The following is a 57,671-nucleotide window of genomic DNA, read 5'->3' on the forward strand; positions in this document are numbered from 1 at the left end:
TGATATCAAAATTCATTTCACTGGCTTTTGAAAAATATGCCTGTATATCATCCGCAGAAAAAGCACTTTGTTCTATAAAAGCATCAATACGGTGTGTTAGATTTTCTTCTTTAAGAATGGGAAATAACTCCTCAGAAATCATTTTTAAATATTCTGTTTCTGAGCCATCAAAATCTTTAGGTAACATGTGCGCTGCAAGGCAAGTAGAAATCAATTCTGGCAATGCTTGCTCATTGGCTCCTTTAATAGCACGTAGCATTTTCAGCTCTTCAAAAACTGTTAGTCCGTAGCCGCTTTTAACCTCAATAGTAGTCGTTCCATTTTTAAGATGACGATTTGCTCTTTTGATGGTGTTTTTGGTCAGTTCTTCAATACTCGCTTTTCTGGTTTGGGTAACCGTATCCCAAATTCCACCACCGGCATGTGCAATTTCTAAATATGATTTTCCGGCATTTCGCATGGCAAAGTCTTTAGCACGAGATCCGCCAAAACAAATATGGGTATGCGCATCAACGAAACCAGGTACACAAACATGATTTCCTTTTAATAGATGAATCTCTGCTTCTGGATATGCTAATTTTAAGTCCTCAAAATCACCTGTGGCTGCGATGAGGTTGTCTTCGATTAAAATTCCCCCGTCAACAATCACCTCAAGTTCATGATCAGAAATTGCGCCTTTGAGGTTTATTCCCGTCATGGGGATAATCTGTTTAAACGGACCTATTAAGGTTCTCTTTTTCATACAACTAGTAGTTTTCGAACTCTTCTGAGTGTTTTGTCTTTAAAGATATGTTATGTTCTGCTTGAACACGATCTATTACTTTAAGTATTGTCTGATCTTTAATCATAGCAATACCCTTTTCAATATCTTCAGAAAATACGCGGTCTTTACTGGCGAAAGGCACTTGTTCACGTACGGCATTATGTACCTCGTCTAAATAGATGCCCGACTTCAACGGTTTTCTAAATTCAAATGCCTGTGCTGCCGTTAATAATTCAATTGCCAATATCTTTTCAACATTACCAATAACTTGTAACGCTTTTCTACCACCAATAGACCCCATGCTTACATGGTCTTCTTGACCTAGAGAAGTAGGAATACTATCTGCACTTGAAGGGAAACAAAGACCTTTATTTTCACTTGCCAATGCTGCGGTTGTATATTGCAAAATCATGTATCCGGAATTTATGCCGGTATCGTTCATCAATAATTTTGGTACACCGGGACTATTACCTTCTAAGGATAAATAAATGCGACGGTCAGATATATTACCGATTTCGGATGCCGCTAAACAAGCATAATCTAGTGCCATTGCTAACGGTTGACCGTGAAAATTACCACCACTTATAGTCAATTCTTCATCGATAATTACCGGATTATCTGTTACTGAGTTTAATTCTACTTCCAATAATTCCTTTAAATGTAACCATGCGGTACGCGAAGCTCCATGAACTTGAGGAATACAACGGATGGAGTAGGGGTCTTGTACTTTCTCACAATCTACATGGGCTTCCATAATTTCAGAACCCTTCAATAATTTTTTTACGCGTTTAGCTACATGTACGTTACCTTTAAATGGACGAAGGGCATGCAGTTCATTATAAAATGGTTTAACAGAACCTTGCAAACCTTCTATCATCATAGCACCAATAACATCTGCTTGTGCCAAAATTGAATGTAATTGGGTAACTACTTTTACAGCATGTGCAGCTATAAATTGAGTTCCGTTAATAAGAGCAAGTCCTTCTTTTGGACCAAGTGCTATTGGTTCTAGTCCTGTCCGTTCAAGAAGTGTCTTCGTTGTAATGGTTTCGTTGTTATATTCCACTTTACCTAAACCAATAAGCGGTAAAAATAAATGGGAAAGCGGGGCTAAATCTCCTGATGCACCTACTGATCCTTGCGATGGAACAACGGGAATAGCATCATTATCGATATGCCAGATAATTCTATTTAGTGTATTCAATGCAATACCCGAATAACCTTTTGCCAACGATTGTGCTTTAAGAATCAGCATTAATTTTGCAATGTCTTTTGCTATAGGGTCACCAACACCAACACTGTGACTTTGAAGTATATTGGTTTGTAGAATATTGGTTTCTGACTTAGAAATCTTGGTGGTACATAATGGCCCGAAGCCGGTATTTATACCATAAACAGGATCACCTTTATCTACAATGTTTTGTACAATTTTCCAGCTTTTAGTTATTTTGTCTTCTGTAGCTTTTGACAGTATGGAGCTAATTTCACCATGAACAATTTGCATTGCTTTACCGGCTGTTAGCCAATCTTCGCCCAATTTAAACGTCTGTTTGCTCATAGCTTTCTGTCTTGAATATTATAATTAAAATTAATACCTATTTTTGATACTTGGTAATATCAATTTTGTCATCAATCCATAACTATGAGTAATCAGATAGAATTACGCCATTTAACTTACTTTCTAGCAGTAGCGCAAGAATTACACTTTAGAAAGGCTGCAGAAAAATTATTTATTTCGCAACCGGGACTCAGCAGGCAGATAAAGCAGATGGAAGATATTTTAGAAACTCAACTGTTTGAGCGAAATAAGAAAAAAGTTGCGTTAACCCCTGCCGGGCATTACCTAAAGAAAGAGGTTGAATTTATTTTTAACCATATGGAGCAGGTAGAAAGACAACTGAAACTAGTGGGTGATGGTAATAGTGGAGAGTTACGAATCGGATTTTTAGGCTCGGCTATGCAACAAGTAATACCCAAACTATTATTGGGTATAAAAGAAAAATACCCGAAGGTGAAAACGTCTTTAGAGGAGCTATCTAATTTTGCTCAGGTTGATGCGGTATTAAATGATCAGTTAGATATGGGTTTTGTGCGTGTTTCTAGGGTGCCAAGTACCCTAGAAATGAAAACTATTTTGACCGATACCTTTTCTTTAGTGTTACCAGAAAGATACCCGATGTTAACGAGAGAGTTTGACGGAATGGAGCGATTTGCGAATGAAGAATTTATTTTATTCAGTCAGGCTTATAGTCCGTTATATTATGAAACCATTTTAAGTATATGTCAAGATGCCGGTTTTGCACCTAAAGTCTCACACAAATCTGTTCATGCCCACACTATTTTTAAGCTAGTAGAAAATCAAATGGGAATCGCCATTGTTCCTACATCTTTGCAAAACGGATTTCAAATGCGCGTAAAGTTTGTGGAATTAAAAGACATTCCCCAGCGAGCAGAATTATCGGTTATTTGGAAAAAGGAACATACCAACCCTGTTCTTAAGAATTGTATGGAGTTGTTGTTAGAGGATAAGTTTTAATACTTATCTAACACAGAATGAGCTTTTCAAATCTTAATTTTACTTAGATTAGAAAAGAGAGAATAAAAAAAAGAGAATAGAATTTAGAAAATAGAGCTTGCTGCGAATTGCGCTATGCGCGCAGCGAACAGCGAACAACGAACAACGAACAACGAAATTTATGATATTAGATATAATTAAAAAGAGACGCTCGGTATTTCCGGTGCAATATAATGATACATCAATTGCGAAGTCAGATATTGAAAAGGTATTAGAAGCTGCGAATTGGGCACCTAACCATAAGTGTACAGAACCATGGCGTTTTAAGGTAATACAAGGTGATGCTAAAAAAAGATTGGGTATTTTTCTATCTAAAAAGTATGAGGAAGTGGACCCAAAGCCAAAAGCTATGAAGGTTAAAAAACTTCAAGAGAATCCGCAAATGGCAAGTGCTATAATTGCAATTTGCATGCAAAGAGACCCTAAAGAATCTCTACCAGAATGGGAAGAAGTAGCTGCTGTAGCTATGGCAGTACAGAATATGTGGTTACAATGTACTGAAATGGGTATTGGGTCTTACTGGTCTTCACCGGGACTCATAAAACACATGGGTGAGTTTTTAAGTTTAGCCGAAGGCGAAAAATGCCTAGGTTTTTTCTACATGGGTAATTTCGATGGCGAATTGACTGAAGGTAAACGAGAGCCAATTGCATCTAAAACAGAATGGATAACCGAGTAAGTTTAATTAAAGTAAGGAAATAAGGCATTACTATGCTCCCAAGCTTTTGAAATGAAGAGTCCTAAATAGACAACAGCGACCATAAATTTCAAAAAAGTACCTGTCAAAAATCCTAAAAAAGAACCAAAAGCCGCTTTCGTAGCGGTTTTTTTGTCCGCCTTGTTCAGTAATTCTCCTACTAAAGCACCCACAAAAGGCCATATAATAATTCCGAATGGTCCGAGTACAGGGAATATTAAGGCGACTAACAATCCTACGGTGGTGCCGATAACTCCCGCTTTTGTGCCTCCAAACTTTTTTGTTCCAATGGCTGGTATAACATAATCTAATCCGAAAACAATTAAAGCTATAGCTAGTGTAATCCCTAGAAACGTCCAATTCATGGTAATTGCGCTGGTAGAGTACAACAAAAGTAAACCTACCCAACTAATTGGTGGACCAGGTAACACTGGTAAGAAGCTTCCTAAAATGCCTACGAGCATTAAAATGAATCCTAGTACTAATAAAAATATATCCATTGTAAATAGTAAGTGTTGCTTATAAGACTAATATAGGTTGCATTTGTTACATGAACACCTATCAAAAGTGATTTTTTCAACTATAAAATTAGTTTAAACTAAATATTTAGTTATATTTGAGCATAGAACTAAAAGATTAGTTGAATGAAGCAGTTGACAAAAGCAGAGGAAGAAGTAATGATTGTGCTATGGGAATTACAGAAATGTAACGTAGCATCGATCATTGAAAAATTACCTGAACCAAAACCGGCATATAATACCGTTTCTACAATTGTTAGAATTTTAGAAAGCAAGGGTTTTGTGGATCATGAACAGTTAGGAAAAGGGTATTTGTATTTCCCTTTGGTGATGAAATCAGATTACAGTAATCAGTCGATCAACAAATTGGTAGACGGCTATTTTCAAGGTTCATTTAAAAGTATGGTGTCGTTTTTTGCGAAGAAAAATGATATGAGCCTTTCTGAATTGGAGTCGGTATTGAATGAAATTAAAAAGGAGAAACCATGATACAATATATTTTGGAGTGCATCGCCTTTCAGCTTCTTTTTTTAGTTATTTATGACTTTTTTCTAAAGAAAGAAACCTTTTTTCAATGGAACAGAGTGTATTTAATCGGAACCTTTGTTTTGTCTTTGGTATTGCCTTGGGTAAAAATAGAAGCTTTTAAGCAGCAAGTGCCACAAACAATTGCGCGGTATCCTGAGTATTTATGGGGATTACAAAATGAAGCGGTTGTGGTTCAAGTTCAGGAATCGGTCAGCTGGAATCTTACTTGGCAAGAAGGTGTTTTTTATGGCGGAATGCTTTTGGCATCGTTGTTTTTTATACTAAAAATCAGACAATTATATCTCTTGAGAAAGAGCGGGGAAAAGATTTCTTACCCTTTGTTTACCCAGATTGTTATAGAAAATAGCAGCATTGCTTTTTCATTCTTTAAATCCATTTTTATTGGAGATAAGGTGTTGAAAATGAAACATGATGCCATAATTGCTCATGAATTGGTACATATTAAACAAAGGCATACGTACGACTTGTTGTTCTTTGAGTTTATGAGAATTGTAGGCTGGTTTAATCCGCTGGTGTACGTGTATCAAAATCGCATTTCAGAATTACATGAGTTTATTGCCGATGTTCAAGTATCAAAAGAACATAAATCTGATCATTATGAGCAGTTGTTGGCTCAGGTTTTTCAAACCGAACATATATCATTCATCAATCAATTTTTTACACAATCATTAATCAAAAAACGAATAATCATGTTACAAAAATCAAAATCAAAAAAAGTATGGCAGTTGAAGTATTTACTATTAGTGCCTATGGTGCTGGGAATGTTGTTGTACACAAGTTGTGAAGTTGACCCTAAATCTGATAGTAAAGAAACAATCGATAGTACTAGTTTAAAATCAAGTTTAGAATTTTCTTATGCTGTTGTTGACGAAGCCCCAATTTTTCCTGGATGTGAAGATGCTGAAGATAAACGTGCCTGCTTTAATGAGAAAATACAACAGCATATTGGTAAACATTTTAATTACCCACAGGAGGCTCAAGATGCAAATATTGAGGGTAGGGTAAGTGTTATGTTCAATATTAATTCTGAGGGAATTATAGAGAATATTAAACTGCGAGGTCCAGATAAATTACTCGAAGATGAGGTTGAACGTATTATTAAAAGATTACCAAAAATGACACCTGGAAAAAATGATGGTGTGGCTGTGAATGTTCCTTTTTCTATTCCTGTTCAGTTTAAGTTGGATGACGGTGATGATTCTGATGTTGAAGAAGAACTATACTTAAATGAAGGGGATATACCTTTTGCCGTAGTCGATGAAGTCCCAGTTTTCCCAGGCTGTGAAGATGCTGCTGATAAGCGCACTTGTTTTAATGAAAAAATGGAACTACATATCAGTAAAAACTTTAATTATCCTAAAGCAGCTCAAGAAGCAGGTATTCAAGGTAGAGTAAGTACTATGTTTATGATAACTTCTGAGGGTAAAATTGAAAACATTAAAATGCGCGGTCCAGATAAGTTATTGGAAAATGAGGTGGAACGTATTATGAAAAGATTACCTAATATGACACCAGGTAAGCAAAAAGGTAAAGCAGTAAATGTACCTTATTCTATTCCTGTTACTTTTAAACTAAAAATTGAAGAAAATCAAACTTCTGAAACTGGACGTATGCAAGTACAAGGAAATCTTGTTAATGATGGTCTTAAAACGTATTACAAAGGCAAAGTCTCTGATGAATTAAACATGGGTATACCAGGTGTGGATATAATTGTTCAGGGTACTGAAAGAGCTGTAATATCTGATTTTGAGGGTAATTTCACCATTCAAATTGAAGAGGGCAAAATATTAAAGTTCGAGTTTGAAGGTCTACCTAGTTTAAACCTTAAAGCTAAGTCCTGATTTTAGTTTTTTAATAACATATCTAATATAGGTGAAGCATCTTTTTATTTTAATAATACTATTATTTTCTAGAGCCGAGGCGCAAACCTCGGCTTTTTCGATCGCAGACAGTTTATACACCATTGGTAATTATTCAAAAGCGATAAATGAATATTCTAAAGTAGGCGGACTTTCTTCTGCACTTCAAATTGCAAGAAGTTACAACGCTATTGGTAATTATGAGAAAGCGATTAAACAATACCAATATGTGGTTGATGAAGATGTTGTTAATCAGCTTGCTCAATTAGAATTAGGTAAATTATTATTAAAAATGAACCGATTTGAAGAAGCTAAATCTGTGTTTACCAATTTAACAGACGTTAATACAGACAATCCTGAATTTCAGTTTTATTTAGGTGAAGCCAATAGAAACTTGAACTTATCAGAAGAAAGTTTAGAGCAATACAAAAAAGCAATTAGCCTAGATAGTACAAATCTTAGAAGCCTTTTTCAGCTCGCTAAATATTACACCATAAAACGAGAACGCGATAACGCTTTGAAGTATATTATAATGGGATTGAATTTTTATGAGAATGATGTGTCCCTCATAAATTTACATGCATTGGTGCTATTCAACGATTCTCAATTCGAGAAGGCAATTCCCCTATTTGAAAAGGTTATAGAACTTGGGAAGGATAAAGATTATGTCTATGAAAAATTGGGAATTTCCTATAACAAAAATTGGGAGTTCAATAAAGCCAAAGAAGCTTATGCCGTTTTGTTGAAAAGAGATGACACCAATTCACAGACCTATTTTGACCTAGCCAGCGTTTATCAAAAAGAAAGCAAATTAGATAGCGCGAAAATTTTCATTAACAAGGCAATGGCCGTTCAAAAACCCATTTTCGTAAATGGCTATAGCCAATTGGCATATATCGCCCGTGAGCAAAAAGATTTTAAAACAGCATTTAAATTCTTCGAAAGGGCGCACCTAGAAGATAATTCTGATGCGCGTGTTTACTATAATTTAGCGACTACTTATGATCAATTTAGCACTGACCTGCAGAAGAAATTAAATTATTATGAGAATTTCTTAAAGCACTACCCGAACGAGCATCCATTCTATTACGAAACTGCGAGAAAACGAATCTCAGAGTTAAAGGAGGAAATCCATTTTACTAAAGAATAAACTCCTTAAAAAAATCGTAATTTCACCTGTAGAATAGGTGTAATGAAACGAATTGTATTTTTTCTTTTAATGATACTGATAAGTTCATGTTCATTCTTTGACTCAAAACAAAAAAGAACACAAGAGCTTATAGATGAGGAATTACGCCATATCGATTGGAACAGTGTCGATTCTTATCCGTTTTTCTATACCTGCGATGAAGCTGTTACTAAGGAACAGCAGAAAATTTGCTTTGAAGAAACCTTAATCTCCCATTTTCAAGAAACATTAAATGATTTTGAATTTACCTTGACCGATAAGGAAAGTGAAACGGTTGATGTCATTTTTGTGATAGACACCTTGGGTAGAATCAATGTTGCAACTATTGAAAAGAACGCATTTGTTTTAAATCAAATGCCAGAATTTGATGGTGTAATTACCCAAAGCTTAAAGAATCTTCCTAAACTTGCACCCGCTTTAAAAAGAGGAATTCCGGTGAATACCAAATATCGAATTCCGGTTCAATTAAATACAAACTAAGCATTTTGGCGAACGAGAAAATAATATTGGGTATTGACCCAGGTACGACTATTATGGGTTTCGGACTCATAAAAGTGGTGGGTAAAAAGATGGAATTTCTTCAAATGAACGAATTGCTTCTTCAAAAATACAGCGACCCATATACCAAATTAAAAATCATCTTTGAGCGTACGATAGAATTGATCGATACTTATCACCCAGACGAGATTGCTATTGAAGCACCTTTCTTCGGTAAGAACGTTCAATCGATGTTGAAACTAGGCAGAGCACAAGGAGTTGCCATGGCAGCGGGACTATCGCGTCAGATACCTATTACAGAATATTTACCCAAAAAAATTAAAATGGCAGTCACCGGAAACGGAAATGCCAGTAAAGAGCAGGTTGCAAAAATGCTACAGAGCCTATTAGGTCTAAAAACACTACCAAAAAATCTAGATAGTACAGATGGTTTAGCCGCCGCTGTATGTCATTTTTATAATGCAGGTAAAATAGAGGTTGGTAAAAATTATTCTGGCTGGGATGCATTTGTAAAGCAGAATGAGAAACGAATTAAAAAATAGTTTCAGTGGGCAGTACCAGTATTCAGTAACATATTTCAGTAGCACTAACCAGTAAAAACAATTTATGCAGTTTCAAGATTTGTTGGCTTACAAAAAGTCTTTAGCACTTGCAATGAAGATATTTCATACTTCAAAATCTTTTCCTAAAGAAGAGAAATATTCTTTGACTGACCAAATTAGACGTTCCTCTAGAAGTGTAAGTGCTAATATTGCAGAAGCCTATCGTAAAAGAAGTTATCCTAAGCACTTTATAAGTAAGTTAACCGATAGTGATGCTGAAAATTCAGAAACTCAAACCTGGCTAGAGTTTGCATTTAAATGTGACTATATTGACCAAATAACATTTAATGATTTTATAAAAGATAGTGAAGAAGTTGGAAAGCTGTTAAACTATATGATTAATAACCCAAGTAAATTTGGTTCAAACTAAGAACTGTAAACTGAATACTGGTACTGCCTACTGAATGCTGGTACTGCCCACTGAAAACTGAAACTATGTCCGGAATTTACATCCACATTCCATTTTGTAAACAAGCATGTCACTATTGTGATTTTCATTTTTCTACCACAATGGGGAAGAAAGAGGTGATGGTAAATGCATTGTGTAAAGAGTTAGAACTCCGAAAGGCGGAGTTCTCTGGGGAGTCCGTCGCGACAATATACTTTGGTGGTGGCACGCCTTCTGTTTTGGAGACTTCGGAAATTGAGCAATTGATAGATGCGGTTCGTGAACATTATGGTGTTGTGAGTAATCCGGAAATTACGTTAGAGGCGAATCCTGATGATTTATCCGAAGAGAAAATACTGCAGCTGGCAGCTAGCCCAATCAACCGATTGAGTATTGGAATTCAATCTTTTTTTGAGGAAGATTTAAAATTAATGAACAGGGCGCACAATGCCTTAGAGGCAGAAAAAAGTCTTCAACTGGCTAGGGAGCATTTCGATAACATTTCCATTGACCTTATTTACGGAATGCCCAATATGACTTTAGAGCGTTGGAAACAGAATATTGATAAAGCACTCGGTTTCGGGATTCCGCATATCTCAAGTTATGCCCTTACGGTAGAGCCCAAAACCGCACTGGCGAAGTTTGTGGAAGAAGGATTGATTACACCCGCATCCGATGAAGAGACACAAGAACATTTCAACCAGTTAAACGATTCTTTATTGGCATCAGGATTTGATTGTTATGAAATATCCAATTTTGGAAAACCAGGGTATTACTCTAAAAACAATTCCGCCTATTGGCAGCAGAAAAAATATATAGGTATTGGTCCGTCTGCACATTCTTTTGACGGTGTACGTAGAGGGTGGAATATTAATAATAATCCGAAATACATAAAATCCATAGAACAAAACATTTTACCGATGGAAGTCGAAGTACTTTCTAAGACCGATAATTACAACGAATATATTATGACAGGCTTACGCACTATTTGGGGAGTTTCGTTAAATAGAATAACAATTGAATTCGGACCTAAATACAAAGAGTACGTGTTAATGCAAGCCGATAAATTTATAGAAGAGCATTTACTTTTTGTAGATGGTGATATTCTAAAAACCACCAAAAAAGGCATGTTTTTAGCCGATGGCATCGCGGCAGATTTGTTTATGTTGAATTTGAAATAACGAACTGTCAGTTCGAGTGTTTTTGAAAAGAAATTGCTTGCTGGTTGTTAGGTGTCTAGAAAAGGCTAGGAACAGTCGAGTTCTCGATACAAATTTTCTCGTGCCTCAAAAATTCACTCGAAGTGACATGAGTACTTGTAATAATCTATCTGCTATAGTTAAAGTAAAACGGACTGTCAGTTCGAGTGATTTTTTATTGGAGTAGAACGGAAATATAAAATAGTATCGAGAACAGGCTAGGAACATACGAGTTCTCGATACAAATTTTCTCGTACCTCAAAAATCCACTCGAAGTGACATGAGTACTTGTAATAATCTATCTGCTATAGTTAAAGTAAAACGGACTGTCAGTTCGAGTGATTTTTTATTGAAGTGGAACGGAAATATAAAATAGTATCGAGAACAGGCTAGGAACATACGAGTTCTCGATACAAATTTTCTCGTACCTCAAAAATCCACTCGAAGTGACATGAGTACTTGTAATAATCTATCTGCTATAGTTAAAGTAAAACGGACTGTCAGTTCGAGTGATTTTTTATTGAAGTGGAACGGAAATATAAAATAGTATCGAGAACAGACTAGGAACATACGAGTTCTCGATACAAATTTTCTCGTACCTCAAAAATTCACTCGAAGTGACATTGTAACATCAAATCAGAAAGTTATGGGAAACGTGTTGTCAGTTCGAGTGTTTTCTGCAAGAAAATGTATCGAGAACAGGTTTGGAACACGAATACCCCTCGCCTTTACGAAAACTTCTTTTTCGCAAGATTTGGTAAATCATCATACTCCCCATCAATAAGCGCTTGTTTCTTTGCTTTTGACCATTTTTTTATCCGTTTTTCGGTTTCGATAGCCATATTGGGGTCAGTAAATTCACAATAAAAAGCAAGTGTAACAGGTCTTCTTTTGCTGGTGTAACTATCTTTATAACTGCCAGATTGGTGCGATTCTAACCTTGTAGTAAGGTTAGAGGTTATACCTGTGTAAAAAGTGCTGTCGGCACATTTTAGTATGTAAACGTAGTATGTTATCACCTTTTCAATTTACGATTTAGATTGTTACATACGAGTTCTCGATACAAATTTCTCGTGCCTCGAAATTCACTCGAAGTGACATTGTAACATCAAATCAGAGGGTTAAAAGGAAACGTACTGTCAGTTCGAGTGTTTTCTGCAAGAAAAAGTATCGAGAACAGGCTAGGAACATACGAGTTCTCGATACAAATTTTCTCGTGCCTTGTAAATCCACTCGAAGTGACATGGGTTTTTGAAATAATCTGTTTATAAAGAGTTAAAGTAAAACGAATTGTCAGTTCGAGTGATTTTTTATTGAAGTGGAACGGAAATATAAAATAGTATCGAGAACAGGCTAGGAACATACGAGTTCTCGATACAAATTTTCTCGTACCTCAAAAATCCACTTGAAGTGACATTGTAACATCAAATCAGAAAGTTATGAGGAAACGAATTGTCAGTTCGAGTGTTTTCTGCAAGAAAATGTATCGAGAACAGGTTCGGAATACGAAAACTTCTCGATTTCACTAATTTCTGATTAGAGAACTAGAACAGCATTGGAACATACGAGTTCTCGATACAAATTTTCTCGTGCCTCGTAAATCCACTCGAAGTGACATGGTTTTTGAAATAATCTGTTTATAAAGAGTTAAAGTAAAACGAATTGTCAGTTCGAGTGTTTTCTGCAAGAAAATGTATCGAGAACAGGTTTGGAACACAAATACCTCTCTCCTCTATAATCTTTAATAATAACCGCCCAAAAAGTTGTAATTTTCTTATTTCAAAGCTACCATGTAAATTGAGGTTAAATACCATGAAAACTACCATAACCGATAATGCTAAAGAGTATCATATAGACCTGTCTGAACCCTTAGATATCTCTATACCCATTACTAGTGAAGATGATAATGTAAACGCTTGGTATGTTAAGGCGCCAACTATAGAGCCTCATAGAGAAGCTAATTTTACAGGGAGTATAGCGGCGGGCTCGAGTACTAATTTTTATGATATTTCTTTCAATCCGCATTCGCATGGTACGCATACGGAATGTGTTGGGCATATATCGGCTGAGCATCAATCTGTAAACCAAAATCTAAAGCAGTTTTTCTTTTTGGCTGAGGTGATTACGATTACTCCATCCGAAGAAAACGGAGATTTGGTAATCACAAAAGAACAACTTCAAAATGTATTGGGTAATCATACACCGGCAGCATTAGTTATACGAACGTTACCTAATACTGTTTCAAAGCGAAATAGGCAATATTCTCATACGAATCCGCCATACATATTAGAAGATGCTATGTTGTTTATAAGGGAATTGGGTGTAGAGCATTTGTTGATAGACCTACCTTCTGTTGACAAAGAAAAAGATGATGGTAAGCTTTTGGCGCACAAAGCATTTTGGAACTTTAATGGCGATGTTCGATTTGGCGCAACTATTACCGAATTTATTTTTGTGCCTGATGCGATTTTTGATGGTTCGTACTTTTTAAATTTACAAGTAGCGCCTTTCGAGAATGATGCTAGCCCAAGTAGACCGGTACTTTATAAAATAGAATAACTATGAAAAACCTACTGAAATTAGAAGAGTTAGCCTTAATGATTCTTGGCATTTTTATGTTCGGCTTATTAGGCTACCAATGGTGGTGGCTGCCTGTTTTAATTCTGACCCCAGATATATCTATGTTGGGTTATTTGCTAGGTTCAAAAATAGGCGCAATCTCTTATAACGTGTTTCATCACAGAGGTGTAGCTATACTTTTATACTTTATTGGTATCTATTTTATGTCGCCTATAATTCAATTAATAGGTACAATTCTTTTTATACATATAGCCATGGACCGTATCTTTGGCTACGGACTCAAATATGATAAAGGGTTCAAGTTTACTCATTTAGGAGAAATAGGAAATAAAAATGGATAATATTTTTGATACCATTCTTGGTTTAGTTTTAGGTGCAATTGGTATGTACTGGCTTTTTAACTTTTTTAAAGGCAAGAAAAGTAAAGAGATAACAACACACCAATCTACCGTGTTATTAGAGAAAATGAAAAGTGTTTGCAAGTTGATCTCTGTAGAAGGCGAGTTTGCAGAAATCTATAAATATGAAAATGTAAAAGATTTTCTAAGTCTGGTAAGTAGCAAAAAGAAAGCGCTGGTGGTCATTAAGGCGAAAGCACATATTGGCTATGATTTAAGCAAGTTATTAATGCATGCCGATGAGAAGAACAAAAAAATAGTTCTCGATAATTTTCCGCAGCCAGAAGTGTTGAGTATTGAGCCAGAGCTGGAATTTTACGATATTAAAAGCGGATTTTTCAACTTTTTTGCTCCCGATGACCTTACTAAACTAAATGCAGAGGCAAAAGCACATATACGCGAAAAAATTCCTGAAAGCGGCTTGATGGATACTGCTAGAAAAGAAACGTTACAAACTGTTTTGATTATGGAAAAAATAGTAGAAACCATTGGCTGGAAACTTGACTATTCTGCACTTAAGATTCCGCAAAAACAAATTGACTTACTCGAAAAATAACAACAAACAACTACAATTGATAATGAAAAACGTAATTTGTATCCTTGTATTAACACTAATGACCACAGTAACTTTTGGTCAAAATAATAACGAAATGGCAGAATTCGATTCTAATTTTTCCCATACCGTATTTTTTTGGTTGAAAAACCCAGATAATCAAGCAGACCGTACTGCTTTTGAAACTTCTTTACGTAAGTTTTTAGATAACTCGGCGTATGCCAAAACGCAATTTATCGGCAGACCACCAAAGGCAAGTAGAGATGTAGTAGATGGTTCATTTACGTATTCTTTAATTGTAAGTTTTGACTCTGCAGAGTCTCAGCAAGCATACCAAGACGAGGCTCCACATAAAGTCTTTATAGAAGAGTCAAGTGCCCTTTGGTCTAAGGTAATCGTTTACGATTCTACTAGTATTTAAGAAGTACCATGATTTTTAGAAACGGCACTTCTAATGATATTGAACGAATTGCCAATTTACACGCGGTAAGCTGGCAACAGAATTACCGCGCTTCTTTTAGTGCCGATTTTTTAGATAATTTGGCATTTGATAATCGATTAAAAGAGTGGACGAACCGATTGCAGCATCCGTCAGATGATCAATATGTTTTATTAGCGGAAGAAGATGGTAATATGCTTGGTTTTATCTGTGCCTATATTAATGAGAATGCCCAATTTGGTACATTGCTAGATAATTTACATGTTAGCCTAAATATACAGGGTAAAGGTGTCGGCACAAAGTTAATGGCAGCTTTAGCAGAAGAGATTTTAAAGCGCAAAAGCGCTAATGGTTTTTACTTATGGGTGTTAGATACGAACACTGCAGCAATTTCTTATTACGAAAAAATTGGCGGCGTAGCCATAGAAACTCTTGAATCTAAAGATATTGGCGATAAACCATTTTTTAAGATTAGATATTTTTGGGAAGACGCCGACCATTTTTTAAAGCTAATTGCTAAAAAGTCACTTTCTAAATAAGCTGAAGTTAAATGATAGTTTTGAAATTAGTAGCACTAGTGGCGCTATAAATTATTGTAATAGGTTTTACAAGTTTTGAAATCTAATTAGATGTCGTTGAAACTAATATATGGTTTACATAAGTTTCTGTTTTAATGACAGATCGGTCTTTATTGTAATAAATAGCTTCACCATTAAGTTGCCCATTTTTCCAGTTAGATTTTATTTGGAGTTCTCCGGTTTCGTAAAATTCTAAAGTAGTGCCTTCTTGTGCATTATCTTTCCATTTAGCTATAATTCTTGGTTGCCCATCGTCATAAAATTCAGTGCATCTTCCAAAATATTTGCCATCCATTTTACCACATCTATCTCCACCAGACAATTTAGCGCCTAATATTTTATAAGATCTAAACCATTCAATACTTGGTTTTAAATCAGCAACAATTATTTCTCCATGTTCTTTTATTTCAACAATTTTCACCAATAAGTGATTGCCATTATACGTGTAATTATATGCTTCGTAAATAGATGATGATCCTGCATATCCGTAACCATTGTAGTAATCAGTACGACCAACTTCTTTTTGCGCAACGTCATGCCCTACAAACTCCACATTACATTGTAGGTAATACTTGCCGGGTTTCATTTTATAAAAAGTAAAATTACCATTAGCATCAGTTAATCCTTCAAGTCTATAACTAAATGCTTTTTCAGACAAAATTACCTTACCACCAACATCAGATAAAACTTTTTGCAGTTTCATTGTCTCTTCAAGATATGCGGTCATTGGAAACAATAATACTTTGGTGTTTTCTTGGGCTTTGTGTTTTTGACTTTTTATATAACTAATTTCCTTAGTAAAGGCAGTTCCGGTTATAGTAGCTTGGCCTTCTAGTAGTTTAGAACTTGCATCTTTCTCATTAAACCAAACTTGTGGGTATAGTTCGTTTTGCGCATAAAGGGTATTAGATACGCTTAATAAACTCAAAATTGCAACCAATACAAAGATTAGATTTCTCATTTTTTAAGTGCCTTTTTTAATTAACACGAAGTAGTTACCGAATTTAATAGTAGTAAAAACTATATCTGTTTACTGCGCCAGTTTGATCTGTTTGGTTCTCTGATGTTGGGTAAATATCAGTATTGTAAATGAAAGATGATGAGTAAGAGTAAACATCCTGGTCGTTGAGATTAAAATTATAATTAGAAACATTATTTTCTCCAGAAAATATATACTCAAACCCTTTCATATTATCTTTAATACCGTGGGTAACACTTTTTTTATTGTCGTATAAATACGTTAATATCCTGGTTTGTGGATTAGTTAAGGTGGTTTCTGTAAAATTTAGAATATTAAAGCTGCCATTTTCCAAGATATAAACTCCAGTTGATTCTAGTGTGTTTTGCGAATTTAAATCCCCTCCATAACGGTTTGTTGTAACAGTAGTTTCGTTTGGATAGGTGAATACAATACGTTCGCCAACCGAGTTTAAGTAATAAAGTTTTACTTCTTCAATTAATATGCCATTGGTGTCATAAGTAAAAAAACGCTCGTCAATAGCCCCTGAAGAAGAAGTATATTTAATTTTAGTGATATAACCATCTTCATACGTGTACTCTTCATCTCCATTTAATGAGGTAACACTTTCTAATTCATTACCATTAACGTAATAATAATTTTTACTAAAAGAAGTATTGTTTGCATAAACCACATCTACCTGCTCAATGAGCATTTCATTTAAATTTAATATAGGGGTTTCGGAGTCATCTGTAGAGCAAGAAAAAAGTAAAAAAAGGAATGGAATTATAAATAGTTTTTTCATTTTATGGTTCGTGTTAAATTTCGAATAAATGTAATTAAAAAGTTATACCGTTTTATTTTTTAGAGATAAATTTTAGACCTGCTAAAAACTGATGAAATTGGTTAAGATTAACTAATCTGTAGAATGATTTAGCTTTATGGTTTTTAATCTTAATTGCTTTGTTTTCTATCTATGAAGCTTAATCTGCAAATTATAAACATATTTTTATACCTAAATTATGAGGTATTTTCTATTTATTGACTTAGGCTGTTTTTTAATTCAATAATTTCTGAATACTTTGTACTACATACGATTTAACCATTAATCAATTATAATGAATGTCGAAGAATACCGGGAATATTGTATTTCGAAAAAAGGAGTAACAGAATCTTTTCCTTTTAATGAGACAACGCTGGTATTTAAAGTTATGGGTAAAATGTTCGCCCTTTGCGGTTTGGATAATGTTCCGCTACGCGTTAATTTAAAGTGTGATCCAGAAAGAGCCATAGAACTACGTGAAGAGCATGATGGCATTATAGAAGGTTGGCACATGAGTAAAAAGCATTGGAATACTGTGTATTTAGACAGAATTTCTAAAGAACTTACAAAAGAACTTATTGATCATTCTTATGATTTGGTAGTTTCTAAATTGACTAAGAAGGTGAAGGCGGAGTTGGAAGCTTTGTAGGATTTAAAACTGTAATAAGATTTTTGTAATAAAAGGTAAACATGATAATATTCTTTAATTTGTTTTTTGATAAGTACAAGACCTCTTTTTTTACAGTATTATTTTTATTGTCACTTCAATATATTCTTGCTCAAACTATTGTTTCTGGTAAAATAATTGATGCCAATGGTGAGCCTTTACCATTCGTTCACGTACGGATTGAAAATACAAATAATGGCACAGTATCTAATGATATTGGTTTGTTTAATCTAGTTTCGAATTCAAATGACAAAAATCTAAGTTTAGTTATTTCTGCCATAGGATACAGAAGTAAGAAAGTTATTTTGAATGATGGCTATCATATCATAGAATTACAAGAGGATATAACCGTTTTACCTGAAGTGGTTTTATTATCTAGAGATTATGGAAAAGAGATAATACAAAAAGTTATAAATGCTATTCCGAATAACTATCCCGTCGAAGACGAAATGCACATAGGTTTTTTTAGAGAAACAACTACCTGGGAGGAAGATAAAAATCCAATTTATATTGCAGAAGCAGTTATCGAAGCTAATAAAAAGGCATACACCAGGGCAACTAAGTCTGGTGATGTCAAACTAGTTGAGTTACGTAAATACGAAAGCGAGCAACTAGAGTCTCTCAGTACAAGGATTAAAGCGGGAAGTCACCATATACATAGATTTGATATGGTGTCAAGAAGAGATTATTTTTTAAATAACATTCATGGATATAAATATAAAATAGTAGATACACTTCGACAATACAATCAGGATATTTACAAGGTTTATTTTGAAAATAAAAATAAAGTGTCTGGAAATGTTTATGTGATAGATTCCACTTTTGCAATAGTAAAAGCGGAAGTTAAAGTAAAATCTTTCTTTGAATTATCTGGACCCAATCGTCAATTTTTAAATTATTCTTTAGCTTATGAACAAGGGGAAGATAATAAATGGAGATTTAAAAATTCTCAATATGAAACCGCTTTTAAGAAAAGAGGGAAATTACTCAACTTAGTTAGTAATTATGTAACTACAGAAGTTCACAGTAATATGCCTGATATTCCATATTTAGAAAAATTACAGTTTCAAGATATTCTTTTAGATGAGACCAAAGAATATAAGCCTAACTTTTGGAATAACTATAACATTATTTCTCCAGATGCTCTTTCTGAGAGTTTGTTTAAATCCATTGATTATTCCAAAAAAGAAAACTCAAAAACTGAACCTATTAAATTGATAGCCTTTTTAAGCAAACTTACTTATGAAATGAGTTTCAACTGGACACCTTTAAGTATTAATTCATATAAGTTGGCGTTTGATAATGAGGCATTTGAGATTAAACAAGATGGTGTACGTTCAAAAGTTAATGCGTTTGGTTTCACTTCTTCTCTATTCTTTTCGATTAAACCTAATTTTTTAATTGGGTATTCTAACGAAAGTAAACTTTCAAGTACTGGCATTAATTCACATGATTTAGTACTTGCTAAAAATTTTAATTTAAATCCTTCCGGAAGACCAATCTTTATATCTCCTCGGATAAGTTTAGGTTATCGGGAATTAGCTTATAAAATTGGAGATTATTCTGTAAAAGAAGATTTTAAAATTGAAAATAAATCTTTTGATAGCGAAAACGTAAGTGCAACAATGTCCCAAAGGGGAATGAGAGTAAAACCTAGTATATTTTTAAAACTGGAAAAGAGTAGAAAATTAAGTTTTTTATTGTCCGTAGGATATAATTTCTCACTAAATAATACAACAGGAATTATTCTTCAGGAACAAGATGGTTTTTTTCTTTTTCGTAAGAAAGCTTTTATCAAGAACGGAAATCATAACCTTATAATTGATACAAATCAAAACGACCTATTGGGAAATAATATCACCATAAATACAGGTATTTCTTTAAAGCTTTAATATTTGTAAAACTCTTTTTCCCATTCCCTCACTCAAAACCACCATTCCCTCATTCTAACTTTTCTTTATCAGTCAATTTTCAGTACTTAATAGTGTATAAAACCACTATTCATGAAAAACCACAGATCTCCGCAAGAAGTAAATGCCGGTTCAATGGCAGATATCGCTTTTCTATTACTCATCTTTTTCTTGGTCACCACATCTATAGAAAATGATGCGGGACTTAACCGGTCTATGCCTCCTGATATTATTGATAATAGAGTTGATATTAAAAAGCGAAACCTTTTTGAAATCAGTATAAATGACGCGGACTTAATAATGGCAGAAGGTGATGTTATAGATTCTAAAAATCTTAGAGAGAAAGTAATCGCCTTTATTGATAATGGCGGTGTGCCCATACAAATGGAAGGGTATTGTAATTATTGTAAAGGAGAGGGTTTAGTAGTTTTATCTGAAAATCCTGATAAGGCTATCATTTCTATAAAGGCACAACGAAATACGAGCTATCCGGTTTATGTGGCGGTACAAAATGAAGTAATTGGTGCTTACAACACGTTACGCAATAGAGAAAGTTTACGATTATTCAATACCCCTTATGAAAGCATTTATTCTGATTATTACAATGAAGAGATTAGTGAGGACCAAAAAGGGCAATTAAGAGAACGTCTTGAAATTATAAGAGCACTTTATCCGCAGAAAATTCTAGAACCAGAAACCGTAAATAACTAAAGCCATGATAAAATTCAACAAATATAGATCTAGCAAAAGCTTGCCACCTGTATCAACTGCATCATTACCAGATATCGTTTTTATACTGCTCTTTTTCTTTATGACGGTTACGGTTATGAAGAACCAAAATTTAATGGTAGAGAATACCTTGCCAACAGCAACTGAAACTGAAAAATTGGACAAGAAAGACCGAATTATAGAAATTTATGTGGGTAAGCCAACTTCTGGCGACAATTCAACTTTAGGAGAAGAGCCTAGAATTCAAATGGATAATAAATTTATCACCGTAGATGAGGTAGGCGATTATGCACTACAAGCCTTGTCGTCAATGCCAGAACATTTAAGAAGTGTTGCAACAGTATCTATAAAAGCGGACGTCGGAGTGAAAATGGGAATTATAGAGGACCTAAAAAATAAACTGCGTATGGTGAATTTGTTAAAAATAAACTACACGACTTATGAAGGTGCTGCTGTCGATAATCTATAGAAAGTAGTGTAGATAATTCTTGCGCTTTAAAACTGTTTCCATTAATAGAAACCACTTTCTAAGGTTATCTTTGCCTTTTCTATAATAGGTTGATATTCATGAATAATTTAGAGGAATTTTACACCCAACGCGTACAAAAGTTTGATGAGGTTATTGATGCTTTAAATAAGAAGCTCTTTTTATTTAGTACGTTACGTTTACTCATATTTTTAGGCACTATCGCTGCACTTTATTTTGCTTCGATAAATGCAAAATATGTGGTTGCCGTGCTATTTGTAGGTATACCATTATTCTTGTTTTTAGTAAGTAAGTACACAAATCTGAAACTTCAAAAAGCCAAAATTGAGGAATTAAGAAACATCAATTTGGTAGAATTGCAAGTGCTAAAAAGAGACTTTTCTAAATTACCTAACGGAAAAGAATTTGCCGATGACATTCATTTTTTCAGTCAAGATATAGACCTATTTGGTGAAGGTTCTTTTTATCAAATTTCTAATAGAACAAAACTTGCTGAGGGTAGCCTTTTATTAGCCGATATCTATAAAGAGAATTCTATTGCCGACATCACTGAAAAACAAGAAGCTATTGCTGAAGTTGGCGAAAAAGTAGATTGGCGACAAGAGTTTTCTGCGATGGCAGCATTGACAAAAACAGAAACTTCTACACATACGATTGCCAAATGGTTAAAGAATTACGAGCCTTTTGTGCCAAAGGCAATGAAGTTTATTCCTCTTGTATTTTCAATTATTTCAGCAGCTATTTTTGTCGCGTACTTTTTAGATTACTTGCCAGAATCTGTTTTAATTACGTGGTTGGTTTTGGGAATGATTATCGTTGGATTGTTCACTAAAAAAGTGACTAATTTAGGGCAGAGTGCTACCAAAATGAAATCTACCTTTGACCAGTACAATCAGCTATTGGCAATGATAGAAACGACTGATTTTACATCTGATCTATTAAAAAAACAAAAGGCTAATATTTTAAGTAATGGCGAGCATAATTCTAAAGTTCTAAAGAAATTCGCATCACTTTTAAGTAACCTAGACCGTAATAATAATCTACTGTATTTAATTTTTGCGAACGGATTTTTCCTTCGCTCATTAACAGATTGCCTAGCCATTGAAAAATGGATTGAGGCCCATGGCAAAAGTGTAGAAATTTGGTTCAATACCATCGCATTTTTTGATGCCTATAGTAGTTTAGGGAATTTTGCTTTTAATCATCCGAATTTTACGTATCCGACGATTACTAATGACGGAGTGGTATTGAAATCTAAAAATGCTGGTCACCCGTTATTAGACCCCGCAAAAAGCATATTGAATGATATTACTATTGATGGCGGACAGTTTTTTATAATCACCGGTGCAAATATGGCTGGTAAGAGTACGTTCTTGAGAACGGTATCGCTGCAGATAATGATGGCAAATGTAGGTTTGCCAGTTTGTGCTGAATCTGTAAGTTATTCCCCAATAAAATTAATTACTAGTATGCGTACCACAGATTCATTGACAGATGATGAATCGTATTTCTTTTCAGAATTAAAACGACTTAGGTATATCGTAGATGAAATTCAGACCGATCGCTATTTTATTGTTTTAGATGAAATCTTGAAAGGAACAAATAGTACCGATAAGGCATTGGGTTCACGAAAGTTTGTAGAGCGTTTGGTAAAGAGTAAATCTACTGGCATTATTGCTACCCATGATCTTAGTCTTTGTGAAGTTGCCGACGAATACGAAGCGGTTAAAAATCATTATTTCGATGCAGAAATTATTGATAACGAATTACATTTCGATTATACTTTTAAAAACGGCATTTGTCAGAATATGAACGCTTCTTTTCTCTTAAAAAAGATGGGGATTATAGAATAAAGTATGTGTTAAAACAAAAAGTATTTTAATTTATTAAAATAATAACAACAGTTATTAATTCCCCTTTGGGGGCTAGGGGGATGGGCTTATGGATTCATTAACACAAATAGTCCTCGGAGCAGCAGTTGGCGAAGCTGTACTGGGTAAGAAAGTGGGTAATAAGGCAATGCTTTATGGAGCTATTGCAGGTACTATACCCGATTTAGATGTCATAACCCGTTTCTTTTTAGATACGGTTACAGCGACTGAATGGCATAGAGGTTTTAGTCACTCCATTTTCTTTTCTGTATTATTTGCACCCGTTTTTGGATGGTTGGTTTGGAAAATAAATAAGAAAGAATCAGCTACTTGGAAAGAGTGGTCATGGTTGATGTTCTGGGGATTATTTACTCACCCGTTATTAGATGCTTTCACTACTTGGGGCACACAATTATTTTGGCCCTTAAAAACTAGATTAGCGTTTCAGAGTGTATTTGTGATCGATCCTTTGTATACGGTTCCATTTATCGTATTTGTGATATTAGCTATGTTTCAAAAACGGACCTCTATAAAACGCAGAAACTATGTAAAACTCGGACTCGTAATTAGTTCTGCTTATTTGGTGTTGACCTTGGTCTTAAAAGGTTTCGCTTTTCAGAACTTCGAAAATGCACTTGAAGAACAAAATATTTCTTATAGCGAAATGAATACCCGACCAGCGCCTTTGAATACGGTGCTGTGGATGGCAAATATAGACACCGACGATGCCTATTTAATGGGAGATTATTCTTTTTTTGATAGCCAACCAATTTCATTTACATCATACCCAAAAAATCATGAATTGCTTGGTAAATGGGCAGATAATGATAAAATAATACGACTAATAAAAATAACCGAAGGCTGGTATACGATTACCGAAAATGATGGGCAATTGTATTTTAATGACTTAAGATTCGGACTTATTAGTTTAAATGAAAACGAAAGTCAATTTGCATTCAGTTATAAATTAATACCTGAGGGAGATGATTTAATTGTAGAAGAAAGACCAAAGTTTAAAAGAGATGCTAAACGCCTAATGGCAGCCCTATGGCAACGTATGTGGGGGAATTAATAAAAGAAGGTTTCGACTGCGCTCAACCAAACATTCAAATTTCATTAAAGGTTATCTAAGTAGCTACGCAACTCTAGCGGAGTTTCTTAAAATGGATAACCGATAGCAAAGTTTAAAGTCATATTATTATCTGCATTTCCAAAGAATGGCACATTCCATCGTTCGTTTTTGTCCAAGTACGGTATACGTAGTGGGGAAGCTAGATCTAAACGAATTACGAAGCTTTGAATATCTAACCGCACACCAAAACCTACACCTGCCGCGACTTCACTTAGCCAATCTTTTTCAAATTTACCATCTGTAAAAAGTGCTTCAGACGAAGTACTAATAGACTCGTCTTCTAGTAGGTCAAAATAATCTCCCGTTAGCCAAACATTACCGGCATCAACAAAGAAGGCACCTTTTAAATACGAGAATAACGGAAAACGATACTCCACATTGGCTTCTAATTTTAAGTTACCAGATTGGTCATAGTAATCTGTGGAATCATCATTTGAATCCGGATAAAAATTACCAGGTCCTAAAGATCGAATATCAAAAGCACGAATACTATAAGGACCTCCAGAATAAAATTGCTTAACAAAAGGTAAAGTAGAACTGTTACCATAAGGTACACCCCAACCTGCATATAAACGAGATACTAAAGTGCGTTCTTTTTCCCACCTTAGGTATAATCGTAAATCGGCATCGACTTTTGCATATTGTGCATATTCAGAACCAAAAATAGTATTTGAGCCACCACTTGCAAGACTTAACATATTACCGGCTAGATCAAAATTTGTAGTAAAATAGATAGGAGTTTCTTTTTCAAGATCAGATACCTCGTCATAGGTAAAGCTATATAGCAAACCGGCGATAAAACGCTGTTCGAAACTTTGGCTTAAATATTCATTATCATCAAGAATAGTCTGAAACTCATCTGTTACATTAGATAATTTTGAATAGTTGATACTAATGGGGTCTAATGTGTGGTATACATATTTGTTCTCTTTCCAAGTATAACCAAATGTGCCATTCACAGAACTTAATGTAAACAGATCACTACGTTGTAGAAAATCTACCCCAAGCGATATTTTGGTTTTTGGCACAGCATATTTAAATCTACTAGGAGAAAAAGGTATTGATCTAGGTATAACTAAGTCTGCACTTATACCTCCTGCTATACTGGTTAAGTTGGTGTTGCTGCTATTAGACAATTGTAACTCGTAAGAGAAATCAGCAGAAACGCTGAATGTTTCACCACCATTGAATACATTTCTATTGGTATGACTCAATAAAATGCCCGGGCCGGTATATCCATTAGATTTTGAAACAGCTTGTAACTCGGCTCTAATCGATCGTTTGGTCAAAGGTGCTAAATAGATGCTTGCAGCCAAAGAACCACCGTTACCGTCAATTGCAGTGGTATCTAGTTCGGTGTATTGTATGTTTACATACTTATAGCTACCTAAAGCAGATAATCTACTGCTTGTTTGTTTTGATGTGTTGGCATCATACAAATCACCTTCATTGAATAATAAATACGATTCTAATAAGTCTGGTTTAAAATATAGGTCGTTCTGTATAAAATCTATGTTGTCGACTTGGGTGACATTATTTTTCGTTAAAGGCAATGTATCGCCTTCAATCGAATAATTAGGGTACACCGTAATTGAATCTATGGTGTAAGGAATGGATGCACGCGCTGGTACATCTCTTTTCAATCTAAGAAATAGATCGAATTTTTTATTATTGTATTGGTTAGTATCTGCCTCAAAAATTAATAAGTCTTCTTGGCTATTGTAAAATCCTTTTTGCTTTAGTCCGTTATTTAATCGTGCTCGTTCTGCCTTCAATAAATCGAGATCAAACCGATCTCCTTTTACTAGTGCCGTTTCAGGCAGCATTTTCTGAATTTCTTTGTAAATGGGGAGGGAGTCAGATTCTAGATTGTAATTTTCTAACACATACGGTGCTGGTAGGGTAGCTGAGTACTTAACCGAAACAAAGTTGCTGTCAACAAAGGTCTCAGATGTTGATCTGCTATAGAAGAATCCGTTATTATCTAATCTGTTTAGAATCAATTCTTCGACCCTTTCTGTATTTACATTAGAAAAATAAACAGGTTCTTCGCCAAAAGATTTGTTCAAAAATTTATAAAGAAATCCAGGTTTTTCTCGCTGTGCTTTGTAATGAAAAAACAAGGCAGGTTTCATTCCTAAAAATGTAGTGTTGGGGTACGGTTCTATTAAACCAAATAATTCTGTCTTAACTTCTTTTAGGTCTTTTAGCTCGCTTTCTGAAATTATTTCAAGTTCTGCGCCTGTATATAATTGTTCGCCTTCAGGTATATATTTTTCTATACCGCACGAATAGGTAATTAAAAATGCCAACCAGCATATGGTACGATATGTAAAGAATTTATTTTTCAATGTTCTCTTGTTCTTTGGTCTTTGCGTCTTTTTTTGAAGGTTTCTCTTCAGATTTTTCTTTTTTCAGCGGATTAAATAATTGACTGAATTTATTGAATTCTCGGTTAAAAATAAAAGCCACACCGGTAACGATTAACTGCCCATCAATAATATTTTGATACTCTTGCCTTCTAAACCCCTTTAGTCTATATATACCTTCTTCACTCAGTAGATATTCTAAGGTTACATTGCCAATTAACGGTGTCTCGGTATCGCTTGTTGATGCGCTACCTTCAACATCTACGGCACTACCGGCAGTAACGATTAATCGGTCGTTAAAAAGTTTTTTACTGGCGTTGATATTTAGTTGCGTTCGACTCTGGGCAGTTCCACTTCCATAATCATCAAAGCTATCTAAATCAAAACCAAGCTCAAAGCCTGTATTGCCTAATAGCTTATTAGAAATGGATGTAAGTTCATTTGAGAGTACCTTATTCACGTTATTTCTAGCTATTGAAACTACTCCGCCGCTACTACCATCGCTACCCGTAGTTGGGTAAAAACGATTTAATGCCAATAATGAAAATACTTGCTTGTTCAATTCAGATTCTTGTTCGTTTAATTGTTGAATTCGACTATAAACCGCTCCGCCAAAATTACCTTGTTCACTCTCTGGCATATCTAGCGCAAATGATATTTCGGGTAGCATAAGTTGTCCGTCAATATTTAGGTAGACAAGAAAGTCTGTTGATTGTTGGTATGTTCCAGAAACGCTACTATCTGTACCATAACTTATAGATGACATTAATGATGATGCCGAGGTTTCTATTTCATAAATAGCAGTCACATCCATTTTTGCATCGAACGGGTCACCTGTCCATACAATACTGCTCCCTTTTTGTAATTTGAATTCGCGGCTCACCAAATTATATAAGCTGGTTCTGTAGAAGCCAGAGTTTAATTCTAACCTACCCGATAAGCGAATGTCTTGGTTTGGGTCTATGTTTAGGTTTAAGGTTGCTGCACCTGATGCCTGTAATTTATCTTGTGTTTTTTCATCAAGAACAATGGTGAACTTTGCCTCGTTACCGATTTCTAAAAGGGTATTAATATCCATACCGGCAAAAAATGAATTTGATTTTTCGCCATCGTTACGGGTCAATATAGCTTCGGGGTTTTCTCTATTTACAAAAATTACCACGCCGTCGCGTTCTTGAATATCTAACTGATCTTGTGGTACTATATAGGTAAGGTCTGTTACATCGCGAACACGCAATTTTCCGTCAATTACAGGTAATTCTAAATTTCCTTTTACAGTCAAATCTGCTTGAATACTGGCAATGCCATACACTAGTTCGTCATCACCTTTTTTAGAATCTAATACTCTAAATTGATTTGTTTTAACAGATAGGTCAAAACCAGGATTTGCGAAGTTTTTGGTAACAACCTTACCATCGATGGTTAATAAACCTTCATTAATATCGTTAATAGTGAAGGCTTTTAATGTAATTTCATCTTGATCGATATCGATAGATTGATTATCTATTGCCAAAGTAGATTTGTATGCTTTGAGGCTTAAGCTGAAATCATTGAAATTAATTCTACCGGAGTATTTAGGCTCGGTCAGTGTACCTTTTACCAATACACTACCATCTAAATACCCTTTTGCATCGGTTAATTGGTCTTTTGCGAACCCTTGTAGAATACTTGCTTCGAATTTTTGAATATCGAGCTCTATATTCAAATCTGCCGTATTTTCTTTCGCTGTATAGTCCCCGGTTAAAGTGAGATTGGCGCCACCGTCTTTCAATGCCAAATCAAAATCATATTCAGATAACGATTTAGAAGATGCGTCTAATGTTAAAGTACCTAGCGGATTTTGCATCACCTGAAAATCTTTAATATCGATATCTGAGACCAACCCAGAAGCGGCATACGGATTGAGAATCACAAAATTACCCTCGACTTTACCTTTAGCTAAAGCCTCATCAGGATTAAAAAAACTTAAAAATGTTTGTAATTGAAAATTCTCGAAAAGGATACCGATATGATTCGATTCCATTTGAGGAACCTTGTTTGAAATTTCCATTTTCTGGGAATTTCGGCTCAAGATTACATTTTGAAAATCGGAATAAGACGTGGCTATTACAATATTATTATCTTCGGGAATATCCCATTTTTTTCTATTTAATATCAGATCTTTCGGAGTGATATGAAGTTTTAAAGTGTCTTTTTGAAATGATAATGCCGATCCTATATGCATTACCTGTGTGGTGTCATTTTTAGAGGTAAAGTCGAGCAACAGTTCTTTGTTTTTCAATCTACCTTCTATATATGTCTGTTTTAAGTGAATGGGGTCATAAATTAAATCTGCCAAACCAGCAGAGAATTTTAGGTCTACCGAATCACCTTTTATATAAGCGTTTAAACTATCGACAGAACTACCGGCATATGAAATATGTGGCACTTTAACTTCGGCAGAAATCTTTTGCGTTTTTGAATTGAAGCTAGCATCTATATTTAAAGAATCTAAATCTTTTACCCCATCAAAAAATACCTTTGACAATACAGGTGTGGGCACTATGGCAAAAGCCAGTTTAGCCTCTATAGTATCTTCAGGTTCGAAATTGGTACCGTCTATAGAGAAATAATGTTCTATTTGTTTCTTAAGGGCATCGGTAATACGGTTAGGTGATGCATTAGAAGCCAATTGTCCGTTTAAAAAATTGCTTTGTATCGATACATCTGTAATTGAATCTTCAATATGGGCTTTTAAGGCAATAGTAGAAACTTGATATTGCTCATTATCTGCAATCGCAATACCGTCTTCAATAATTGTATTTATATTGAAATTAGAGGTAGTGCCGGTATAATTCCCTTTAATATTTGCGGCTATTTTAATATTATTTTTTGTGATACCTAGTTCTTGTAAATCTGCCCCAATAATATTTGAAGTAAAAACAATGTCGTTTTCTTGTGATGAAAGTGCTATAGTAGAATTGACTTTCATGTTCAGATTTGGGTCATCGATATTGGCGTTAATTGTGCCGTTTCCGTCCTTTAAATTTCCGGTAATTGCTATGTCATTATAATCGTATCCGTCAAATTGAAATTGGGTGATAATACCATCAATAGTACTATCAAAATTACTGAGTTTAGAACCCGCACCTTTGCCTTCTATTTTTAGTGATATTTTACCCAGTTGTTCGTTTTGTAAAAGTTTACCTAATTGCAGACTATCTACAGAAACTTGACCATCGAACTTCATGGTTTCGCCAAAATTTACAAGCGCATTAATAGTAGCAGAACCTTCTGGTATTTTGATATTCATGTCAGGTTTTACCCATGTGGTTCCGCCAGATAAGCTTCCTTCTGCGAGTATAGTTTCTGGAATAGAAATGCCTAATTCATTAGACGATATTATTTTATTGACTGCTATTTTTGTGCTTTTGAAGCTAATTTTGTTCAAATTGTAAATTAGTGAATCTACATTGGTAAGATTACTTATACTCCCATTGGCAGATAATTTAGTATCATTACCCCATTGTAATTCGGTATTAAAATCATTTACTTTTTTTAAATTCCCTTGTGCTTTTAGATTGCCAATAATAGGGTATGCCGACAACGAATCTAAGTATTGGTTTTGTGCTAACTCAGGTACTAATTTTTGCACATCACTCAACTCTAAATACACGTCTGACAATACCGCAGATAACGAACTTTTTTCAGGATATTCTATAGCGTTATTTAAGGAGCTAAATTGAATGTCTATAGCTGCTTTTGCAGCACTGTTATTCAATTTAAAAACAAGGTTTGAGAGGGATGCCTTTTGGTTAGTAAGACCGGCTTTAAATGCTAATTGATTTAATTGGATGCCACTCGGCTCTGAGAACGTAAAAGAAGAAACATCAAGGTTAAAGAGCTCAGGTCGGTATTCAAATTTATTAGCTAGAAGTTGAAATTCTTGTATTGTAAAGGCATTAGGGTCAAAACTGCTTGAGTTTTGCTGTGAGCCATTTAATGTATAGCTAAATGTGTTTTTTGCGATGTTGATATTATTGGCTGCAATTATAAATTCTGGCCACTTAAATTCTGAGTTTGTGGGTGTGCTATTTTGTTCAACTTCTTCACTTCTTATCTGAATAGCTATCTGCGAATCTTGTAATAAGAGGTCGTCGGTTTCGTATCTGTTTTTAGAAACGTCTGCCAGTATATCGGTTAGTTCAATTTTACCTAATTTTAATTGGGACTTTAAACCATCAGACTGGCTGTTGTAAGTGATAGCTACATTTTCTACTTTAAAATCTTCTAATTGTATAAAAGGTAGCACAGCACTGGTAGTATCTTCTGTAATAGGGAACGGGTGTGTTTGGTTATAGGTGAATTCGGTATTCTTTAGATTTAAATCATCTAAAGAAAACTTCATTCTTTCTAAATCAAACTCAGAAACGTCTATATCTAAGTTACCAAGTATGAGGTTTATGTCCGTTCCTAAATAGGCATCGTTATAATTCAATTTCCAATCGGTCAAGTCTAAACTTCCTATAGAAATCTCCATAGGTTCAGAAGTCGCTGACGTTGTATCTGTGGGTGTTACTAATGCATCGATAAGAAAAGTAAAATTAAATTCATCAGGATTATCTTCTCTACTAATATGGGCAACCACACCGTTAGAAATGACTCCATCTATAGCTAATGAATTTTTAAAAACAACAGGGTAAATAGGAATATCTGCTTGAAGCGATTTTGAGTAGAATAAAGTATCGCCCTTTACATCTTCAAGATATACTTTCTCGACCAATATATCTCCAGAAAAAGTTAGGTATACCTTGCCGACTTCTACTTTGGTATTAGACTTTTCTGAAATATAATTAGTGACTTCAGCAACGATTAAATTTTGAGCCCACGGAGTTCTAATGACTAACACCAAAATAAAAAATAGCAGTAGTATCCCCAGAATTATTTTTCCGAAGAGCTTTGCTAATTTTTTAATTTTAAGTTTTTTATCGGTCATATGGGTTATCATAATGGATTGAACTCTAACATTCAATTTTTAACGGAGACATTACCATCCCAATTGTGCCATAAAACCTGTAGCAATTATAATTAGTAATACTATTATGATAACAAGGTTATAAAATCTTCTTTTCTTCTTCTTGGTTTCTTTAAGTGTTGCCATGTAAATGCAAATTTAATACTACCACTATATAAAGTTAGCTTATTTGCTACGAAGATTATCGGTATAGAACATAACGAACATGAATTACATATTTGATTCTAGTGATGTATAGATTAGATATAATAGTTCATCGATACATATTGTCCATTCGTCTACACTTAAATTGACTTAGTCTAAAGCGACCAATTTTTAAGTCTCATGCTTAATATCTTTGAAATGTAATTAATGATTGACTAACAAGTTTAATGTTACGAGTTCAGAATTAATTCTAGAGGCTATGGCAAAATTATAGTTGTTCAGGTAGTTCCCCCAAATCAAAGAAGGCCAATAGAAGTATTGGTCTTTTTTATTTTAAACCTTTTGTCTGAATATTATGAAAACTGTCTGCTTGCAAACGTAGCAATTCTTCTGCCTTTTTCTTTTTGTAGCCGTAAAGCTCTTCTTCGCCCTTTAGATCTTCATATATTTTCTGATTGATTTCACTATCAGTCGAAGCAATAAGTTTTCGTTGCGCCAGTTTTTGCTCGACCCAAGTAGAAAGTACGCTTTCTTCCTCTTCTAATTTAATATCATATTCCCCTTTTGGAGCTAGTAATTTGGCAATTATAGGTGATGTTTCTATGGCTAAGAACAACAGGAATATAAAAAATGAAGGAAGCCATGGTAATTCGTCTAAAGCGGTAATTCTTGCCATTAATCCGTCGAAACCATCTATAATGGGTTGCGAATTTTTAACCACTTCGGCATATTCAATATCTAGCGTTGCAATTTGAGATTCTATCGCCGATACTTTTTCATTATTTGTAGTTTTTAGTACTTGTAATTCTGCAAGTGCAGCATCATGTTTATCTCGCTTTTCAGCATAAACGGGACCTTTACCTAATAACTTGGTACCCGCTGTACCTTCAGCTTCGTTAATGTAAATATCATAAAGCGCATTCGTCTCGGCTTCCTTTATTGAAACTTCATTTTTTAAAGTAGCTATTTCTTCATTCAATTGCTCAACCTTTGGGGTGTATTGCAACGCAAGTTGGTCTTTGTTGGCTAGGGTAAGTTCATTCTTTTGCTTTAACAAAACCTGATTGATTTCTTTCTCGAAAATTTTCATTTCCAATGGTTTTGAAATTACTATGGCAATTATAACTGCGAGAATTATACGCGGAGTAGCTTGTAAAAACTCTTGGCCAAAGTTGTTTCTCTTTTTAATGGTAGCAACGATAAAACGGTCTAAATTGAATATTAATAATCCCCAAATGAAACCGAAGAATACTGCGGTATAAACATTGTCGAAAACCGTGAATAATGCATAGCTACTAGCAATAAAAGCCATTACAGCTGTAAAAAATACGGTAGCGCCAATACCGGCATATTTGTTTTGCTCACCTTTAGAGCAGGTTTTTAAAAGATCGGCATCTGCCCCTGAGCAGAGAATAAAGAAGTCTTGTATCATGATTAATGATTTGTTTTTGATTGATGATGATGTATACTGGGTGAACGTAACTATTTCATTTTTGGTACGCAAAAAGCCCTCGAAAAGAGGGCTTTAACATATGTTTGACGTTGTGATTATCTTATTGTTACAGGTTCTTTGGTAATTCTTACTTCTGCTTTGCCATTTTTCGCTCTAGATTCTATATTTAACTCTTTCTTTTTCTTTAATAGGTCAATGGCTTTATCAGACGAAACTTCTTTGCCTTCGTAGAAGAACGTTGCTCCTTTTTTCGCCATACTAATAGCATAATCTAATGGGGAAGGCGGAGTAGGAGGTGGTGGAGGTGGCGGAATATTTGAATCCTTCTTTTCTAAATTCCTATCTACAGAAAGGTGTCCTTCTTGTCTAATAATTTCTCTTTTCAGCTTATTTGAATAATTAGAAGTCTTCGGCATCTCTGGTACTTTTGGAGCATCTTGTGGTGCACGAAAGTTTAAATCTGATTTAATAGTTTCCTTAATTAATTCCAGTTCTTTAACATCATTAGTAGTTTGTTCGATATCTGATATTGTGCCTTCATATTTTAGCTCTTCATCAACGTTAATGTAGGCAGTGTTATTATGTGGTAAATTATTCGATTTATGTAGCATTAATGCACCGTCGTATGTGTCTTGGGTTGCAATAATCCTTTCAATTTCAGCATCTGCATAATCAGCGGTATTCGGAGCTTTTGGCGCTTTTGGTACAGGTGGCGGTTCTGGAAAATCTGGGAATGGCTCTGCATTCACTTTTTGTTTCTCAGACATTAATCCGTAGATATATGTTAGTTCATCAACATCAGATTTTAGAATCCGAATATTGCCTCCCTTAGATATCATGGTGTTATAACTTTTTGCCAACTTATTGTAGGTGGATATTTGTTCTTTTGTAGCATTCTCTTGATTTTGCTTAGGAAGACACTCTGGAAAAGGTTGAGCTTGCTCTCTTTGAGTTTTACTCATACTTCTATAAATGGATTCTAATATCTTTAAATCATACAAAGGAATCTCTCTTTTTGCAGTTGGAATAGCGTTGTATTTTTTTGCAATGGAATTGTATTTGTGGAATGCTCTTTTGTCTAAATTCTCATTGATATCACTTGATTTGGTATAAACCGCAAACTTCGCATCATCGTAATCCTCTAATGGCGACATTGCTTTTATACTGTTTCTATTGATATGGTCATTTAATTTAAAGGCAGGTATATTCTCTTTATCATTTATAGCTATTAGATCATTAATGGAATTTAGTTTAATCCATGATGTAGCATCTACTAAATAAGGTGTTTTATTAACCTCTACAATACAATGTTTATTACCATTTTTTGCATCTTCTAATTTTGATTTGAAAAGCCGTTCGTTTTCAATTATAGATTTGTTTTTTATGACAGATGCATAACTTAAGTTATCATTCATTGCAAAAAGGTTAGAGAACTCAGTTGTAGCTCCATTATTTTTTTGAAGACCGAAGTAGAATGAACTAGTTATTTTACCTTGTAAATTACCCCAATGTTCTTTTTGTATAAGTATTTTATAGCCTTCTTTCTGTATTTTTAATGTGAAGAATATCTCACCTTCAGGTATGTTGTTGATGTCAAGTTGATAATAACCTTCATTATTAGTAGTGGTTAGTGAAATTCCGTTTGAATCTTTTATTTCCGCATTAGCCAAAGGTTCTAAAGTTTCAGAATCTACTACTATGCCTGCAAGTTTTATTATTCTGTTTGAGTTTTTGATTGATTGCTGCTTCTCTTGTTTATTATAATAATTTCCTCTAGAGTCAACTAATTGATTATTTTCAATTTTAAACGACCAATCTTCATAACCATAGGTGAAATAATAACTGTTGCCACGTTTTTTAGGATAATAACGAACAGCTTTTTTGTTTCCTTCTAAAAGATCAAAAACCATATAAATATCGTACTCGGAAACAATAAGTTTAGTATTAATTTCCTCATTTTGCCACGTGCCATTTAATTGATCTCTTAAGCTTTTTGCTTTACGGATAAATTTTTTCCCGTTAACTTGAATGGTCTCTTCTTTTGCGGTTGTTTCAACTAAAAGTTTTTCTTTACTAAGCTCAGAATAATAATATAATTGTCCTTTTATTTTTTCAAATTTTAAGATAAGACCTTGATTATTGCCCCATAGTAAATTTTCATTTTCTTCGGTAATTGTTAATGTTTCTAATTCATTTTCTTCATTCAGCCAATCTCCACCAATGGAGTAATCATCGTGTTTACTAACGAACTTTTCTTTCCTGTTTGAAAAACTATAAAGCATAATTGCTAATAGTGGTAGCAACAATAAACTTCGTAACAGAATACTCTTTTTGGATGTTTGTTTTTTCATGATAATAAATCGTTTTTTGATTGATGAATAATTTATGGCATTTGCGATACCAACTGATTGATAGGTGTTAAAGCTGTCGTTTGATAAGTACGACAGTAATGTATTTTGATAATTTAAGTGGTCTTCCTGACCATTAAGTACAGCACTATCTGCTAAAAACTCATGGTTTAGTTTTATTGTTTTTTTAAATGCATAGATTAACGGATTGAACCAGAATACCACTTGCAGTACTTCGAGAAAAAGTACATCTAAACTATGCCTTTGTAAAGCATGGGTTTCTTCATGTATCATTACAGAATTAGGTATGCTTTTGGTCTCAAATTTTTGCTTGTTCAGAAATATGTACTTTAAAAAAGTATGTGGTGGTAGTTGTTCTTCTAGTAATATTCTATAGATAGCACTATGTTTCGTTTTTGGGTTGTTATGAATACGTTTCCAGATTTTATAGAGGTTCATAAAAAAACGCAATGCGAATCCTGCAACTCCTAGTCCGTAGATAGTCCATAGTATTAAAGACCAATTCATGGGCGATTTTTCAATAGCCTGAACTACTGGTTGAATATTTTGAGGTTCATTTATGGTGATAACTTGAGTTACTGCAGTGGTGGGTTCAATTTCAATATATTCTGTAAAAACAATTTGAGGTATTATAAAAGAAGCGATAACGGCGGTTAATAGAAAGTATCTTTTAAAATGGTGCATGCTTTCTTTCTCCAAAAGGAGTTTATAGAAGAGCAGAAATATGCTCATACATGCGGCGGATTTTAAAAGATAGATTACCATGATTACTTCTTTTCTATTTCAACATCTATTAATTTTTTCAATTCTTCTAACTCAGCTTTACTTAAGTTGGTTTCTTGAGTAAAAAATGATGCGAACTGACTAGCGCTATCATTGAAAAAGTTTTTAATGAGTCCGTTTACGTGTTTAGAGAAATAATCTTTCTTTTTTACCAACGGAAAGTATTCTCTACTTCTACCAAAGCTTTTATAATCAATAAACTTTTTGTCGGTCATTCTTTTTAATAAAGTGGCAACAGTGGTCGTAGCGGGTTTTGGCTCTGGGTAAGCATCGAGTAGATCTTTCATGAACGCCTTTTTTTGCTTCCATAGAATATTCATTAATTCTTCTTCCGATTTGGATAGTTGCATTTTCTACAAGTTTAGAGTATGTTCTACAAACATAGAGCAAATATTTTAATTCTACAAGTGTAGAGTAATTTTGTTTTTGTTGCCTTAGGGATAGTAATGAAAAGCCCGCATTTGCTTTTTAGCAAAGCGTACTTGTAATGTATAGCCCGACCCCAATTCTTTGGGGAAAGGTCCAATTGACCCACTTAAAAGATGTAAATTCGTATTATAAAAATAATGAATAATGAGTGTATTAGCTGATTTGGAAGCACGTAGTGGCTCCACTTGCGAATTATGTACGGGAATCAATAATTTAGAAGTTTTTGAAGTAGAACCGGTTTCTATTAGCGGAGTCGATTCTAGTATTTTAGCATGCGAAACATGCCGAACTCAAATTGAAGATCCAGAGCAAATGGATGCAAACCACTGGCGTTGTCTTAATGACAGCATGTGGAGTGAGTATGATTCTGTGAAAGTTGTGGCTTGGAGAATGCTATCTAGATTAAAATCTGAAGGTTGGCCTAAAGATTTATTAGATATGATCTATTTAGAGCCAGAGGCTTTAGTTTGGGCAAAAGCAACAGGCGAAGGTTTAGCCGAGGCTGACAAGATTATTCACCGCGATGTAAACGGAGTAATTTTAGAAAACGGAGATAGTGTTGTTTTGGTTAAAGATTTGAAAATAAAAGGATCAAGCCAAGTTGCCAAGCAAGGTACTGCAGTTCGAAGAATTTCTTTAGACCGTGAAAATGCAGAATATATAGAAGGTAAAGTAGGACCAACAATGACGGTTATCATAACGAAGTATGTGAAGAAAATTTAAGTGAATTTATTGTAGCTACTTAATTAGTTTTTTTTCTTTATTTGTTGCATAGCCCAAAGCATCAGGTTGTTCGTTGATGACATTAAAGCAAAGTGAAGCCCTGTTTAATCCATAGGTCCTCCCATTAATTATCTCGCTGTTGATCTGTAATTGTCCTGAAGTTCTCCAGGCTTGTTGCTTTCCATCGCGTTTTCCATTTGTGTAGTTGAACACGTAAAAAGGAGAGCCATTCGCATACCATTTTTTCTGAGTTCCTTCCATTTTACCGTTATAGTACCAGTTGTCCGCTTTTAAACTGCCGTTTCTCCAATAGATGTAATGTCTTCCCATGACTCGGTTATGCTTATATTGCTTTATTTCAAAAAGGGCTCCGGTATCATAATAACTGCTATATGGTCCATGACGTTTTCCTTCATATACAGAAGTATAAGCGATCATTTCAACTCTAGGGTGATATTTTTTTAATATGCCCGAATATTTTTTACCTTGAAAATAGAATAGACCATTTTTTATAGAGTAATTAGGGTCGGTATCGCTAATTGTATCGCTCGGAACTCCTGTAAGATCAATATCGGCATCAACATTCTGTGCATGCAAGGCTGCTTTATCTATTACTATATCTTCTATGTCATTGGTAGCTTGTTTACATGAACTTAAACCACATAGCAAGCTAAGGACTAAAACAAAATGGCAACGGTATATAGTAAATAAATTACCCATAGTTAATTTGTGTATCGTACTAAAAAAATTAAAAGAAGATAGCTGTAGTAGATTAGGATTAACTCAGCTATCTTATTTATATATTGTAAATAAAATTTAATTACCTGATGATGGTCCTGGAGTACCGTGATATGCACCTGCTTTCATGATATACCAACCTGTATTCAAATAGTTTTCACTACTACAGTGGTAATGGTAAATAGCTTCTGAAAAGTCTGCTGTAGTTGCAGTATGACCTCCGTTTTCATCTAAATCATCTGGAAAGGAACCATCCGCTTCCTGTCGTCCGTAAATTGGAAATCCGTCCCTTAAAAAACCGATTAAGTTGGAATCGTTTACCGTAGGGTAAGTGCTACCATTATCTTCGGCATAAATACTCAATTGAGCTGCTGTGTGGTAATGGTAATCTGAATTTGGTCCAGGGTGTGCACCTGCGGAATCAAAGGTACTCATGGCAACTACGCCAAGTACAGCTCTACCTTCAGAATCATTATAAATTGGAACACCGTTCAAGGCCATACCGATTAGACCAAGGTCTGTTTCTTCTTTGTTTTCAGCTTCGGTAGGATTCGTGGGAATTTCCATACTATAATCAAAAGCAACCATATCCATATTCATGTTGTTTTGATAGGTTATGATAGTATTACCCTCTTCATCGGTACTGATCAACCTACTCAATTCTTCGGCGTCATCATCATAAGCATCTGTATCATCAATGATATAGCTTGGGAATGGTTCGTACAACTCATGTGCCATGCCTTCAATATCCCAATATGGTGTTTTGTGATCGGGTAGACCGGTACTATTAATAGTAATGGTTTCACCCTCTACATTTACAGTAACACCGTTATCCGTATCAAAAACATTTTGGACAACAGTTGAGATGTCTACTGAACCATCTACAGAAATTATAGTATTATCATCATTATTAGTTACGTCATCAGAACTATCAGAATCGCTACTGCAACTTAAAAGATAGAACGGTAATAGAATAAAAAAATACTTTTTCATTATCTTGAATTTAAATTAGTTATGATGATTTCAAGTGTTAAATGTAGGATAGATTATAATCGTAATTTTCAATATTCTGTGAATCATGGCTATAATTCAGTGAAACTGTACTTTGTGTCTTTTTTTGGTTTGTTGAAGTTTCAGTTATTGATTTTACAAAACTTACGTAAATAATACAAAGCGTTAAAAATGTAATTAACTGTTAATGTATACAGAAAAGCGATCTTTAAATTTGGTGTGCCAAATCTAAAGATCGCTTCTTTTTTCTGAAAGATGTTTTACTTATTGGTAACTACTTCTTAGTCATTTCTGTAAAATATTCATAGAAATAAGGGATGGTTTCAATTCCTTTAAAATAGTTCCATAATCCGAAATGTTCGTTAGGGGAGTGTATGGCATCACTATCCAAGCCAAAGCCCATAAGAATAGTCTTGCTTTTTAGCTCTTTTTCAAAAAGAGAAACAATGGGAATACTACCACCGCTACGTTGAGGAATCGGTTTTTTACCGAATGTAGTTTCATAAGCTTTTGAGGCTGCTTGGTAGGCAATGGTGTCAATAGGAGTAACATATCCTTGTCCGCCATGATGAGGTTTTACGACCACCTTTACACCTTTTGGTGCTATAGCTTCAAAATGAGTCTTGAACAGCTCTGTAATTTCTTTCCAATCTTGGTTCGGAACTAATCGCATAGATATTTTTGCAAAAGCCTTACTAGCTATAACCGTTTTTGCACCTTCGCCAGTGTATCCGCCCCAAATTCCATTAACATCTAATGTGGGTCTAATGGAGTTGCGTTCGTTGGTAGAATATCCTTTTTCACCGTATACAGATTCAATATCTAAAGCCTCTTGATATTTTTCAATACTAAAAGGTGCTTTTGCCATTTCTGCACGTTCTTCAGTAGAAAGTTCTTCTACCTTATCATAAAAACCAGGTATGGTAATATGATTATTTTCGTCATGTAGGCTGGCAATCATTTTGGTTAAAATATTTATAGGGTTAGCAACAGCGCCACCATATAATCCGGAATGCAGATCACGATTAGGACCTGTAACCTCTACTTCAACATAACTTAGACCGCGTAAACCTGTGGTTATCGACGGTACATCATTGGCAATCATACCTGTATCCGATATTAAAATAACATCGTTTGCCAGCTTTTCTCTATTCTCGGCTACGTATATGGCGAGGTTATTACTACCAACTTCTTCTTCACCTTCGATCATGAATTTTACATTACATGGTAGTTGATCGGTTTTCACCATCAGTTCCAATGCTTTTACATGCATGTACATTTGTCCTTTGTCATCGCATGCACCACGGGCAAATATGGCACCTTCTGGGTGTTTCTCCGTTTTTTTAATAACAGGTTCAAATGGTGGTGAATGCCATAGATTGATCGGATCTGCCGGTTGAACGTCATAATGGCCATAGACGAGAACTGTAGGTAGATCAGTATTTATGATTTTTTCACCATACACGATGGGGTATCCTGCGGTTTCATGAATTTCAACAATATCGCAACCTGCTTCCTCTAATCTGGCTTTAACCATTTCTGCAGTATCTAACACGTCTTGTGAAAAGGCAGAATCTGCGCTAACAGACGGTATCTTAAGTAGTTCGATAAGCTCATTTAAAAATCGGTCCTTATTTTCCGACAGATAATTCTTTACGTTTTTCATGTGCTATTCTATGTAACTTTTGATAAAAGTACAAAAAGCGTAATTTTTAAATAGCTAAAATTTAGAGAATTGAATTTTTGCGTTATATTTGCACCCCGATAATCACATATCGTGATTTAGGAAAGTATGCAGGCGTGGTGGAATTGGTAGACACGCTAGACTTAGGACTTAGACAAGTAAAAGTCGAAAAAGATTCTAAAATGCAGGTGTGGTGGAATTGGTAGACACGCCAGACTTAGGATCTGGTGCCGCAAGGTGTGGGAGTTCGAGTCTCCCCACCTGTACAAAAGCCGAAGAGAAATCTTCGGCTTTTTTTTGTTTGAAATCGAACCGAAAAAAAGGACAGGTACAACATAGGTAAAACATTTTGGTATTTTCGCATTAATATTTAAGTTGATACCAAATAGCGCATTTTGATTTCAAATACTATTTTCACGAGTATTAAATAATTAATTTTATGAGGCGCATATGATTAGAACTGTTCAAAGACTTGAATTCGAAAATGTTTTTCCCGAGGAGGAACCAAAACCTATATTAGATTATTTAAGCCAGGTATCTTCTTCAACCCTACTTGGAATCATAGGATTTACGACCACCGTTCCACAACCTAATTTTGATAATTTTATTTCTGACCCCGACGTTAGTTGGGATATAATTCAAAGAGTCACTAAATATGGTAAGGAAAATCAGATTCCTGAAAAACCTGAAGTTATTTCAAGAGAAGCCAGTTTAAGGCTTTCCGAAACTATCTTGGCCAATCGCAAGAGTTTGTTGGACGACAATCCTAACGACGACAAAACGGCTGATGAGCTAAATATCTTAAAGGCATTCTTGGTAATTAATAAAGAGGTCAATACCAAGCAATACTTCGGCGATGCACAAGAGAATATTGATAGGATGGCAGATATGCTCATTACGATGGCATTTTCTTCTGCGGACATTGGCATCTATTCTAACACGGACTTGGAATTTGGAAAATTGGTATATGTTACTTTGATAAAGTTTGAACACCTCCTTCAGTTTTTGGGATCAAAAGCAGAATATAAATATTTACGGAATGCGCTCTGTGAAATATTTGGGGAAGACGATACCGAAGATTTGAAAAAACAAGTCAAACTGCTCTTTGCCACTCTTCTAAATTTAAAACTCAATAATAGCTACAAACTCCGATTAGAAGAAAAAGATAAATTACGTTTTCTTAAAACTTTGGCTTCAGCTGAAATAGAAGAGTCGACAGATTTTACAAATCTTAAAAATTATCCTATCTATGAAATTGATCATCAGACTTTTTCTATCATCGACTTTTTCTTTGTAGTAGATAAGTTTTTTAAGAGTGTTCGTTTCATACTTAAAGATGCATATAACAAGCACCATAATTTAAAACCAACGGACGGTAGGTTCTTTAGTTTTTACAACACTGAATTTTCTGAGGAAGTTCTAATGAAAATTGTTCTTGACGACATCTTTCACTGGAAATATCTGGTCAAGAAACAGATTGAAAATACAAAAGACAATGAACCCGATTATTACGTACGTCATAACAACAGGGTTTATCTCTTCGAAAATAAGGACATTCTTGTAGCCGCAGGAATTAAAAGTTCATCCGATATAGCGGAAATAAAAAAGTTATTAAAAAAAAAGTTTCTTAAGGATGATAGCCGTGCATTAGGAATCGGGCAGTTGGTAAAATCTATCGAACAAATTGTGGAGGATAAGTTCCCTTACGATGAATATGTCAACCATAAAAAGAATATAACAATTTACCCTATACTATTAGTTAGCGATAGAATTTTTGAGATTTTAGGGATGAACTATATCTTGAATAAATGGTATTTGGAGCTGGTCAAGGAAAAACTTGGGGATAAATACAATCGTAATTTTATTAGAGATTTGACTTTTGTAGATATGGATACTTTAATTTATTGGCTACCACATCTAAAGGAAAAAGATTCTAATTTTAGAAAAATAATAGAAAAGCATCACCGCGGCATGAATTTTCAAAAGAAAATTAATAACCCTAATTTAAAAAATGGGCGTGAACAAGCTAATGCCTATTTCCATCACAAACTTTCCCCTGTAAGCAATCGATTTTCGGAATATAAATTTCCGAGAGAATTAATGGTAGATAAGTTCCGTGATGTATTATCTGAAGAATAAGATACTTCCAAATAACGTTAAAAAGGATTGACTTTCTCCGTAGTCCATTCAGCCCATTCCCCTACATTCCGCAATAAAAGCTTCATTTCTGGAAATGCGCTTCATTAAAAAGTCTTGGACACAACTTTAAAGCTTCCGATTTCCATTACGCTAGTCCTATTATTAAAAAACACTTCATTATCAATCTTCAACTTTAAAGTTAAGTCCGCCTAAATTCTAATTAATGATAGAGATACGTATTCATAAACCGTTTAGCACATTCCCCTACATTTCGCGAAAAGCTACACTACGGGAAAAGAGCTGCGCTACAATTATCTTGAACACAATCCCCAATTTTAGCTTTCCATTCCATTAATCCTTCCCGATTCTCTGGGAAGGAACATCTCATTCCCTAGCCAAAATCGGGAATAGAGTTCGCCTGATAGGAATTCAATTTAATGATTTGGTATCACTTCCTATGTTTTTATACTTCATATAAGCCTTTAAATAAACTTCTATACCCTCACTGCTTAACCTCTTTTTGACAGCAAAACAACAACATTCATTTTTGGACAGCGGCATAAACCGTTGCGCAAAGCTTCACTTTTTATACGCCTTACCAAAACTGAATATTGAATCACACTAAGCAACAAAAAAAGGTAACAGCGAGGGCGCTATGGGAAGTAAATCTAAAATAAATCTTATGAAATCTTACAAAAACATCAAAAAGTAAGCGACACCAAAAAAAACAAAAAAGGAAAACGCTCAAGATATAATAAGTAAATCACTTCAAAAAATATAAACACAAACTGTCTGAATAGTTCAGATAGATTTTAATTAATTCTTAAATATTTTATTATGGGTACTTTAAAAAATCACGTACAGTTAATCGGAAACGTTGGACAAGAGCCAACCATTACAAACCTTGAAAGCGGTAAAAAAGTAGCATGTTTTTCATTGGCAACAAACGAGTATTTCAAGGATGCCAAAGGGGAAAAACAAACTGATACCAATTGGCATACTGTTGTTGCTTGGGGAAAGACCGCTGAAATTATCGAAAAATTTGTAAGCAAGGGCAAAGAACTAGGTGTTACCGGGAAACTTAAAACCCGAACCTATACAACCGATGATGGCAATGAACGCTATGTAACAGAGGTTGAAGCAAATGAAATCCTATTACTTGGAAGTAAAAACGAAAAGTAGGATTCAAAAATTAAAGAGAGCGTAACCGTCTAAAGATGCGCCCTCTTTTTTTCATTATTCACACATTAAATATATTCACAATGAAAGTACAAGTTAACGAAATTAAAGAAGGATTACAACATTTTCACGGTACGGAAATGTTCTATTCTATTCCATTATTACGAACCCGATTTACGGACGGACTAAAATATTTGTCCGAGGTCGCAGAATGTTTTTGGCTGATTGCGGACACATCCGTAATTGCAAAAAGTCTGATTAATAGAAGCGAATTTGTAACCATAGACTTTAGAAGATTGTCCAAAGAAAAACAGGATTTTACAGGTTATGAAGCTGAAATTATTTATACCGATGGCAACGATAATATTCTCGAAAAACACGGATATAGAGTAACCGATTTTCCGCTTGATGAACTGCGGTTATTTTTTGTAAATAATACGCTGATGTTACCAAGCGAATACTAAAATCCAGAGCTATGGTATATCTCAATTTTACAGACCTGAGCGAAGAAGCTCAAAACCGACTTTTAGAGAATTCTAAAATAGACGTTGAACGAAAATTTGGCGATAGTATTCGCAAATACGTAACCAAGAATTACACTTGTTTTGAAACGATGATTGAAGAAGAAGCCCTTCGGAATTTGTATTCCTATAAATTCATTTTCAATATCTAATTTTTTTGAAATAAGAAACAAGCACCTCTAAATTTTGGAGGTGCTTTTGTATGCAATTTATATCATATCAATAAAAAAACGTATCTTTATTTCGCTGGAAATACAGCACACAAATTAAAGTAGGGTTATCCACTTTTCGACTTTCGCCGATAACCATACACATCGAAAAATAACATATCGGAAAATTATTTTCCTAAAATGGCAATCAGCTTTTTGAGCTGGATTGTATGGATTTTCGTTCGCCTGTGGCGAACGAAAAGGAATAGCAAGAGGGTAACACGCTACGCGATGTTTCGGATTCCTTTTTGTTTTCAAATAACTGATTATCAGCTATTTGAATATATTTTAATATCCTGACAATCAACGATTTGCGACAAACGGGCTGAAAATGCCCATTTTTAGGGAAGATTTTGCGACAAATCGGCGAAATATGGACACATTTATAGGAATTAGATTCAAAAAGGAAACAGCAAAACGTTTTCAAGAATTTTCAAGAACACACTTCAAATCACATACTGAGGCGATGGCAGCGATGCTCGATTTTTTCTTCTACAACGAGATATCACCAAAGGAAAAATTGGGTCCGACCGGCCGGACAATCGAAGCTTCTATTAAGAAGAACTGAGGTAAAAAACAAACAAATTCTTCTTTAATCTGAGACAATATTATTCTAGGCTCATAGATTCAATAAACAGATTCTTGAGCTTTTTTTATTCAATTAATCTGCTATTTATCTAGGCAATATAGAAACGTAGGTTTCATCATATGGTCTGCCAGATTTTGCGATAGCAAAAGACTGTTTTAATAGTTTGTTGGCAACGGCTATCAGTGCCAATTTCTTGCTCTTACCCTTGTTCACGATTCGCTCATATACCTCTTTGCACGCCTTGTTGTGTTTACAGGCATTGAAAGAACATAGAAACAGTAGATTACGAAGCTTTCTATTGCCGACCTTACTTATTCGCGCACGACCTCTTACACTGCTCCCAGACTCTCGTATCGTCGGGGTTATACCGACATAACTACAAAGCTGTGCTGCGGTTTCGAACTTACTGAAACCATCGGTGACCACTATTAGGAACAATGCAGTCTTTTGACCTATACCAGGTATCGATGTCAACAAGGTCAATTGCTCCTGTTGGTCCTCTTTCACCAATGATAGAATCTTTGATTGGATAGCGGCTACCTCTTTATTGAGCTGTTTCTTGTTACGTATCAAGGAACGATAAACAAACTTTGAGGGTATACCTAAAACTGCTTCCCCATGTATCTTGTTCTTGGTTGCCGTTCGTTGCTTTAAATAGGTATCCAATAACCGGAACAACTGTAAACATTCGCTCTGGGTGTCCGTCAAGGCATTATAAATAGGAACCTCGTTGATAAGGGCATACTCACATATAGCCTTGGCATCGCTCTTGTCCGTTTTTACCTTGGCAAGTTTCATTTGAATGAACCGCTTTATAGATAATGGGTTTACTACTGAAACTATTACTCCATTTTTGTAAAGAAACTGTGCAAGTCTGTAATGATAATAACCGGTAGCTTCCATAACGACCAATGAACCTTTGGGTAATTCCTTAAGGTATTTCTTGAACCCCGTTTCATCGTTCTTATACTGGTCGTGACCTTTGTTACTACCATGTACATCAAAGACATCTTTACTAATGTCAACTCCAAAAGTTTCTTTATATTTATTCATAAGAAATGTTTTATGAAAGAACCGGCTACTTCTGCTCACAACAACTTGAAAACGAGATCTAAAGTCTCACAGAACTGAACGTGATTTAAGTAGTAAAAGAGAGAGGATTATCAATGTTGTCGAAGTCTGAAGCTTCACCGTATATAGTAACCTTAATTCTCTCTTTTGTTCTTTCTAATTATATAAACAATTTACTGAGAATCAAACTTAAGCCGTGTATAATTAATTGCTAGGTTACTGCCGACTTACGAACATTCCTGCGGAATATTCTATCTGTGAATTATTTGCTAAATTAGTTGCTTAACCACGCTACGTTTCATACGTGTGCCGAGAGTAACGAACGGCTGAAAATCGTTACGCAACTGTTTATAAGATGGTGGAACCGACCCACCGATGTTGTCCTGCAGGGGAGAGCATCAAACCACCATAAGGTGCTTTGGTAAAGAGCCAAGGTATTGAGCGTTATGGAAAAGGCTATGCCAAGAGCTGGTCAGGTATGAATAATGGAGATGAATGCAAATAAACCTCTGATGAAGTGTCGAGAAAGTGCAACCTTCTGTCAAAAGTGTTTGAAGTATGACAAACATTACAAGTCCGGCGGTCATCTGCTTATTGGCTGGGCGGCAGGCGTCATTTAGGAGGCATGACCATTATTCGGGCTTATTTACGGAACTCGGGAACCTGTGTCAAGATGTGAAGCGAAATGTACAATAGCACAAACTAGAGGCAGAATAGCAATGCTTGGTATAGGGGCGGACTAATCCGTAGTAGTAATGAAAGTTTTGTAATGAAACTGGAGCGAAGGGATTAGCTAATTTAACGTACAATTTGCCAACTTGAAAGAGGATGAGCTATCTTTGAAAGTTAAGTTAGAAGAGCCGTATGATGGGAGACTATCACGTACGGTTCTGTGAGAGGCTCGGGGTGAAATTCCCCTTGTCTACTCGACATTTAACGTTGTAGTCAATTAGAGAAACCACCCAACAGATAAAATTAAAATGATAACATTCAAAAGAACAGATTCTGACAATACAGATTTTCAAAAATTGGTTAAGGAATTAGATGTTGATTTAGGAATATATTATAAGGAAGAGGAATCATTTTATGAGGAATTGAATAGTATTGACAAAATTAAATATACTGTTGTTGCATATGATGAAAATGGAAATCCAGTCGGATGCGGTGGAATTAAAGAATTTTCGAAAAGTGAAGTGGAAATTAAAAGAATGTATGTTCCTCCAACCTATCGTGGAAAAGGAATTGCTTCAATAGTATTGAATGAATTAGAAAAATGGAGTACTGAATTGAAGTTTGAGAAATGCATATTAGAAACACTTAAAGAAAAGCCATATGCTATTAGATTCTATCAAAAGAACAATTATAAAATAATTTCGAACTTTGGGGAATATGTAAAAGCTGAAAATAGCGTATGTTTTGAGAAAGAACTAAAATAAACTGGCTACAACACTAGTAACCGTTGCACAAGTCATTAATCCTGAGAAAAACAGATTCATATAAGGCGCTCTACGGGGCTTTTTTCTTGTCGCGTTAGAAATGGAAAGCTAATTTTTGATACCTTGGAGAAGCACCTAACGATAAATCAAGGATACTTTTGACCCATGTTGCAAAAGCAAGTGTTCCCATCCCACTTTGCACCAGTTTTTGTTCGAATTTCAGGTACTTCTTAAGGTTGTAGGCGATGGCCGATAGGTGCATTACCTTGTTCGCCTGCTTTACCCCGATGGTATTTATCTTGCGCATGCCCATGAACTGGGTGAGGGTCCCGAAAACCGGTTCTACGGTACTCTGCCGTTTGCCCTTCATGTACCTTCCCTGTGGGCTTTCCACCCTGGTAATATTACGTTGATATTCCTCCCGATAGTAGGTCACCGAGAACTGTTTCTCATTTACTTTGCCCAAGCATGTATCGCGTAGCGGGCAGCCTTTGCAGATTTTACTCGATGCGCGGTAGGCCTTCTTTTTCGTCTTGGTACGATGATCTAGGAACACTTTTTTGAACGGTATTACCTTGTCCTGTGGGCATAGGTAATGGTCGGCCTGTTCTATATAAGTGAACCCATCGGGTCCGCCCTTGTAGGTGCCATGGGGCGGTATGAAACTTTTAAGTCCCCTTTGCTCCAAAAAGGCATAGTTCTCGCCCGAACTGTAGCCGGTGTCCGCAACGCAGTTTTCGAATACCAGGCCCTGTTGCCATAATCTTCTTTGTAAACGTTGTACAATATCCCGTAATTGCTGGTTGTCTTTACCGTCCGCATGGTAGGCCCTGATGTCCGTTATCACATGGTGCGCGGTATCCACGCTCAATTGGCTAAGGTAGTTCAGCTTGCGTGCCTTGCCGGGCTTTACGCTAATTCTGGCATCGGGGTCGGTTGGGCTGTAATGGGTCTTGTTACTGGTATACTTGGCCCCCTTGTTCCCCGCACCGGGCCGTTGGTCCTGGTCCTTCGCCCACTTCTTGTTACGTTCCTTTATCGAGGAGAGCTCCTTGTTGCTTGCCGTGATGCTACGACCTTCCTTGTCTGATTTGTCGTTCTTGGACTTTCTGTGTGGTTCTTCCCTGTCCATGGAACTAAGGGCACGTACCTTTCTTAGGTGTTCGTCAAGTTCATCTTCAGGCACCTTGAGTTCCAAAGTGTCCATACTCGCGTTTGCCTTTATAGGGGCAGAATCTATGGCCTGGGAATGGCCGCTGACCATCCCCTTGTCAACGCACATGGCAAGGACCTTCGTAAAGACTTCCTCAAAAACGGACTCCGGGTACAATTGCCGCGTACGGCTTATCGTGGAATGCCACGGTAGCTCCTCGTCGATATCATAGCCAATGAAATATAGTATATCCAAGCGCATCGAACAGTGCTCGATAAGCTTACGGTCACTGATGATATTCTCCAAGTAGCCTACCAAACACAACTTAAAGAATACCAAAGGGTCGATGCTCTTCTGCCCGCTTTCCCCATAATACGGACGGGTAAGCATGTAAAGGAAACGCAAATCCAAAATGCCTTTTAAACGACGATAGAAATTCGTCTCCGGTACCCGATTACTTAATTGAAAATTATTGAAAAGCTTCTCCTGATATTCCTTTTTTCCCTGCATACCTAAAGTTACGATCCATCTCTCAATCTGCAATGATCATAACCCAGTTTTTTTATAACTTGTGCAACAGGCACCATTGTTGGCAACAGTAATTTTTTCCGGCATTTCAAATCCATTTGTAAATTGCTCTAAATATTTCGCTATTTCTAATAATTTTTTGTCAGTCCATTTTCTTGAATGAACTTGTATTCCTACTGGCATTCCGTTTTTCTTTTTTCCAATGGGAATAACAACTATTGGGTGTCCAGAAAATGCAGAAGTAAAATTAAAAGAAGCGATTGCTTTAGTGTAACCAATCTTTTTATTATTTACAACAAATGGTTTTCCTGCTCTCTGATGCTTGTATGCTTCAAAAGAGCAAACAGGCGTTATCCAAATGTCATATTTAGTTAAAAAAGCATCATATATTTCTGAAAATTCATCTTTATAATCAATTGCTTTTGCGTATTTTATATTAGACAATCTTTGCCCTATTGCCATTCCTTTTGCCCATAAATGGTCTTTATATTTTAATCTAATAAAAGAATACATAAAAGTTGACAGTAGAGGGACTTTAGGGTTATTTATGCCTATTTCAAATCCTATGACTTTACTACATTCTAAATATGCTTTTTGTTCATTATAAATAGGATGGTCAGAATTAAAAATATGGGATTCATTTTTAATTTTAGAAATGAACCCTTTAAATAATTCTAAATACTCGTTATCAACTTCGGTTTCGTTTATTGTTTCTGAATATGCAATGTTTAAAGGACTTTTGTCATTCCATTGAGAAGTAGAATTGAAATCAACTTGAGGAAGTTCAGGAAGTTGATATTTTGAATTATTCCCGAGTACTTGCATCATCAATATCAAGTCATCTACATTTTTCGCAAAAGGACCAGGTGTTACAATATGTCTTCTACCTTGTGGTTTATTAGGAACTTTTAAATGCCCTCTATTTGATAGATAGTTTTCAGTTGGTCTTAAACCACAAATTCCATTAAAATGTGCTGGAACTCTAATTGAACCACCAGCATCAGCACCTAATTCTAATGGGCTGAAACCTGAAGAAACAGAAACGGCAGAACCGCCAGAACTACCACCTGCAACTCTTGATAAATCATAAGGATTATTTGTTTGTCCATTCCAAAAATTGGTGCTTTGCCAGTCAATACAATAAAGTGCTGTATTCGTTTTTCCAATTATTATTGCTCCTTCGTTCTTTAGTCGTTTGACTAATTCCGCATCTTCTTTAGCAACATAATTTCTCAATAAAGGGTCTCCATTTGAATTTTTTAATCCTTTTACAAGAAAACTGTCTTTAATTGTTAAAGGAAGTCCGTGTAATAACCCAGATGCTTTTCCTAAACTAATTTCTTTATCTTTTTCAAGTGCTTCATTTAAAATGTCTTTTTCGTTTCTTAATTCGCAAATTGCATTTATAGACGGATTATTCTCTTTTATATGATTTAAAAAAGCAGTAACAACTTCAACTACTGAAATTTTCTTAGACTTGATGTTCTCAACAAGTTCATTTGCGGATGTAAATAATATGTTTTTCAGAGTTCTGTTTTTATTGTTGCCAACGGGAGTTTGCGCAGCAACTCCATTTCGAATAAAAATAAATGATTTGTTTTGATTTATAGGACCCTAAGCGAAGGTTTTATAGCCGGTTCTTTTGTGGTAAACTAAATTTCCAAGAAAAGCAAAGTCGCCCAAAATGGCTGAAATGGCTCCGAATAGGGCAAAAAATATGTCGACAAGCCTTTTGAGCCTGTCCTTCAACACTTTTGGGTCAAGAATGGACACAAGTCTGCTAAGGTTGTAGCATATCATGATCAGGTTTACCTCGGAGAGCACGTTCTGTTTTCCTTTCATCAATGTATGGGTGAAGCCCCATTGTCTTTTGATGGTCCCGAACTGGTGCTCGGTGATCTGTTGCCTGAGCCTATAATATTCCGGATTTTCCTCCACTCTTTTCTGGTTTTCCTCCAAGGCCTCCTGATAAATGGAGCGCTCTATGAAGCGTCCGTTCTTGTTCGTGGTACAAAGGTGCCTTACGGGGCAGACCTTGCAGGCCTGTCGGTTCTTGTAATGCTTGACCTTGTGGCCCGCCTTATTGTAAACGGTTCCATTGGTCACCAATATCTGTCCGTCGGGACAGGTATAGGTATCCATTTCCCTGTCGTATTTAAAATCGACCATGGGATAAAGGCCGTTGTGTTGGGAAGAATGCTCCTTTGGGGATGAGTAAGTTGTTATCCCGTTCTTGGTGCAGATGTCCAGGTGTTTGCCCGTGGTGTACCCTTTATCGGTAAGTGTCCTCATTTTTTCCACGCCCAAAAGTTGCTTTGCATCGAGTGCCATGGGCGAAAGTGCGTGTGTATCGTTTACGGTGCCCGTGTCGTTGTTGACGAAGAGTTTGTATTTTGCATCACACCCTGCCTGCACGTTATAGCCCACATTGATTATGTTGCGGTGCAGTACTACCGATCTGGCATCGGGATCGGTAAGGCTGATCTGTCGTTCCCCACTGGTGCGCAGCTCTTCCCCGATGTTGCGGTATCTTTCCTTCTTCGATTCCTGGTAGGCAATTTTGTCCTGTATTTTTTCGGTATCCGAATCTCCGTCCTCGGCATCAAGTTGTTGTTGGTATTCCAGTATCTTGTTGTCTATGTACTCGATATGGCGGTCGATCTTGTTCTGGTTGAAGTTGTTCTTCAGGGCGTTCTGGGCCCTTATCTTGAAGGAGTCGATGGCAATGGTCTCGCCTTCGATTAGTTCCCAATCCTTGAGCAGCACCACAAAATACCTGAATGCCCCTTTGAAGGCTTTTGGGTTACGCTTTCTGAAATAGGCTATTTTCCTTGCGGACGGCCTTAGTCCCTTCAGGAGCCATATGACCTCGAGGTTTACCTTGCAGGCATGTTCCAATTGGCGGGAGGAGCGCAGTTTGTTCTTGTAGCCGTAGAGATAGAGTTTGAGCATGTCCGAGGAACGATATGGTGGCCTGCCCTCGTTGTTCAGCACGTCCCTGAACCCCAGGTCGCCCATTGGGAGGATATCCACGAACATATCGACGATCCTTGCCCACGAATCGGGACCCAGGCAGGATTCGAAATCCATCATTACGAGTTGGTCCCTGTCAAAACCTGTTATAAAATCCATACCATTAAGATAATCAATATCAATACGTTATGGTATTGGCCGTGCTAAAGGAAATCAACAAAGTTATTAAGAAAGGGTAGGTTTTTGCGCAGTCTGACGAACACCTTGAATTTTCCTAGCTCCGCTACAAATTTTAATTCGCTGTTGTAGAATTTTAAATCATCTGCAGAAAGGGTTATAGTCACTGTTTTCGTCTCGCCTTTTTTAAGAAATACTTTTTTAAATCCCTTTAGTTGTTTTACGGGTGGGGTAATGCTACGAATCTCATCTTTTAAATATAGTTGTACCACTTCTTCTCCATCGTAGTCTCCCGTATTTTTTACGGCTATGGATACCTTTATAGATTCCCCTTGATTTATTTTATTCTTATCAACTGTAATCTCACTGTATTCAAAAGAGGTATAGCTCAAACCATAACCAAAAGGAAATAATGGCGAAATTTCACTGTCGAGATAATTAGATTTAAATTTTTCAAATTGATTTTTGGGCGCTGGTCTACCTGTATTTTTCATACTATGATAAATAGGAATCTGACCTACATTTCTAGGCCAACTTGCGGTAAGTTTCCCTGAAGGATTGTAATCTCCAAAAAGTACATCTGCAATGGCATTACCGGCTTCAACTCCGGGGTTCCATACTTGTAGAATACTAACAGGCAGGTTAAACTCATCGGAAATGGTCAATGGTCTACCGCTAAATAAAACCAATACTACCGGTTTTCCCGTTTCTACTAAGGCATTAATTAATTTTTTCTGACTTTGAGGTATCGATATTTCGGTTCTGCTTGCGGCTTCCCCGGCAAATTCTGAAGCTTCGCCCACAACAGCTACGATTACATCTGCATCTTTACTATTTTTCAAAGCTTCCGATAACATAGCTTCAGGAGTTCTTTTGTCGATGTCTACCCTTAAACCGAACACATTGGCACGCTTGGCAAGCTCGGTGTCATTAGTAATATTGGCACCTTTGGCATAACTGATTTTAACTTTTGGAGCAACATTTTTTAATCCTTCCAATACTGGTATTGATAGTTGCGGGTCGCCCGTAGGAGCCCATGTACCTAACATATTATTTTTGTCATTCGCCAACGGACCGACCAATGCAATATTAGCATCCTTTTGTAGCGGAAGTACATTGTTTTCGTTCTTTAGCAGTACAAAAGATTGCGTTGCAATTTTTCTTGATGCTAATCTATTTTCGGCAGTAAGAATGTCTTTTTCTGGTCTAGAAGTATCCGAATATTTATAGGGATCATCAAACAGTCCCAATTGATGTTTTGCGGTCAAAATTCTTCTACATGCAATAGTAATTGCTTCCTCGGTTACTTTACCTTCTTCAACAGATTTTTTTAACGTGGTCAAAAATCCTTCGCCTACCATATCCATGTCCAATCCTGCATTGAGCGCTTGTGCTGATACTGCTTGCAAATCTCCCAAGCCATGAGCGGTCATTTCATTAACAGAGGTGTAATCGGAAACTACAAATCCTTTAAATCCCCATTGCTTTCTCAATAAATCTGTAATCAGCCATTTGTTTCCTGTAGCCGGTATACCGTCAATATCATTAAAAGAGGTCATGGCACTACCAACACCGGCATCAACTGCTGCTTGGTATGGTGGTAAATACTGATTGTACATTTTAACCTTGCTCATATCAACCGAATTATAATCACGCCCAGCTTCCACGGCACCATAAAGCGCTAAATGTTTAACCGTAGCCATCATAGTATAGGCATCACTTAAATCTTTTCCTTGATACCCTTTTACCATTGCCGTTGCAATAGCTGAACCTAAGTAAGGATCTTCGCCCGAACCTTCAGAGATTCTTCCCCATCTGGCATCTCGAGATATATCTACCATAGGTGAGAAGTTCCAGTTGATACCATCTGCGGTAGCTTCTTTTGCAGCCATTTTTGCAGCGCTTTCAATCAATTCCATATTCCAACTAGAAGCTACACCCAATGGAATAGGGTAGGTGGTCTTATACCCGTGAATAATATCGGAACCTATTAATAACGGAATTTTTAATCTAGAATTCTTAATGGCGATTTCTTGTGCCTGTCTAACTTTTTCAGGTCCGGATGCACCGAATAAGCCACCAACTTGACCCGCTTTAATTTTTGCCTCTACATTTTCGCTAACAACAGATCCTGTAGCAATACCACCACCGGGAGTCAATAAGTTCAGCTGTCCTATTTTCTCATCTAAGGTCATTTCGCTCAATAGTGCTTCAACCTCAGGAATTTTTTCTTGTGCAATACTATTGAAGCCTATACATGTCAATAAAAGTAGGGGGAGTATTTTATATGTTTTGATCATAGATGTCAGTTTTAGTTGCTTTTACTCTTGGTTAATAGCATTCGAGAATAGCCATGGTAATAATTCTGGTTCTGCAAAGGCTGAATCCCAACTATTATGGTTTGCAAAATCATATAGGGTAAGCCGGGGGAAAGCTTCCATATTCAGTAATGCCGTAACCATTTCCATAGAACGTAATGGATCTACAACATTATCTTTTGCACCGTGAAATGCCCAAACGGGTATTTTTTTCGCGTAGTTAGCTACGTATTTAGGATCACCTGCACCGCAAATTGCAATCGCAGCGGCAAAACGGTCTGGGTTTCTTGCTAATAATTCATAGGTGCCCATGCCGCCCATTGAGAGGCCCATGGCATAGATTTGATTTTTATTGACGAATTTTTCTTTTTGAAAATCATCCAATAGACGTAACACTAAACCCATTGCTTTGGTAGGGCCTTTTTCAAATTGAAAATCAAACTGTACGGGATAGTTGCTACGATCAACTTCTACCTGTGCCCAATAATCATCTATAGCACATTGGGGCATAATTACGATCGCAGGGTATTTCGTTCTGTTATTCTGATCTAGAAAAAGAGCGCTGCCGTGCGTTAGTTGTTTTTCGTTATCATTACCTCGTTCACCTGCACCATGTAAAAATAGTACTAGCGGATATGTTTTTTCTACATCAAAGTTTTCTGGATATAGAATTCTATATCGCAACGTGTCTTCTGAAACTATCAATTCTTTCTTTTCGAATAGATTTACATCTTGCGCAGAAGTTATAGTGTTGCAAATAATTAGTAAAAAGAGAAAAAGAAAGTGTTTATTTTTCATAAGTAAAACCGAGTTTATCAAGACCGTTTTGTACGTCTTCATTTTGCATAAAAAGATTCCAAAGTAGACCACTTCTGTAATTTTCTATCATTACAATTTCAGGACCTTGGTCAATCGCCAGGTACGCTTCTGCTACCCAAAAATTGTTTTGCGGACTAAACGCATCATAAAAACCTGCAGGCCCTAGCAAATCATCTTTATACCGATAAAAATAGTGTAATGCTTTTAGAGATTCTTCAGGAGTATAAGGAATGGAGCTAATAGCCGCCGTAGGCGATATTATGCCTGTGTCATTACTTGGGCTATGCGCATTGTAACCTAAAGATCCATCGGTATTTCTAGAGTAACTAGCCGTTAATCCCCAGCAATCTTCTCCGTAATCGATGTAGTTTTTAGGATTCTCTACGCAGTAGAGATAATTGATTTTAGCATGGTTGATGGCCGCAGCACCATAATCAACAAATTCGTCGTTCAAGTTTTGTGGCCGCAGCCCTAAAAATGAATAATGTGAAAAAAATAAAGGTCCGCCTTTTGGGGAGTTTCCTGCGTGATCCACCACCAACGGAATATTATATGCACTTGTGGCGTCTGTTATAGACCCATTTGATGCCCAACCATTGGTATATACCTCTTTCTCAATAGAAAATTCTGGTGAAGCGGCAGCCATTACATATGTAATCATTACTTCATTATACCCTTTCAATTCTAGATTGATGTCAAAACCATAGTTTGGACTCCAATGCCAATACAGGCTATTTTGGTCTTGCGTATACCAGTTCCATTCAACACCTTTCCATAATGCATCTGCCTTATCGGCTATAGATTTTTCGGTGTCGTCCCCATTTTTAAAATACTCTTTAATGCAGATCAAGCCTTGTGCCAAAAAAGCGGTTTCTACCAAGTCGCCACCATTGTCTTTTTCGCTAAATGGCCTAACGTTACCATTAGTGCCATCTAACCAATGAGACCACGCACCGTGAAAACGATCTGCAGATTCTAAAAAACTTAAAATCTGATCAATTCGTTCTACGGATTCATTACGTGTAATAAAGCCTCTTTCCACACCGACCAAGAGCGCCATTAAACCAAAACCCGTGCCGCCAATACTTACGGTGTTAGGGTCGTTCAATGGTTCGTTAGGATGAAAACGTTCACGAGCTGCACCCGAATTAGCTTCTGAATAATCCCAAAAGTATTTGAAGGTTTCTTGTTGGGTAAGGTCTAAAAGTTCTTCATCAGATATTTCTGGTACTTCAGGTTCCGTTTCTGGTTCGGTAGGAGTTTCTGGAAGTTCAGATTCGCCTGTTGGTGCATCTGGTTCAGATGATGAACATGATATTAAGGATGCCGTTAAGATTCCCAAGAAAAAAATGAGCGTCTTTTGGAGTATTTGCTTTTTGTGCTTATATCGGTTTTTGCCCTTCATTTTGGTGATGCTACTGAAAATTCTAGTTTATCCAATCCTTTAACTACATCTTTATTGGTCATAAAAAGCATCCAAAACAATCCGCTTCTATGGTTTTCAATCATTACCGGAACAGGACCTTGGTCTATAGCCAGATATCTGGGAAGCACCCAATTTTTTTCTAAACTAAAAGCATCATATGGTCCGTATTTGCCAATAAGTGTATCATGATTAATATACAGATTTCTTAAAAACGCCATACTCTCTTTTGGTGCATATGGCATAGAGGAAAGTGCTGCTGTGGGCGAAATAACGCTGATATCTCTATCTGGTCTGTGCCCAGCATATCCATCTATAGAATAACTAGATGTTAGTCCCCAAAGATCTTCTCCATATCCTTTGAAATTTTTAGGGTTGTCAACGGCATACTTGTATTGAATCATCGTGTGGTTGTGGTTCAGCTCCCAATAATCTGCATATTTATCTTTTAATCCTT

General features: G+C 35.8%; 48 protein-coding genes, 1 tRNA gene and 1 pseudogene (2 of these 50 cut by a window edge). 28 read left to right on the forward strand and 22 right to left on the reverse strand.

Annotated elements, in window-relative coordinates:
- Together hutI and hutH are read right to left on the reverse strand one after the other, a co-directional pair.
- On the reverse strand, positions 1 to 742 hold the 5' portion of the coding sequence (gene hutI / locus ACPF9A_RS12735) for an imidazolonepropionase (RefSeq protein ID WP_423997458.1). The gene continues 506 nt to the left of window position 1, outside the view; the window shows 742 of its 1,248 coding nt (coding positions 1–742); it begins with the start codon at positions 740 to 742; the stop codon falls past the left edge of the window.
- 4 nt (positions 743 to 746) lie between these two features.
- Positions 747 to 2,321, reverse strand: a complete 1,575-nt coding sequence (hutH, locus tag ACPF9A_RS12740) for a histidine ammonia-lyase (RefSeq protein WP_423997460.1) — start codon at positions 2,319 to 2,321, stop codon at positions 747 to 749.
- Positions 2,322 to 2,405: 84 nt separating this feature from the next.
- Between hutH and ACPF9A_RS12745 the strand changes: the two genes are divergently transcribed.
- Positions 2,406 to 3,299 carry a LysR family transcriptional regulator gene (locus ACPF9A_RS12745; protein ID WP_423997462.1) on the forward strand — a complete coding sequence of 298 codons (894 nt, stop codon included), beginning with the start codon at positions 2,406 to 2,408 and terminating at the stop codon, positions 3,297 to 3,299.
- A 160-nt stretch (positions 3,300 to 3,459) separates the two neighbouring features.
- Positions 3,460 to 4,017, forward strand: coding sequence for a nitroreductase family protein (locus ACPF9A_RS12750; protein WP_423997464.1), 558 nt, complete (start codon positions 3,460 to 3,462; stop codon positions 4,015 to 4,017).
- A gap of 2 nt (positions 4,018 to 4,019) precedes the next feature.
- Here ACPF9A_RS12750 and ACPF9A_RS12755 read toward each other — a convergent pair whose 3' ends face one another.
- The gene (locus tag ACPF9A_RS12755; RefSeq protein WP_423997466.1) at positions 4,020 to 4,535 is read right to left on the reverse strand and encodes a DUF456 domain-containing protein; all 516 of its coding nucleotides are present in this window, start codon (positions 4,533 to 4,535) and stop codon (positions 4,020 to 4,022) included.
- 144 nt (positions 4,536 to 4,679) lie between these two features.
- On the opposite strand from ACPF9A_RS12755, the gene ACPF9A_RS12760 reads away from it, so the two are divergent.
- From ACPF9A_RS12760 to hemW, 7 genes are all read left to right on the forward strand, one after another.
- Positions 4,680 to 5,042, forward strand: a complete 363-nt coding sequence (locus ACPF9A_RS12760; RefSeq protein ID WP_423997468.1) for a BlaI/MecI/CopY family transcriptional regulator — start codon at positions 4,680 to 4,682, stop codon at positions 5,040 to 5,042.
- On the forward strand, positions 5,039 to 6,943 hold the full coding sequence (locus ACPF9A_RS12765) for a TonB family protein (protein WP_423997470.1): 1,905 nt from the start codon (positions 5,039 to 5,041) through the stop codon (positions 6,941 to 6,943). The genes ACPF9A_RS12760 and ACPF9A_RS12765 overlap by 4 nt, the downstream gene beginning before the upstream one ends.
- Positions 6,944 to 6,974: 31 nt before the next feature.
- A complete protein-coding gene (locus ACPF9A_RS12770; protein WP_423997472.1) occupies positions 6,975 to 8,111 on the forward strand; it encodes a tetratricopeptide repeat protein in 1,137 nt (378 codons plus the stop codon).
- A gap of 42 nt (positions 8,112 to 8,153) precedes the next feature.
- Positions 8,154 to 8,630, forward strand: coding sequence for a hypothetical protein (locus ACPF9A_RS12775; RefSeq protein WP_423997474.1), 477 nt, complete (start codon positions 8,154 to 8,156; stop codon positions 8,628 to 8,630).
- Positions 8,631 to 8,635: 5 nt separating this feature from the next.
- Entirely contained in the window at positions 8,636 to 9,190 is a 555-nt protein-coding gene (gene ruvC, locus ACPF9A_RS12780) for a crossover junction endodeoxyribonuclease RuvC (protein ID WP_423997476.1), read from the forward strand.
- A 64-nt stretch (positions 9,191 to 9,254) separates the two neighbouring features.
- Entirely contained in the window at positions 9,255 to 9,620 is a 366-nt protein-coding gene (locus ACPF9A_RS12785; RefSeq protein WP_423997477.1) for a four helix bundle protein, read from the forward strand.
- 65 nt (positions 9,621 to 9,685) lie between these two features.
- Positions 9,686 to 10,819 (forward strand): radical SAM family heme chaperone HemW, encoded by a 1,134-nt coding sequence (hemW, locus tag ACPF9A_RS12790; RefSeq protein ID WP_423997479.1) that lies wholly within the window; start codon positions 9,686 to 9,688, stop codon positions 10,817 to 10,819.
- A gap of 746 nt (positions 10,820 to 11,565) precedes the next feature.
- Here the strand turns inward: hemW and ACPF9A_RS12795 are convergent.
- Entirely contained in the window at positions 11,566 to 11,856 is a 291-nt protein-coding gene (locus tag ACPF9A_RS12795; RefSeq protein ID WP_423997481.1) for a GIY-YIG nuclease family protein, read from the reverse strand.
- Between the two features lie 793 nt (positions 11,857 to 12,649).
- Here ACPF9A_RS12795 and ACPF9A_RS12800 point away from each other — a divergent pair.
- The 5 genes from ACPF9A_RS12800 to ACPF9A_RS12820 are packed head-to-tail and all read left to right on the forward strand — an operon-like array spanning position 12,650 to position 15,346.
- On the forward strand, positions 12,650 to 13,396 hold the full coding sequence (locus ACPF9A_RS12800; protein ID WP_423997483.1) for a cyclase family protein: 747 nt from the start codon (positions 12,650 to 12,652) through the stop codon (positions 13,394 to 13,396).
- Positions 13,397 to 13,398: 2 nt separating this feature from the next.
- Positions 13,399 to 13,758 (forward strand): DUF4260 domain-containing protein, encoded by a 360-nt coding sequence (locus ACPF9A_RS12805; RefSeq protein ID WP_423997485.1) that lies wholly within the window; start codon positions 13,399 to 13,401, stop codon positions 13,756 to 13,758.
- Positions 13,751 to 14,371 (forward strand): DUF4230 domain-containing protein, encoded by a 621-nt coding sequence (locus ACPF9A_RS12810; protein WP_423997487.1) that lies wholly within the window; start codon positions 13,751 to 13,753, stop codon positions 14,369 to 14,371. Before ACPF9A_RS12805 ends, ACPF9A_RS12810 begins: the two co-directional genes overlap by 8 nt.
- A 58-nt stretch (positions 14,372 to 14,429) precedes the next feature.
- Positions 14,430 to 14,789, forward strand: coding sequence for a Dabb family protein (locus ACPF9A_RS12815; RefSeq protein ID WP_423997489.1), 360 nt, complete (start codon positions 14,430 to 14,432; stop codon positions 14,787 to 14,789).
- Between the two features lie 8 nt (positions 14,790 to 14,797).
- On the forward strand, positions 14,798 to 15,346 hold the full coding sequence (locus ACPF9A_RS12820) for an N-acetyltransferase family protein (protein WP_423997491.1): 549 nt from the start codon (positions 14,798 to 14,800) through the stop codon (positions 15,344 to 15,346).
- A gap of 82 nt (positions 15,347 to 15,428) precedes the next feature.
- Here ACPF9A_RS12820 and ACPF9A_RS12825 read toward each other — a convergent pair whose 3' ends face one another.
- Positions 15,429 to 16,346 carry a toxin-antitoxin system YwqK family antitoxin gene (locus tag ACPF9A_RS12825; RefSeq protein ID WP_423997493.1) on the reverse strand — a complete coding sequence of 306 codons (918 nt, stop codon included), beginning with the start codon at positions 16,344 to 16,346 and terminating at the stop codon, positions 15,429 to 15,431.
- A gap of 43 nt (positions 16,347 to 16,389) precedes the next feature.
- Positions 16,390 to 17,148 (reverse strand): hypothetical protein, encoded by a 759-nt coding sequence (locus ACPF9A_RS12830; RefSeq protein WP_423997495.1) that lies wholly within the window; start codon positions 17,146 to 17,148, stop codon positions 16,390 to 16,392.
- Between the two features lie 313 nt (positions 17,149 to 17,461).
- Here ACPF9A_RS12830 and ACPF9A_RS12835 point away from each other — a divergent pair, with 313 nt between their 5' ends.
- The 6 genes from ACPF9A_RS12835 to ACPF9A_RS12860 all read left to right on the forward strand — a co-directional run bounded on the left by ACPF9A_RS12835 (position 17,462) and on the right by ACPF9A_RS12860 (position 23,902).
- Positions 17,462 to 17,815 carry an MmcQ/YjbR family DNA-binding protein gene (locus tag ACPF9A_RS12835; RefSeq protein ID WP_423997496.1) on the forward strand — a complete coding sequence of 118 codons (354 nt, stop codon included), beginning with the start codon at positions 17,462 to 17,464 and terminating at the stop codon, positions 17,813 to 17,815.
- A 41-nt stretch (positions 17,816 to 17,856) separates the two neighbouring features.
- Positions 17,857 to 19,725: a carboxypeptidase-like regulatory domain-containing protein gene (locus ACPF9A_RS12840; protein ID WP_423997497.1), complete on the forward strand. Its 1,869-nt coding sequence runs from the start codon at positions 17,857 to 17,859 to the stop codon at positions 19,723 to 19,725.
- Positions 19,726 to 19,836: 111 nt separating this feature from the next.
- Positions 19,837 to 20,454 carry an ExbD/TolR family protein gene (locus tag ACPF9A_RS12845; protein ID WP_423997499.1) on the forward strand — a complete coding sequence of 206 codons (618 nt, stop codon included), beginning with the start codon at positions 19,837 to 19,839 and terminating at the stop codon, positions 20,452 to 20,454.
- A gap of 4 nt (positions 20,455 to 20,458) precedes the next feature.
- On the forward strand, positions 20,459 to 20,941 hold the full coding sequence (locus ACPF9A_RS12850) for an ExbD/TolR family protein (RefSeq protein ID WP_423997501.1): 483 nt from the start codon (positions 20,459 to 20,461) through the stop codon (positions 20,939 to 20,941).
- A 98-nt stretch (positions 20,942 to 21,039) separates the two neighbouring features.
- Positions 21,040 to 22,812, forward strand: coding sequence for a MutS-related protein (locus ACPF9A_RS12855; RefSeq protein WP_423997503.1), 1,773 nt, complete (start codon positions 21,040 to 21,042; stop codon positions 22,810 to 22,812).
- 88 nt (positions 22,813 to 22,900) lie between these two features.
- Positions 22,901 to 23,902: a metal-dependent hydrolase gene (locus tag ACPF9A_RS12860; RefSeq protein ID WP_423997505.1), complete on the forward strand. Its 1,002-nt coding sequence runs from the start codon at positions 22,901 to 22,903 to the stop codon at positions 23,900 to 23,902.
- Between the two features lie 86 nt (positions 23,903 to 23,988).
- Here ACPF9A_RS12860 and ACPF9A_RS12865 read toward each other — a convergent pair whose 3' ends face one another.
- The 5 genes from ACPF9A_RS12865 to ACPF9A_RS12885 all read right to left on the reverse strand — a co-directional run bounded on the left by ACPF9A_RS12865 (position 23,989) and on the right by ACPF9A_RS12885 (position 36,444).
- Positions 23,989 to 26,313, reverse strand: coding sequence for a BamA/TamA family outer membrane protein (locus ACPF9A_RS12865; RefSeq protein ID WP_423997507.1), 2,325 nt, complete (start codon positions 26,311 to 26,313; stop codon positions 23,989 to 23,991).
- Positions 26,303 to 31,306 (reverse strand): translocation/assembly module TamB domain-containing protein, encoded by a 5,004-nt coding sequence (locus ACPF9A_RS12870; RefSeq protein WP_423997509.1) that lies wholly within the window; start codon positions 31,304 to 31,306, stop codon positions 26,303 to 26,305. The genes ACPF9A_RS12865 and ACPF9A_RS12870 overlap by 11 nt, the downstream gene beginning before the upstream one ends.
- Before the next feature lie 511 nt (positions 31,307 to 31,817).
- Positions 31,818 to 32,921 (reverse strand): DUF4407 domain-containing protein, encoded by a 1,104-nt coding sequence (locus tag ACPF9A_RS12875; protein WP_423997511.1) that lies wholly within the window; start codon positions 32,919 to 32,921, stop codon positions 31,818 to 31,820.
- A gap of 116 nt (positions 32,922 to 33,037) precedes the next feature.
- Complete coding sequence (locus tag ACPF9A_RS12880; RefSeq protein WP_423997513.1) at positions 33,038 to 36,043, reverse strand: M56 family metallopeptidase; 3,006 nt, start codon at positions 36,041 to 36,043, stop codon at positions 33,038 to 33,040.
- 35 nt (positions 36,044 to 36,078) lie between these two features.
- A complete protein-coding gene (locus ACPF9A_RS12885) occupies positions 36,079 to 36,444 on the reverse strand; it encodes a BlaI/MecI/CopY family transcriptional regulator (protein WP_116770258.1) in 366 nt (121 codons plus the stop codon).
- 223 nt (positions 36,445 to 36,667) lie between these two features.
- Between ACPF9A_RS12885 and ACPF9A_RS12890 the strand changes: the two genes are divergently transcribed.
- Entirely contained in the window at positions 36,668 to 37,246 is a 579-nt protein-coding gene (locus tag ACPF9A_RS12890) for a PhnA domain-containing protein (RefSeq protein ID WP_423997515.1), read from the forward strand.
- A 15-nt stretch (positions 37,247 to 37,261) separates the two neighbouring features.
- On the opposite strand, the gene ACPF9A_RS12895 is transcribed toward ACPF9A_RS12890, so the two are convergent.
- The 3 genes from ACPF9A_RS12895 to ACPF9A_RS12905 all read right to left on the reverse strand — a co-directional run bounded on the left by ACPF9A_RS12895 (position 37,262) and on the right by ACPF9A_RS12905 (position 40,661).
- Entirely contained in the window at positions 37,262 to 37,966 is a 705-nt protein-coding gene (locus ACPF9A_RS12895) for a toxin-antitoxin system YwqK family antitoxin (protein ID WP_423997517.1), read from the reverse strand.
- A gap of 96 nt (positions 37,967 to 38,062) precedes the next feature.
- A complete protein-coding gene (locus ACPF9A_RS12900; protein ID WP_423997519.1) occupies positions 38,063 to 38,977 on the reverse strand; it encodes a YHYH protein in 915 nt (304 codons plus the stop codon).
- A 292-nt stretch (positions 38,978 to 39,269) separates the two neighbouring features.
- The gene (locus tag ACPF9A_RS12905; protein WP_423997521.1) at positions 39,270 to 40,661 is read right to left on the reverse strand and encodes a dipeptidase; all 1,392 of its coding nucleotides are present in this window, start codon (positions 40,659 to 40,661) and stop codon (positions 39,270 to 39,272) included.
- A gap of 202 nt (positions 40,662 to 40,863) precedes the next feature.
- Between ACPF9A_RS12905 and ACPF9A_RS12910 the strand changes: the two genes are divergently transcribed.
- From ACPF9A_RS12910 to ACPF9A_RS12935, 6 genes and pseudogenes are all read left to right on the forward strand, one after another.
- Positions 40,864 to 40,945, forward strand: a tRNA-Leu gene (locus tag ACPF9A_RS12910).
- Between the two features lie 184 nt (positions 40,946 to 41,129).
- Complete coding sequence (locus tag ACPF9A_RS12915; RefSeq protein WP_423997523.1) at positions 41,130 to 42,818, forward strand: hypothetical protein; 1,689 nt, start codon at positions 41,130 to 41,132, stop codon at positions 42,816 to 42,818.
- 837 nt (positions 42,819 to 43,655) lie between these two features.
- Positions 43,656 to 44,000: a single-stranded DNA-binding protein gene (locus ACPF9A_RS12920; RefSeq protein WP_423997525.1), complete on the forward strand. Its 345-nt coding sequence runs from the start codon at positions 43,656 to 43,658 to the stop codon at positions 43,998 to 44,000.
- 80 nt (positions 44,001 to 44,080) lie between these two features.
- Positions 44,081 to 44,461, forward strand: coding sequence for a DUF6876 family protein (locus ACPF9A_RS12925; RefSeq protein WP_423997527.1), 381 nt, complete (start codon positions 44,081 to 44,083; stop codon positions 44,459 to 44,461).
- A gap of 11 nt (positions 44,462 to 44,472) precedes the next feature.
- Complete coding sequence (locus ACPF9A_RS12930; RefSeq protein WP_339714476.1) at positions 44,473 to 44,670, forward strand: hypothetical protein; 198 nt, start codon at positions 44,473 to 44,475, stop codon at positions 44,668 to 44,670.
- Positions 44,671 to 45,100: 430 nt separating this feature from the next.
- Positions 45,101 to 45,289 (forward strand): annotated as a pseudogene (locus tag ACPF9A_RS12935) (BfmA/BtgA family mobilization protein); the annotation flags it as partial.
- Between the two features lie 111 nt (positions 45,290 to 45,400).
- On the opposite strand, the gene ACPF9A_RS12940 reads toward ACPF9A_RS12935, so the two are convergent.
- Positions 45,401 to 46,369, reverse strand: coding sequence for an IS110 family transposase (locus tag ACPF9A_RS12940; protein ID WP_423997529.1), 969 nt, complete (start codon positions 46,367 to 46,369; stop codon positions 45,401 to 45,403).
- A 998-nt stretch (positions 46,370 to 47,367) separates the two neighbouring features.
- Between ACPF9A_RS12940 and ACPF9A_RS12945 the strand changes: the two genes are divergently transcribed.
- On the forward strand, positions 47,368 to 47,823 hold the full coding sequence (locus ACPF9A_RS12945) for a GNAT family N-acetyltransferase (protein ID WP_423997531.1): 456 nt from the start codon (positions 47,368 to 47,370) through the stop codon (positions 47,821 to 47,823).
- Positions 47,824 to 47,917: 94 nt separating this feature from the next.
- Here ACPF9A_RS12945 and ACPF9A_RS12950 read toward each other — a convergent pair whose 3' ends face one another.
- The 7 genes in view from ACPF9A_RS12950 to ACPF9A_RS12980 are tightly spaced (at most 44 nt apart) and all read right to left on the reverse strand, a layout consistent with a single transcriptional unit that may run on beyond the window.
- Positions 47,918 to 49,486, reverse strand: coding sequence for an IS1182 family transposase (locus ACPF9A_RS12950; RefSeq protein ID WP_423997533.1), 1,569 nt, complete (start codon positions 49,484 to 49,486; stop codon positions 47,918 to 47,920).
- A gap of 36 nt (positions 49,487 to 49,522) precedes the next feature.
- Positions 49,523 to 51,112, reverse strand: coding sequence for an amidase (locus ACPF9A_RS12955; RefSeq protein WP_424004473.1), 1,590 nt, complete (start codon positions 51,110 to 51,112; stop codon positions 49,523 to 49,525).
- Positions 51,113 to 51,118: 6 nt separating this feature from the next.
- Complete coding sequence (locus tag ACPF9A_RS12960) at positions 51,119 to 52,636, reverse strand: IS1182 family transposase (protein WP_423997098.1); 1,518 nt, start codon at positions 52,634 to 52,636, stop codon at positions 51,119 to 51,121.
- Between the two features lie 44 nt (positions 52,637 to 52,680).
- Complete coding sequence (bglX, locus tag ACPF9A_RS12965; RefSeq protein ID WP_423997535.1) at positions 52,681 to 54,954, reverse strand: beta-glucosidase BglX; 2,274 nt, start codon at positions 54,952 to 54,954, stop codon at positions 52,681 to 52,683.
- A 21-nt stretch (positions 54,955 to 54,975) separates the two neighbouring features.
- Positions 54,976 to 55,770: a prolyl oligopeptidase family serine peptidase gene (locus tag ACPF9A_RS12970; RefSeq protein ID WP_423997537.1), complete on the reverse strand. Its 795-nt coding sequence runs from the start codon at positions 55,768 to 55,770 to the stop codon at positions 54,976 to 54,978.
- Complete coding sequence (locus tag ACPF9A_RS12975; RefSeq protein ID WP_423997539.1) at positions 55,760 to 57,196, reverse strand: glucoamylase family protein; 1,437 nt, start codon at positions 57,194 to 57,196, stop codon at positions 55,760 to 55,762. Before ACPF9A_RS12975 ends, ACPF9A_RS12970 begins: the two co-directional genes overlap by 11 nt.
- Positions 57,193 to 57,671, reverse strand: the 3' end of a protein-coding gene (locus tag ACPF9A_RS12980; RefSeq protein WP_423997541.1) for a glucoamylase family protein. Its footprint extends 880 nt past the window's final position; the window shows 479 of its 1,359 coding nt (coding positions 881–1,359); the start codon falls outside the window, past its right edge; its stop codon occupies positions 57,193 to 57,195. Before ACPF9A_RS12980 ends, ACPF9A_RS12975 begins: the two co-directional genes overlap by 4 nt.

Origin of the sequence: Maribacter sp. IgM3_T14_3, assembly GCF_049603095.1 — a bacterium.
In the GTDB taxonomy this organism is placed as follows: Bacteria; Bacteroidota; Bacteroidia; order Flavobacteriales; family Flavobacteriaceae; genus Maribacter.

Excerpts from the sequence above, each read along its gene's own strand:
- ACPF9A_RS12825 (WP_423997493.1), bottom strand. The coding sequence starts at position 16,346 with ATGAGAAATCTAATCTTTGTATTGGTTGCAATTTTGAGTTTATTAAGC.
- ACPF9A_RS12805 (WP_423997485.1), top strand. The coding sequence starts at position 13,399 with ATGAAAAACCTACTGAAATTAGAAGAGTTAGCCTTAATGATTCTTGGC.
- ACPF9A_RS12905 (WP_423997521.1), bottom strand. The coding sequence starts at position 40,661 with ATGAAAAACGTAAAGAATTATCTGTCGGAAAATAAGGACCGATTTTTA.
- ACPF9A_RS12760 (WP_423997468.1), top strand. The coding sequence starts at position 4,680 with ATGAAGCAGTTGACAAAAGCAGAGGAAGAAGTAATGATTGTGCTATGG.
- ACPF9A_RS12880 (WP_423997513.1), bottom strand. The coding sequence starts at position 36,043 with ATGAGCATATTTCTGCTCTTCTATAAACTCCTTTTGGAGAAAGAAAGC.
- bglX (WP_423997535.1), bottom strand. The coding sequence starts at position 54,954 with ATGATCAAAACATATAAAATACTCCCCCTACTTTTATTGACATGTATA.
- ACPF9A_RS12820 (WP_423997491.1), top strand. The coding sequence starts at position 14,798 with ATGATTTTTAGAAACGGCACTTCTAATGATATTGAACGAATTGCCAAT.
- ACPF9A_RS12860 (WP_423997505.1), top strand. The coding sequence starts at position 22,901 with ATGGATTCATTAACACAAATAGTCCTCGGAGCAGCAGTTGGCGAAGCT.
- ACPF9A_RS12960 (WP_423997098.1), bottom strand. The coding sequence starts at position 52,636 with ATGGATTTTATAACAGGTTTTGACAGGGACCAACTCGTAATGATGGAT.
- ACPF9A_RS12830 (WP_423997495.1), bottom strand. The coding sequence starts at position 17,148 with ATGAAAAAACTATTTATAATTCCATTCCTTTTTTTACTTTTTTCTTGC.
- ACPF9A_RS12785 (WP_423997477.1), top strand. The coding sequence starts at position 9,255 with ATGCAGTTTCAAGATTTGTTGGCTTACAAAAAGTCTTTAGCACTTGCA.
- ACPF9A_RS12800 (WP_423997483.1), top strand. The coding sequence starts at position 12,650 with ATGAAAACTACCATAACCGATAATGCTAAAGAGTATCATATAGACCTG.
- ACPF9A_RS12890 (WP_423997515.1), top strand. The coding sequence starts at position 36,668 with ATGAGTGTATTAGCTGATTTGGAAGCACGTAGTGGCTCCACTTGCGAA.
- ACPF9A_RS12815 (WP_423997489.1), top strand. The coding sequence starts at position 14,430 with ATGACCACAGTAACTTTTGGTCAAAATAATAACGAAATGGCAGAATTC.
- ACPF9A_RS12970 (WP_423997537.1), bottom strand. The coding sequence starts at position 55,770 with ATGAAAAATAAACACTTTCTTTTTCTCTTTTTACTAATTATTTGCAAC.
- ACPF9A_RS12895 (WP_423997517.1), bottom strand. The coding sequence starts at position 37,966 with ATGGGTAATTTATTTACTATATACCGTTGCCATTTTGTTTTAGTCCTT.
- ACPF9A_RS12775 (WP_423997474.1), top strand. The coding sequence starts at position 8,154 with ATGAAACGAATTGTATTTTTTCTTTTAATGATACTGATAAGTTCATGT.
- ACPF9A_RS12870 (WP_423997509.1), bottom strand. The coding sequence starts at position 31,306 with ATGACCGATAAAAAACTTAAAATTAAAAAATTAGCAAAGCTCTTCGGA.
- ACPF9A_RS12835 (WP_423997496.1), top strand. The coding sequence starts at position 17,462 with ATGAATGTCGAAGAATACCGGGAATATTGTATTTCGAAAAAAGGAGTA.
- ACPF9A_RS12765 (WP_423997470.1), top strand. The coding sequence starts at position 5,039 with ATGATACAATATATTTTGGAGTGCATCGCCTTTCAGCTTCTTTTTTTA.
- ACPF9A_RS12885 (WP_116770258.1), bottom strand. The coding sequence starts at position 36,444 with ATGCAACTATCCAAATCGGAAGAAGAATTAATGAATATTCTATGGAAG.
- hutH (WP_423997460.1), bottom strand. The coding sequence starts at position 2,321 with ATGAGCAAACAGACGTTTAAATTGGGCGAAGATTGGCTAACAGCCGGT.
- ACPF9A_RS12920 (WP_423997525.1), top strand. The coding sequence starts at position 43,656 with ATGGGTACTTTAAAAAATCACGTACAGTTAATCGGAAACGTTGGACAA.
- ACPF9A_RS12840 (WP_423997497.1), top strand. The coding sequence starts at position 17,857 with ATGATAATATTCTTTAATTTGTTTTTTGATAAGTACAAGACCTCTTTT.
- ACPF9A_RS12950 (WP_423997533.1), bottom strand. The coding sequence starts at position 49,486 with ATGCAGGGAAAAAAGGAATATCAGGAGAAGCTTTTCAATAATTTTCAA.
- ACPF9A_RS12900 (WP_423997519.1), bottom strand. The coding sequence starts at position 38,977 with ATGAAAAAGTATTTTTTTATTCTATTACCGTTCTATCTTTTAAGTTGC.
- ACPF9A_RS12755 (WP_423997466.1), bottom strand. The coding sequence starts at position 4,535 with ATGGATATATTTTTATTAGTACTAGGATTCATTTTAATGCTCGTAGGC.
- ACPF9A_RS12850 (WP_423997501.1), top strand. The coding sequence starts at position 20,459 with ATGATAAAATTCAACAAATATAGATCTAGCAAAAGCTTGCCACCTGTA.
- ACPF9A_RS12845 (WP_423997499.1), top strand. The coding sequence starts at position 19,837 with ATGAAAAACCACAGATCTCCGCAAGAAGTAAATGCCGGTTCAATGGCA.
- ACPF9A_RS12875 (WP_423997511.1), bottom strand. The coding sequence starts at position 32,921 with ATGATACAAGACTTCTTTATTCTCTGCTCAGGGGCAGATGCCGATCTT.
- ACPF9A_RS12940 (WP_423997529.1), bottom strand. The coding sequence starts at position 46,369 with ATGAATAAATATAAAGAAACTTTTGGAGTTGACATTAGTAAAGATGTC.
- ACPF9A_RS12930 (WP_339714476.1), top strand. The coding sequence starts at position 44,473 with ATGGTATATCTCAATTTTACAGACCTGAGCGAAGAAGCTCAAAACCGA.
- ACPF9A_RS12745 (WP_423997462.1), top strand. The coding sequence starts at position 2,406 with ATGAGTAATCAGATAGAATTACGCCATTTAACTTACTTTCTAGCAGTA.
- ACPF9A_RS12975 (WP_423997539.1), bottom strand. The coding sequence starts at position 57,196 with ATGAAGGGCAAAAACCGATATAAGCACAAAAAGCAAATACTCCAAAAG.
- ACPF9A_RS12925 (WP_423997527.1), top strand. The coding sequence starts at position 44,081 with ATGAAAGTACAAGTTAACGAAATTAAAGAAGGATTACAACATTTTCAC.
- ACPF9A_RS12915 (WP_423997523.1), top strand. The coding sequence starts at position 41,130 with ATGATTAGAACTGTTCAAAGACTTGAATTCGAAAATGTTTTTCCCGAG.
- ACPF9A_RS12750 (WP_423997464.1), top strand. The coding sequence starts at position 3,460 with ATGATATTAGATATAATTAAAAAGAGACGCTCGGTATTTCCGGTGCAA.
- ACPF9A_RS12810 (WP_423997487.1), top strand. The coding sequence starts at position 13,751 with ATGGATAATATTTTTGATACCATTCTTGGTTTAGTTTTAGGTGCAATT.
- ACPF9A_RS12855 (WP_423997503.1), top strand. The coding sequence starts at position 21,040 with ATGAATAATTTAGAGGAATTTTACACCCAACGCGTACAAAAGTTTGAT.
- hemW (WP_423997479.1), top strand. The coding sequence starts at position 9,686 with ATGTCCGGAATTTACATCCACATTCCATTTTGTAAACAAGCATGTCAC.
- ACPF9A_RS12945 (WP_423997531.1), top strand. The coding sequence starts at position 47,368 with ATGATAACATTCAAAAGAACAGATTCTGACAATACAGATTTTCAAAAA.